Annotated in this window: 55 protein-coding genes (1 of these 55 only partly in view); 33 read left to right on the plus strand and 22 right to left on the minus strand. The window is 68.2% G+C overall.

Annotated elements, in window-relative coordinates:
- Positions 1–138 precede the first annotated feature (138 nt).
- The 13 genes from KW83_RS11080 (at position 139) to glmM (ending at position 15701) form a co-directional block, all read left to right on the plus strand.
- Positions 139–924, plus strand: a complete 786-nt coding sequence (locus KW83_RS11080; protein ID WP_051928455.1) for an ABC transporter permease — start codon at positions 139–141, stop codon at positions 922–924.
- An 85-nt stretch (positions 925–1009) separates the two neighbouring features.
- Positions 1010–1867 (plus strand): DUF2189 domain-containing protein, encoded by an 858-nt coding sequence (locus tag KW83_RS11085; protein ID WP_036178463.1) that lies wholly within the window; start codon positions 1010–1012, stop codon positions 1865–1867.
- A gap of 78 nt (positions 1868–1945) precedes the next feature.
- A complete protein-coding gene (locus KW83_RS11090; protein WP_036178465.1) occupies positions 1946–3115 on the plus strand; it encodes an aspartate aminotransferase family protein in 1170 nt (389 codons plus the stop codon).
- Between the two features lie 72 nt (positions 3116–3187).
- Complete coding sequence (gene argF / locus KW83_RS11095) at positions 3188–4093, plus strand: ornithine carbamoyltransferase (RefSeq protein WP_036178468.1); 906 nt, start codon at positions 3188–3190, stop codon at positions 4091–4093.
- A 53-nt stretch (positions 4094–4146) separates the two neighbouring features.
- Positions 4147–4923 (plus strand): ion transporter, encoded by a 777-nt coding sequence (locus KW83_RS11100; RefSeq protein WP_051928449.1) that lies wholly within the window; start codon positions 4147–4149, stop codon positions 4921–4923.
- 471 nt (positions 4924–5394) lie between these two features.
- A complete protein-coding gene (locus KW83_RS11105) occupies positions 5395–6318 on the plus strand; it encodes a glycine--tRNA ligase subunit alpha (RefSeq protein ID WP_036178471.1) in 924 nt (307 codons plus the stop codon).
- The gene (locus KW83_RS11110; RefSeq protein WP_036178475.1) at positions 6315–6812 is read left to right on the plus strand and encodes a DUF6446 family protein; all 498 of its coding nucleotides are present in this window, start codon (positions 6315–6317) and stop codon (positions 6810–6812) included. Before KW83_RS11105 ends, KW83_RS11110 begins: the two co-directional genes overlap by 4 nt.
- Before the next feature lies 1 nt (position 6813).
- Entirely contained in the window at positions 6814–8859 is a 2046-nt protein-coding gene (gene glyS, locus KW83_RS11115) for a glycine--tRNA ligase subunit beta (protein ID WP_036178477.1), read from the plus strand.
- A gap of 72 nt (positions 8860–8931) precedes the next feature.
- Positions 8932–11484, plus strand: coding sequence for a putative PEP-binding protein (locus tag KW83_RS11120; RefSeq protein WP_036178479.1), 2553 nt, complete (start codon positions 8932–8934; stop codon positions 11482–11484).
- Positions 11485–11634: 150 nt separating this feature from the next.
- Positions 11635–12336 carry a cell wall hydrolase gene (locus tag KW83_RS11125; RefSeq protein WP_081904573.1) on the plus strand — a complete coding sequence of 234 codons (702 nt, stop codon included), beginning with the start codon at positions 11635–11637 and terminating at the stop codon, positions 12334–12336.
- Positions 12337–12412: 76 nt separating this feature from the next.
- A complete protein-coding gene (locus KW83_RS11130; RefSeq protein ID WP_036178481.1) occupies positions 12413–13315 on the plus strand; it encodes a dihydroneopterin aldolase in 903 nt (300 codons plus the stop codon).
- Entirely contained in the window at positions 13315–14355 is a 1041-nt protein-coding gene (gene folP / locus KW83_RS11135) for a dihydropteroate synthase (RefSeq protein ID WP_036178483.1), read from the plus strand. The genes KW83_RS11130 and folP overlap by 1 nt, the downstream gene beginning before the upstream one ends.
- Positions 14352–15701, plus strand: coding sequence for a phosphoglucosamine mutase (gene glmM / locus KW83_RS11140; protein WP_036178493.1), 1350 nt, complete (start codon positions 14352–14354; stop codon positions 15699–15701). Before folP ends, glmM begins: the two co-directional genes overlap by 4 nt.
- Positions 15702–15708: 7 nt before the next feature.
- On the opposite strand, the gene KW83_RS11145 is transcribed toward glmM, so the two are convergent.
- Positions 15709–16611 (minus strand): DMT family transporter, encoded by a 903-nt coding sequence (locus KW83_RS11145; RefSeq protein ID WP_036178495.1) that lies wholly within the window; start codon positions 16609–16611, stop codon positions 15709–15711.
- Between the two features lie 149 nt (positions 16612–16760).
- Between KW83_RS11145 and KW83_RS20960 the strand changes: the two genes are divergently transcribed.
- Positions 16761–17012 carry a hypothetical protein gene (locus KW83_RS20960; protein WP_036178498.1) on the plus strand — a complete coding sequence of 84 codons (252 nt, stop codon included), beginning with the start codon at positions 16761–16763 and terminating at the stop codon, positions 17010–17012.
- Between the two features lie 257 nt (positions 17013–17269).
- On the opposite strand, the gene ilvC is transcribed toward KW83_RS20960, so the two are convergent.
- Positions 17270–18292: a ketol-acid reductoisomerase gene (gene ilvC / locus KW83_RS11155; RefSeq protein ID WP_036178500.1), complete on the minus strand. Its 1023-nt coding sequence runs from the start codon at positions 18290–18292 to the stop codon at positions 17270–17272.
- A gap of 131 nt (positions 18293–18423) precedes the next feature.
- Between ilvC and KW83_RS11160 the strand changes: the two genes are divergently transcribed.
- The 3 genes from KW83_RS11160 to KW83_RS11170 all read left to right on the plus strand — a co-directional run bounded on the left by KW83_RS11160 (position 18424) and on the right by KW83_RS11170 (position 20532).
- Positions 18424–18879, plus strand: a complete 456-nt coding sequence (locus KW83_RS11160) for an Lrp/AsnC family transcriptional regulator (RefSeq protein ID WP_036178503.1) — start codon at positions 18424–18426, stop codon at positions 18877–18879.
- Positions 18876–19334: an Lrp/AsnC family transcriptional regulator gene (locus tag KW83_RS11165; RefSeq protein ID WP_235191409.1), complete on the plus strand. Its 459-nt coding sequence runs from the start codon at positions 18876–18878 to the stop codon at positions 19332–19334. Before KW83_RS11160 ends, KW83_RS11165 begins: the two co-directional genes overlap by 4 nt.
- Positions 19335–19398: 64 nt before the next feature.
- On the plus strand, positions 19399–20532 hold the full coding sequence (locus KW83_RS11170; RefSeq protein WP_036178506.1) for an aminotransferase class V-fold PLP-dependent enzyme: 1134 nt from the start codon (positions 19399–19401) through the stop codon (positions 20530–20532).
- Here the strand turns inward: KW83_RS11170 and KW83_RS11175 are convergent.
- Positions 20529–21716 (minus strand): FAD-dependent monooxygenase, encoded by a 1188-nt coding sequence (locus tag KW83_RS11175; RefSeq protein WP_051928457.1) that lies wholly within the window; start codon positions 21714–21716, stop codon positions 20529–20531. The two genes, KW83_RS11170 and KW83_RS11175, sit on opposite strands and share 4 nt — an antisense overlap.
- 313 nt (positions 21717–22029) lie before the next feature.
- On the opposite strand from KW83_RS11175, the gene KW83_RS11180 reads away from it, so the two are divergent.
- On the plus strand, positions 22030–22671 hold the full coding sequence (locus KW83_RS11180) for a GntR family transcriptional regulator (protein ID WP_036178510.1): 642 nt from the start codon (positions 22030–22032) through the stop codon (positions 22669–22671).
- Here the strand turns inward: KW83_RS11180 and KW83_RS11185 are convergent.
- Together KW83_RS11185 and carA are read right to left on the minus strand one after the other, a co-directional pair.
- Positions 22646–24361, minus strand: a complete 1716-nt coding sequence (locus tag KW83_RS11185; RefSeq protein WP_051928450.1) for a glycosyltransferase family 2 protein — start codon at positions 24359–24361, stop codon at positions 22646–22648. The genes KW83_RS11180 and KW83_RS11185 overlap by 26 nt on opposite strands.
- 91 nt (positions 24362–24452) lie before the next feature.
- On the minus strand, positions 24453–25601 hold the full coding sequence (gene carA / locus KW83_RS11190) for a glutamine-hydrolyzing carbamoyl-phosphate synthase small subunit (protein WP_036178512.1): 1149 nt from the start codon (positions 25599–25601) through the stop codon (positions 24453–24455).
- Between the two features lie 130 nt (positions 25602–25731).
- Between carA and KW83_RS11195 the strand changes: the two genes are divergently transcribed.
- Positions 25732–26193, plus strand: coding sequence for a GatB/YqeY domain-containing protein (locus KW83_RS11195; protein WP_036178513.1), 462 nt, complete (start codon positions 25732–25734; stop codon positions 26191–26193).
- Positions 26194–26860: 667 nt separating this feature from the next.
- Here KW83_RS11195 and KW83_RS11200 read toward each other — a convergent pair.
- Positions 26861–27373, minus strand: coding sequence for a DUF2244 domain-containing protein (locus KW83_RS11200; protein WP_036178514.1), 513 nt, complete (start codon positions 27371–27373; stop codon positions 26861–26863).
- 125 nt (positions 27374–27498) lie between these two features.
- Positions 27499–29175, minus strand: a complete 1677-nt coding sequence (gene ctaD, locus KW83_RS11205) for a cytochrome c oxidase subunit I (RefSeq protein WP_036178517.1) — start codon at positions 29173–29175, stop codon at positions 27499–27501.
- Positions 29176–29380: 205 nt separating this feature from the next.
- Here ctaD and KW83_RS11210 point away from each other — a divergent pair, with 205 nt between their 5' ends.
- Both KW83_RS11210 and dacB read left to right on the plus strand, forming a co-directional pair.
- Positions 29381–29977, plus strand: coding sequence for a nicotinate-nucleotide adenylyltransferase (locus tag KW83_RS11210; RefSeq protein WP_036178519.1), 597 nt, complete (start codon positions 29381–29383; stop codon positions 29975–29977).
- A gap of 78 nt (positions 29978–30055) precedes the next feature.
- On the plus strand, positions 30056–31525 hold the full coding sequence (gene dacB / locus KW83_RS11215; RefSeq protein WP_036178530.1) for a D-alanyl-D-alanine carboxypeptidase/D-alanyl-D-alanine endopeptidase: 1470 nt from the start codon (positions 30056–30058) through the stop codon (positions 31523–31525).
- A 9-nt stretch (positions 31526–31534) separates the two neighbouring features.
- Here dacB and KW83_RS11220 read toward each other — a convergent pair whose 3' ends face one another.
- Both KW83_RS11220 and KW83_RS11225 read right to left on the minus strand, forming a co-directional pair.
- Entirely contained in the window at positions 31535–31720 is a 186-nt protein-coding gene (locus KW83_RS11220; RefSeq protein ID WP_036178533.1) for a PLD nuclease N-terminal domain-containing protein, read from the minus strand.
- A 58-nt stretch (positions 31721–31778) separates the two neighbouring features.
- Positions 31779–32219, minus strand: coding sequence for a tellurite resistance TerB family protein (locus KW83_RS11225; RefSeq protein WP_036178535.1), 441 nt, complete (start codon positions 32217–32219; stop codon positions 31779–31781).
- A 113-nt stretch (positions 32220–32332) separates the two neighbouring features.
- On the opposite strand from KW83_RS11225, the gene KW83_RS11230 reads away from it, so the two are divergent.
- The 4 genes from KW83_RS11230 (at position 32333) to KW83_RS11245 (ending at position 37975) form a co-directional block, all read left to right on the plus strand.
- Positions 32333–33913 carry a lysine--tRNA ligase gene (locus KW83_RS11230; RefSeq protein ID WP_036178537.1) on the plus strand — a complete coding sequence of 527 codons (1581 nt, stop codon included), beginning with the start codon at positions 32333–32335 and terminating at the stop codon, positions 33911–33913.
- A gap of 84 nt (positions 33914–33997) precedes the next feature.
- The gene (locus KW83_RS11235; RefSeq protein WP_036178539.1) at positions 33998–34399 is read left to right on the plus strand and encodes a DUF4864 domain-containing protein; all 402 of its coding nucleotides are present in this window, start codon (positions 33998–34000) and stop codon (positions 34397–34399) included.
- A gap of 162 nt (positions 34400–34561) precedes the next feature.
- A complete protein-coding gene (locus tag KW83_RS11240; protein WP_036178541.1) occupies positions 34562–36850 on the plus strand; it encodes a glycosyl hydrolase family 28-related protein in 2289 nt (762 codons plus the stop codon).
- Between the two features lie 153 nt (positions 36851–37003).
- Positions 37004–37975, plus strand: a complete 972-nt coding sequence (locus KW83_RS11245; protein WP_036178543.1) for an IS481 family transposase — start codon at positions 37004–37006, stop codon at positions 37973–37975.
- 117 nt (positions 37976–38092) lie between these two features.
- On the opposite strand, the gene KW83_RS11250 is transcribed toward KW83_RS11245, so the two are convergent.
- The 8 genes from KW83_RS11250 to dapD all read right to left on the minus strand — a co-directional run bounded on the left by KW83_RS11250 (position 38093) and on the right by dapD (position 45190).
- Positions 38093–38962, minus strand: a complete 870-nt coding sequence (locus tag KW83_RS11250) for a DMT family transporter (RefSeq protein WP_036178546.1) — start codon at positions 38960–38962, stop codon at positions 38093–38095.
- Positions 38962–39576 carry a bifunctional nicotinamidase/pyrazinamidase gene (gene pncA, locus KW83_RS11255; protein ID WP_036178548.1) on the minus strand — a complete coding sequence of 205 codons (615 nt, stop codon included), beginning with the start codon at positions 39574–39576 and terminating at the stop codon, positions 38962–38964. The genes KW83_RS11250 and pncA overlap by 1 nt, the downstream gene beginning before the upstream one ends.
- A gap of 67 nt (positions 39577–39643) precedes the next feature.
- Entirely contained in the window at positions 39644–41902 is a 2259-nt protein-coding gene (rnr, locus tag KW83_RS11260) for a ribonuclease R (protein WP_036178550.1), read from the minus strand.
- Positions 41903–41980: 78 nt separating this feature from the next.
- Positions 41981–42403 carry a GNAT family N-acetyltransferase gene (locus KW83_RS11265; RefSeq protein WP_152563569.1) on the minus strand — a complete coding sequence of 141 codons (423 nt, stop codon included), beginning with the start codon at positions 42401–42403 and terminating at the stop codon, positions 41981–41983.
- Entirely contained in the window at positions 42400–43539 is a 1140-nt protein-coding gene (gene dapE, locus KW83_RS11270) for a succinyl-diaminopimelate desuccinylase (RefSeq protein ID WP_036178553.1), read from the minus strand. Before dapE ends, KW83_RS11265 begins: the two co-directional genes overlap by 4 nt.
- A 61-nt stretch (positions 43540–43600) precedes the next feature.
- Positions 43601–43921 carry a hypothetical protein gene (locus KW83_RS11275; RefSeq protein WP_036178556.1) on the minus strand — a complete coding sequence of 107 codons (321 nt, stop codon included), beginning with the start codon at positions 43919–43921 and terminating at the stop codon, positions 43601–43603.
- A 109-nt stretch (positions 43922–44030) separates the two neighbouring features.
- Positions 44031–44276 carry a GlsB/YeaQ/YmgE family stress response membrane protein gene (locus KW83_RS11280; protein WP_036178558.1) on the minus strand — a complete coding sequence of 82 codons (246 nt, stop codon included), beginning with the start codon at positions 44274–44276 and terminating at the stop codon, positions 44031–44033.
- Between the two features lie 89 nt (positions 44277–44365).
- Positions 44366–45190 carry a 2,3,4,5-tetrahydropyridine-2,6-dicarboxylate N-succinyltransferase gene (dapD, locus tag KW83_RS11285; protein ID WP_036178561.1) on the minus strand — a complete coding sequence of 275 codons (825 nt, stop codon included), beginning with the start codon at positions 45188–45190 and terminating at the stop codon, positions 44366–44368.
- An 88-nt stretch (positions 45191–45278) separates the two neighbouring features.
- Between dapD and KW83_RS11290 the strand changes: the two genes are divergently transcribed.
- On the plus strand, positions 45279–46118 hold the full coding sequence (locus tag KW83_RS11290; RefSeq protein WP_036178564.1) for an LOG family protein: 840 nt from the start codon (positions 45279–45281) through the stop codon (positions 46116–46118).
- A gap of 174 nt (positions 46119–46292) precedes the next feature.
- On the opposite strand, the gene KW83_RS11295 is transcribed toward KW83_RS11290, so the two are convergent.
- The 3 genes from KW83_RS11295 to KW83_RS11305 all read right to left on the minus strand — a co-directional run bounded on the left by KW83_RS11295 (position 46293) and on the right by KW83_RS11305 (position 48416).
- On the minus strand, positions 46293–46511 hold the full coding sequence (locus KW83_RS11295) for a hypervirulence associated TUDOR domain-containing protein (RefSeq protein ID WP_036178567.1): 219 nt from the start codon (positions 46509–46511) through the stop codon (positions 46293–46295).
- 90 nt (positions 46512–46601) lie between these two features.
- Positions 46602–47801: a 23S rRNA (adenine(2503)-C(2))-methyltransferase RlmN gene (gene rlmN / locus KW83_RS11300; protein ID WP_036178569.1), complete on the minus strand. Its 1200-nt coding sequence runs from the start codon at positions 47799–47801 to the stop codon at positions 46602–46604.
- A 90-nt stretch (positions 47802–47891) separates the two neighbouring features.
- Positions 47892–48416 carry an invasion associated locus B family protein gene (locus KW83_RS11305; protein ID WP_036178572.1) on the minus strand — a complete coding sequence of 175 codons (525 nt, stop codon included), beginning with the start codon at positions 48414–48416 and terminating at the stop codon, positions 47892–47894.
- Between the two features lie 173 nt (positions 48417–48589).
- On the opposite strand from KW83_RS11305, the gene KW83_RS11310 reads away from it, so the two are divergent.
- Complete coding sequence (locus KW83_RS11310; protein ID WP_036178574.1) at positions 48590–49573, plus strand: asparaginase; 984 nt, start codon at positions 48590–48592, stop codon at positions 49571–49573.
- On the opposite strand, the gene serB is transcribed toward KW83_RS11310, so the two are convergent.
- Positions 49570–50439, minus strand: a complete 870-nt coding sequence (gene serB / locus KW83_RS11315) for a phosphoserine phosphatase SerB (protein WP_036178577.1) — start codon at positions 50437–50439, stop codon at positions 49570–49572. The two genes, KW83_RS11310 and serB, sit on opposite strands and share 4 nt — an antisense overlap.
- 155 nt (positions 50440–50594) lie before the next feature.
- Between serB and KW83_RS11320 the strand changes: the two genes are divergently transcribed.
- From KW83_RS11320 to KW83_RS11345, 6 genes are all read left to right on the plus strand, one after another.
- The gene (locus KW83_RS11320; protein ID WP_036178579.1) at positions 50595–51755 is read left to right on the plus strand and encodes a phosphoserine transaminase; all 1161 of its coding nucleotides are present in this window, start codon (positions 50595–50597) and stop codon (positions 51753–51755) included.
- Positions 51756–51884: 129 nt separating this feature from the next.
- Complete coding sequence (gene serA / locus KW83_RS11325) at positions 51885–53477, plus strand: phosphoglycerate dehydrogenase (protein ID WP_036178582.1); 1593 nt, start codon at positions 51885–51887, stop codon at positions 53475–53477.
- A gap of 169 nt (positions 53478–53646) precedes the next feature.
- Complete coding sequence (locus KW83_RS11330) at positions 53647–54564, plus strand: DMT family transporter (protein ID WP_036178584.1); 918 nt, start codon at positions 53647–53649, stop codon at positions 54562–54564.
- Between the two features lie 50 nt (positions 54565–54614).
- Positions 54615–54809 carry a hypothetical protein gene (locus KW83_RS11335; protein ID WP_036178586.1) on the plus strand — a complete coding sequence of 65 codons (195 nt, stop codon included), beginning with the start codon at positions 54615–54617 and terminating at the stop codon, positions 54807–54809.
- Between the two features lie 191 nt (positions 54810–55000).
- Positions 55001–55279, plus strand: coding sequence for a hypothetical protein (locus tag KW83_RS11340; RefSeq protein WP_036178589.1), 279 nt, complete (start codon positions 55001–55003; stop codon positions 55277–55279).
- Positions 55266–55733, plus strand: coding sequence for a hypothetical protein (locus tag KW83_RS11345; protein ID WP_051928452.1), 468 nt, complete (start codon positions 55266–55268; stop codon positions 55731–55733). Before KW83_RS11340 ends, KW83_RS11345 begins: the two co-directional genes overlap by 14 nt.
- A 3-nt stretch (positions 55734–55736) precedes the next feature.
- On the opposite strand, the gene KW83_RS11350 is transcribed toward KW83_RS11345, so the two are convergent.
- Positions 55737–55834, minus strand: the final stretch of a protein-coding gene (locus tag KW83_RS11350) for a branched-chain amino acid aminotransferase (RefSeq protein WP_036178592.1). 772 nt of this gene lie beyond the right edge of the window; 98 of the gene's 870 nt are visible here — the last part of the coding sequence; its start codon lies beyond the right edge, outside the window; the stop codon is at positions 55737–55739.

Here is a 55834-nt window from a genome sequence, read left to right on the forward strand (position 1 = left end):
GGACCGCTCGAGAAATCTTCCGGACCCCTATTCTAATCACCCGCTGCCGCGATACAAGCCGCAGGCACCGGCTAGGAGCCCACCGTGACAGAGACGACCGCCCCCGACACCGCGTCCCGCACCGATCCGCAGACCCAGATGGGGGTGCGCCGCTTCGGTCGCTGGAACTGGACCGGACTCGTGACTTTGGCGGAGCGCGAGTGCCGCCGCTTCATGGCGATCTGGGCGCAGACGGTCATGGGTCCGCTCATCAACGCCGGCCTCTTCCTGGCAGTCTTCGCCATCGCCATCGGCCCCACGCGCGGCGACGTGATGGGTGTCGCCTACGTGCAGTTCATGGCGCCGGGGCTGATGATGATGACGGTGATCCAGAACAGCTTCGCCAACACGTCGTCCTCCCTGCTGGCGGCCAAGGTCCAGGGCAACATCGTGGACACGCTGATGCCGCCGCTGTCCCCGTCGGAGATGCTCATGGGCTATCTTGCCGGAGGGATCGCGCGCGGCGCGATCGTCGCCGCGGTCATCGGGGCGGTCATGGTCCTGGTTCTGGGGACCGGGCTGGCGCACCCGCTGGTCTTCGTGGCCTTCGTCGTGCTGGGCGCCGCGCTGATGGGCGCGCTGGGGATCCTGGCAGGGATCTATGCGTCGAAGTTCGATCAGATGTCGGCGATCACCAACTTCATCATAACGCCGCTGTCGTTCCTGTCGGGCACCTTCTATTCGATCGAAGCGCTGCCAGCGCCCCTGACCGCGGCCAGCCACCTGAACCCGTTCTTCTACCTCATCGACGGGGCGCGCTACGCCACTCTGGGCGTCTCCGACGCCTCGCCGCTGCTGGGGTTCGTGTTCTGCCTGGCATTCACGATCGCGCTCTGCGTCCTGGCCTGGTGGTGGTTCCATCGCGGTTACCGCCTGAAGTCCTGAGGCGCCGGCAGATCCTTCACATCGGCGTTCCTTACCTTGCGTCATGACGCAATCTCTGCGACTTTGGTCGGCAGGAGGGTCCGTCATGGTCAACACGATCCGCGATCCCGGAACCGTCGCTCTGTCGACGCTCGGCGCTGCCTTCGCCATCGTTCCGAAGCTGCTGGGAAAAATGACCGGCAGCAGCGCCGCGCCGCAGGTGCGGTCGTTGACCCGGTCCGACCTCAGGGCCGCCCTCGCCGCCGGTATCGACGATCTTGCGGCGTTTCGCAGCGACGTGCTCTTCGTCTGCCTGCTTTACCCGACGATCGGCCTGGTCATCGCCTGGGCGGCATTCGACCGTGACGTGCTGCCGCTGCTCTTTCCGCTGCTAGCCGGGTTCACCATCGTCGGTCCGGTCGCCGCGGTCGGTCTCTATGAGATGAGCCGCCGCCGCGCCTCCGGCGAGCCGACCAGCTGGGCCGACGGGTTCCGGCTGCTGTCGTCGCCGTCGCTGATGCCGATCCTGGCGGTCGGCGCGATCCTGTTCGTGCTGTTCCTCCTCTGGATCGGTGCCGCGGCGCTGATCTACGGGGCCACCCTGGGGCCGGAGCCGCCGCGCGGCCTGGTGGATCTGCTCCGCGGGACGCTGACCACGCCCGCGGGCTGGGCGATGATCGTGGTCGGCTTTGCCGTGGGCGCGGTCTTCGCGGCGGTCGCGCTGACCATCAGCTTCGTGTCTCTGCCGCTTCTGGTGGACCGCGACGTGGGCCTCGTCGCCGCGCTGACCACCTCTGTCAAGGCGGCCTCCGCCAGCCCGGGACCGGTCGCCGCCTGGGGCGTCATCGTGGCGGTCTGCCTGGCCCTGGCCGCGATCCCGGCGCTGCTGGGCCTGATCTTCGTGTTCCCGATCCTCGGCCACGCGACGTGGCACCTCTACCGCCGCATCGTCGCCGCGCCCTAGCCGCGCCCTGCGCCGCGATTGACAGCCCCCGGCGGCTTTGGCAGGCATGGGCTTTCGCGTCTGCCAAGGACTTCCGCCATGATCCCCGCGATCCTGCCCACCTATTCCCGCGCGCCGCTCAGCTTCGTGCGCGGCGAGGGGACCTGGCTCTGGACCCAGGACGGCACGCGGTATCTCGACCTGGGCGCGGGGATCGCGGTCAACGCGCTGGGTCATGCCCATCCGGCCCTGGTCGAGGCGCTGGGCGACCAGGCGTCCAGGCTCTGGCACGTGTCCAACCTCTACGACATTCCGAACCAGCAGCGCCTGGCGGATCTTCTGGTCGACCGTACCTTCGCCGACACCGCCTTTTTCACCAATTCCGGCACAGAGGCGTGCGAACTGGCCGTCAAGATGGCCCGCAAGTACTGGTTCGACAGCGGAGAGGAGCGCAGCACCATCCTCACCTTCGAGGGGGCGTTCCACGGCCGGTCCTCCGCGGCCATCGCGGCCGTCGGCACCGACAAGATGACCCGGGGGTTCGGCCCGCTCCTGCCCGGCTTCACGCAGCTCAGATGGGGCGATCACGACGCGCTGACCGCCGCGCTGACCGACCGTGTCGCGGCGGTGATGATCGAGCCGGTCCAGGGAGAGGGGGGCATCCGCCCCGTCCCCGACCACTGCCTGAGGGGCCTGCGCGACCTGTGCGACCGGACCGGCGCGCTGCTGATCCTGGATGAGGTGCAATGCGGCATGGGCCGTACCGGCCGGCTTTTCGCCCATGAATGGGCTGGCATCCGGCCCGACATCATGATGGTCGCCAAGGGCATCGGCGGCGGCTTTCCCCTGGGCGCGGTGCTGGCCACCGAAGCCGCAGCGCGCGGCATGACCGCCGGCACGCACGGATCGACCTACGGCGGCAACCCGCTGGCCTGCGCTGTGGGCGCGCGGGTGATGGAGCTTGTCACCGCCGACGGGTTCCTCGATCGCGTGTCCGAGGCCTCCGCGCGGCTGCGCCAGGGGCTCGACGGGCTGGTGGCGTCGCACCCGGCCGTGTTCGAGAGCCTGCGCGGTCAGGGCCTGATGCTGGGGCTGAAATGCCTGGTGCCCGCGGCGGAACTGGTCGCCGCAGGCTACGCGGAGAAGGTCCTGACCGTGCCCGCCGCCGACAATGTGGTGCGGTTGCTGCCGCCGCTGACGATTACCGACGATGAGATCGCGCAGGCGCTGTCGCGGCTCGACGCGGCCGCCAGGGCCGTGACGCCCTGATCCGACTGTCCCATGCTCCACGCGGCGGGCAGGGGGTGCGTCCCCGCCCACCGGTCCAATCCAGGCGATCCGATGACCCATTTCCTCGACATCCATACGACGGATCCCGCCGCCCTGCGGTCCATCATCGACACGGCGCGCCGCATGAAGGACGCCCGCACCGGCCGCCCCCGGGGCGCCTGCGACGACGCGACGCCGCTGGCGGGCCACATGGTCGCGCTGATCTTCGAGAAACCGTCGACCCGCACCCGCGTGTCGTTCGACGTCGGCGTGCGCCAGATGGGGGGCGAGACCATGGTACTGTCGGGCGCCGACATGCAGCTGGGCCACGGCGAAACCATCGCCGACACGGCGCGCGTGCTCAGCCGCTACGTGGACCTCATCATGATCCGCACCTTCGAGGAGGCGACGCTGCTGGAAATGGCCGAACATGCCACCGTCCCGGTCATCAACGGGCTGACCAACCGCAGCCACCCCTGCCAGATCATGGCCGACGTGATGACCTATGAGGAACATCGCGGTCCCATCGCCGGCAAGAAGGTCGTCTGGTCCGGCGACGGCAACAATGTCTTCGCCTCATTCGCCCATGCCGCCGGGCAGTTCGGCTTCGACCTGACATTTACCGGGCCGGAGCCGCTGGATCCCGAACCGGCCCTGCGCGACCTCATCACCATCGAGCGCGACCCCCGCATCGCCGTCGCGGGCGCCGACCTCATCGTCACGGACACCTGGGTGTCGATGCACGATCCGCAATCGGCCAGGGAGCGGCGCCACAACCAACTGCGCGGCTATCAGGTCAACGCCGCCCTCATGGCCCGCGCCAATCCCGACGCGCTGTTCATGCATTGCCTGCCCGCCCACCGGGAGGACGAGGTCACGTCAGAGGTCATGGACGGCCCGAATTCCGTGATCTGGGACGAGGCGGAGAACCGCCTTCACGCCCAGAAGGCGATCATGCGCCACTGCCTGGGCTGCTAGGCGGCCGGCAAGGCCGTTGACGCTGGCCGCGACCGGCGCGATACGCCGGAGGCATGTCCATCCGCGCCCGCCTTGCCGACCTGCTCGACCGCCCGGCGACCCGCAACGCCATCACCGGGGTGATCGTGCTGAACGCGATCACCCTGGGGCTTGAGACGTCGCCGGCGGTCATGGACCGGATGGGCGCGACGATCGTCGCCATCGACCGGATCTGCCTGACGATCTTCGTCGTGGAAATCGCGGCCAAGCTCGTGGCCCACGGCGGGCGGTTCTTCCGCAACGGCTGGAACCTCTTCGACTTCGCGGTGGTGGCTGTCGCGCTGGTGCCGTCGTCCGAAGGGCTGTCGGTCCTGCGCGCGCTCCGGATCCTGCGCGCCCTGCGCCTGATGTCGGCGGCCCCGCGCCTGCGCCGGGTGGTCGAGGGCTTCCTGTCGGCGCTGCCCGGCATGGCCAGCGTGTTCCTGCTGATGGCGCTGATCTTCTATATCGGCGCGGTGATCGCCACCAAGCTGTTCGGCGGGGCGTTTCCCGACTGGTTCGGAACCCTGCCGCGGTCCGGCTATACTCTGTTCCAGATCATGACGCTGGAAAGCTGGTCCATGGGGATCGTCCGCCCGGTCATGGAGGTCTATTCCTACGCCTGGGTGTTCTTCGTGCCGTTCATCATGGTGACGACCTTCGCGGTCGTGAACCTGATCGTCGGCCTGATCGTCAACTCCATGCAGGTCGCCCACGAAGAAGAGTCGGTGCAGGCGACCGAGACCTACCGCGACGAGGTGCTGGCCCGTCTTGAGGCGATAGAGGCCCAGCTCGCCCGCCGCCGGGACTGAGCCGCGCGCCCGGCCTCGTCCATGCGGCGGCCGGAAAAGCTCTGGACCAGGCGGCACGAAAGACACGCGGATCCCTTTCGCGAACGGACCGGCTTTCGATCCCGGCGCGCCGGCCCGGGTGCGCCGAAACCGGACTGCGGCGGGGGTGTCACGGTCGCCGCATTTCGGACCCGCCGGCCCCGGACGGCGCGGCCCGCAGCGCGCTGTCCGCATCGGGCCGTGCGCCGATCTGTAGCCGGACTTCTTGCGCCACCGCGGGCCGGGGCAGCCAACGGGCATGGCGTGGCCATCGCCCGTTCCGGAACCGCAAATGTCTGCAACCCATGGGCAAGTTGGACTGACGGCGGTTTGCCTTCCGGACGGGGAGTTTTTCCCCGGGGTCAGGAAATGCGGCGCGCGCGGCCGGTCCCGATTGACCCCGGGTGGCCGTCTGCCTATGGAGGCCACGCCGTTCGCCCCCAGGAGCCGTGGATGCCGAAGCCGACCTGTTTCCAGGATGTCCTGATGGCGTTGCAGTCCTACTGGAGCGCGGCGGGCTGTGCCGTGCTGCAGCCCTACGACATGGAGGTGGGCGCGGGCACCTTCCATCCGGCCACGACGCTGCGGGCGCTGGGGCCGCGCCCCTGGGCCGCGGCCTATGTCCAGCCGTCCCGCCGCCCCACCGACGGGCGCTATGGCGACAGTCCCAACCGGCTGCAGCACTACTACCAGTATCAGGTGCTCATCAAACCCTCTCCGCCGGACCTCCAGGCGCTCTATCTGGGCTCGCTCCGGGCCATCGGCATCGACGATGATCTGCACGACATCCGCTTCGTGGAGGACGACTGGGAAAGCCCCACGCTGGGTGCCTGGGGTCTGGGATGGGAGGTCTGGTGCGATGGCATGGAGGTGTCGCAGTTCACCTATTTCCAGCAGGTCGGCGGGCATGACTGCCACCCCGTCTCGGGTGAGCTGACCTACGGGCTGGAACGTCTGGCGATGTATGTCCTGGGATGCGATCACGTCATGGACATGCCCTTCAACGCGCCCGGAACGCCCCGCTCCCTGACCTATGGCGACATCTTCCGCGAGGCGGAGGCGCAATACGCGCGCTACAATTTCGACAGCGCCAACACCGCCGTCCTGCTGCGCCAGTTCGAAGAGGCAGAGACGGAATGCGCCGCTCTTCTGGACCGGCCCGCGACCGACCCGCGCGCCGGGCGGCGCATCGTCATGGCCCAGCCCGCCTATGACCAGTGCATCAAGGCCAGCCATATCTTCAACCTGCTGGATGCCCGCGGCGTGATCTCCGTGACGGAGCGGCAGGCCTATATCGGCCGCGTCCGCGCCCTGGCCCGCGCCTGCGCGGATGCGTTCCTGCTGACCCGGGCGGGCGGTTTCGCGGAGGCGTCATGACCGGCAAGATCCTCGTCGGCGTGATGGCGGCCGTGGCCCTGGCCGTGGCGCTCAGCGTCTATTACCTGCAGGTGTTCTACTACTACGACCGGGTGACGCTGGACGCGGTGACCCTGACCACGCCCGACGGCGAAACCGGGATCGACGCGACCGACATCCGCGCCATCGACGCGACCTCCTCTCCGATCCGGTTCCGCGCCTGTTTCGACACCGCCCCCGGGGCCGGCACATCCGCCGTTCCCTATGACGGCGCCGTTCCCCTGACCGCGCCGTTCTGGTTCGACTGCTTCGATGCGGACGCCATCGGCGCGGCGCTGGAGGACGGCACGGCGCGCGCTTATCTGGGCACGAAGAACATCGACTACGGTGTGGACCGCATCGTGGCGATCACCGACGACGGGCGCGGGTTCGTCTGGCACCAGCTCAACAACTGCGGCGAGCTGGCCTATGACGGCACCCAGATCGGTGAGGATTGCCCGCCGAGAGAGGACTGACATGCCCGATCTGCTGATCGAACTCTTCTCAGAGGAAATCCCCGCCCGGATGCAGGCGAGGGCGGCCGCGGACCTGCGCAGGCTGGTCACCGACGGGCTGGTGGAGGCGGGCCTGACCTACGCCCATGCCGGCGGCTTCGCCACGCCCCGCCGCCTGACCCTGGCGCTGGACGGACTGGCCGAGCGGTCGCCCGACACGCGCGAGGAGCGCAAGGGCCCCAAGATCGGAGCGCCGGACAAGGCGGTAGAAGGCTTCGTTCGCGGTGCCGGCGTCGCCCGCGACGACCTGGAGGTGCGCGACACCGGCAAGGCCCAGGTCTATGTGGCGATCCTGGAGCGTCCCGGCCGCCCCGCCGCCGAGATCGTGGCCGAGGTGCTAAACCGCACGATCCGCACGTTTCCCTGGCCCAGGTCCATGCGCTGGGGCGGCGGTACGCTGCGCTGGGTTCGCCCGCTCCACCGCATCCTGTGCATCCTGACGGAAGCGGACGGGACCCATTCGGTCGTTCCGCTGGATGTCGACGGCATCCGGTCCGGCGATGTGACCGAAGGCCACCGCTTCATGGCGCCGGACCGGCTTCGCGTCACGTCGTTCGAAGACTACGCGGCGAAGCTGAAGCGCGCCTTCGTCATGCTGGATGCAGAGGAGCGGGCAGAGACGATCCGCGCCGACGCCGCGAGCCTGGGCTTCGCCGCCGGGCTGGAGGTGGTCGAGGACCCGGGCCTGCTGGACGAGGTTGCCGGCCTGGTGGAATGGCCGGTGACGCTCATGGGACGGATCGACGACGGATTCCTGGACCTGCCGGCAGAGGTTCTCCAGACGTCCATGCGCGCTCATCAGAAGTTCTTTTCGGTGCGCGAGCCGGGAACCGGGCGAATCGTCCGCTTCGTCACCGTGGCGAACCGCGAGACCGCCGACGACGGCGCCACCATTCTGGCCGGGAACCAGCGCGTGCTGTCCGCCCGGCTGGCGGATGCCGCGTTCTTCTGGAACAACGACCTGGCCGTGGCCGAGGCGGGAATGGCCAAATGGATCGAGGCCCTGGAAGCCGTGACCTTCCACGCCAAGCTCGGGTCCGAGGCCGACCGGGTGGATCGCATCGCCGCTTTGGCCCGCGATCTGGCGCCGTCGGTCGGCGCGGACCCGGATGCGGCAGAACGGGCCGCGCGGCTGGCCAAGGCCGACCTGACGTCGGAAATGGTCTACGAGTTTCCGGAGTTGCAGGGCGTCATGGGCCGATACTACGCGATGCGCGCCGGCTTTTCCAATGAGATCGCCAATGCCGTGGCAGAGCACTACGCCCCCCTCGGCCCGTCCGACACCGTCCCGACCGCGCCGGTCTCGGTCGCGGTGAGCCTGGCGGAAAAGATCGACAAGCTGACCGGCTTCTGGGCGATCGGCGAGACGCCCACGGGATCGAAGGATCCCTATGCGCTCAGACGCGCCGGGCTCGGGGTGATCCGTCTCATCCTGACCAACGAACTCCGCCTGCCGCTGGGCCGAATTTTCGCCGAAGATTCGCCTGACCTCCTGTCTTTCCTCCAGGAACGCCTCAAGGTCCATCTGCGCGACGAAGGCGTCCGCCATGACGTCATAGACGCCTGCCTGGCCATGCCCGGCAATGACGACCTGACCCTGCTGGTGACGCGTGCCCGTGCCCTGTCGGACTTTCTCAAGACCGACGACGGCGGGAACCTGCTGTCGGGGTTCCGCCGCGCCAACAGTATCCTGACCCAGGCGGAGGCGAAGGATGGCGTCGAATACTCTTTCGGCGCGGATGCGAAGCACGCCCGCGATCCGGCGGAAAAGGCGCTCTTCGCCGCGCTGGATCAGCAGCAACCGACGATCGAAGCCGCCGTGGAGGCCGAAGATTTCGCCGCAGCCATGGCCGGACTCGCGCGTCTGCGCATGCCGATCGACGCATTCTTCGAGGCGGTGCAGATCAACGACGACAACCAGATCCTGCGACGCAACCGCCTGAACCTGCTCAGCCGGATCCGCCGCCTTTGCCTGGATGTCGCGGACCTGACGCGGATCGAGGGCTAGGCGCCTTCCACCCTTCGGAGCGCTTGCGGTCCCCGCGCGCCGGCCTATCCTGCCGCCGGAAGGAGCGCCGCAGTGCAGCAACACCCAGAGATCCCCGGCGTCACCGTGATCACGCCGACGGCGAACATCCGTCCGGCCAGCCATGGCGGCCGCGCGAAATGCCTGCAGCGGCTGATCCGGCTGGGCCTGCCGGTGCCGCGCACCCTGGCGCTGGACTTCGACACGGTCGCGGCCATTGCCGCGGGGCAGATCGTGGATGTCCGGGCGCTTCTGGGCGCGTTCGACGCATCGCTGGTATCGGTCCGGCCGTCCTCCGGGGCGGCGGATTGGGGCGGGCCGCCCTCGATCCTCAACATCGGGATGAGCGACGCGCGGCATGCGGCCCTCACGCGGGAGCTTGGCGCCGCCGCCGCAGACGCGCTCTACGCCCGGCTGATCCAGTCTTTCGCGATCCACGTCGCCCGGCTCAACCCGGATCCGTTCGTGGGCACCTGCGACGTGCCCGCCATGCTCGCCGCCTACCGTGAGCGATTGGACGAGCCGTTTCCCCAGGATCCGGCCGAACAGCTTTCGGCGGTGCTGGCCTCCATGGCGCGGGCCTGGCAGGGGGCCACGGCGCGGATCCTGCGCCAGGCGCGCGGGGCGCCGGCCGATGCGGGGCTGGGGCTGGTGGTGCAGCGCATGGTGCTGGGGGTGGGCGACGCGGACCGGGGCGAATCCGGGTCCGGCGTGATCCAGTTCGTGTCACCCGAAACGGGCGAGCCGCGGACCACGGGCCGCTATCTGCGCCAGAGCCAGGGCCGGGAGGCGCTGATGCCCGGTGCCGACGCGCTCTATCTGACCCGCGACGCGCGCGGCCCGTCGCTGGAGGACAACGACCCGGCGATCATGGAGAACCTCCAGACCTACGGCGGCATCTGCCGGACCCGCCTGCGCGAGGAGATGCAGATCGAATTCACCGTCAGCCATGGCGAACTCTGGGTGCTCGATGCCGTACGGGTGAAGCGTTCGGCCCGCGCGGCGCTGGCCGTGGCCGTGGCGCTTGCCACGGACGGGATCATCCCCGAGAGCGAGGCCGTGCTGCGCGTGCCCCCCCGCTCGCTTCTGGACGTGCTGCACCGGCAGGTCGACCCGGAGGCGCGGCTGCCGCTGATCGCCGCGGGCATCGGCGCAAGCCCCGGTGCCGCGACGGGGCGGCTGGTGTTCACCTCCGCCGACGCCCAGGCCGCCGCCGCGCGGGAGACGGACGTGATCCTCTGCCGGCGGGAGACGACGTCGGGCGACGTGCTGGGTATGCATGCCGCGCGCGCCATCCTGACCGAAAGGGGCGGGGCGACCTCCCATGCCGCCGTCATCGCGCGGGGCCTGGGGCTGCCTTGCGTGGTCGGCGTGTCGGATATCACCATCGACCCCAGGGCCCGGACCCTGCGCGCACCCGACGGCAGCGTTTACGGGGAGAATGATGTCGTGACCATCGACGGGTCCTCCGGGCGGATCGTGGCGGGCGCGGCCCCGCTGGTCGAGCCGGTGCTGGACGCGGCGTTCCAGACCCTCCTGACCTGGGCCGACGAACGCCGCGACATCGGCATCCGGGCCAATTGCGATACCCCGTCGGAGGCGCGCGTCGCCGCGCGGTTCGACGCCGAGGGCATCGGCCTCTGCCGCACCGAGCACATGTTCTTCGACGAAGGCCGCCTCACGGCCATGCGAGAGATGATCTTTGCCGAAGCGCCCGGCGACCGGGCGGCGGCGCTGGAACAACTCCTGCCGGTCCAGCGCGCGGATTTCACCGAGCTGTTCGAGATCATGGCCGGCCGCCCTGTCACCATCCGTCTGCTCGACCCGCCGCTTCACGAGTTCCTGCCCACCGACCGTCAGGGCATCCGCGACCTTGCGGCCAGCCTGGATCTGCCGCTGGAAACGGTTCAGTCCCGGATCGACGCGCTGAGCGAGCACAATCCGATGCTGGGGATGCGCGGCGTGCGTCTGGGCATCGCGATCCCGGAGATCTACGAAATGCAGGCCCGCGCGATCTTCGAGGCCGCGGTGCGCACCTCTCCGCGTGCCGCGCCGGAGGTGATGATCCCGCTGGTCTCTGCCCGCCGGGAGGTCGAGCTGGTGAAGTCCCGCATCGACGCCGTGGCCGCCCGGGTCCGCAACCAGTCCGGGGTGGAGTTCGACTATTCCCTGGGCGTCATGGTCGAAACGCCCCGCGCGGCCCTTCGCGCCGACGAGATCGCGGAATATGCCAGTTTCCTCAGCTTCGGCACCAACGACCTGACCCAGATGACGTATGGTCTCAGCCGCGACGATGCCGGACGCTTCATGTCCGCCTATGTGCGCGAAGGGGTCTTCGCGGAGGATCCGTTCCTGCAACTCGACACCGAGGGCGTCGGAGAGCTTCTGACCATCGGCGCGGAGAGGGGGCGGCGCACCCGTCCAGACATCACGCTGGCCCTGTGCGGAGAGCACGGCGGCGACCCCGATTCGATTGCCTTCTGCCGGGCGGCGGGCTTCGACTACGTGTCCTGCTCGCCCTACAGGGTACCGGTGGCGCGGATGGCCGCGGCGCATATCGCGATCCGGTCGCGCGGCACGACGACGACCGCCCCGCCGGAACGCTGAGCCGGCAACGATACATTGCATTGGCGGGATCCTGCCGGGTGCGGCGGCAGCGGGTATGCACGCGACCCCCGTTTGGGTAAGCCACGGGCGCTTGCCTGCGAGAGGGGTCGATTACGGTCCCGACCGACATTCTGATCCTGGGGACTGCTCATGCGACTTGCACTCGCACGTGCCGCGCTTCTGCGCGCCGTCATCACATATACGATCTGCGTGGCCGCGGTGGCCGGACCGGCCGCGGCGGACGTCAGCTTCAGCACAAAGTCCGACCCTCGGGCGGTCATCGACCCGGAGCCGGGCGATCTTTCCGACAGGCTTGCGGGCTTGCTGGGCGACTCCCCACCGGAGGTCACGACCGCACGCCGCGCCAATCTGTTCAGGGCGCTGGGCGTGCGCCGCCCGGCCGTGGTGCCACCGCTGAAAGTCGAGTACACGGAGGCGTTCATTGCCGGGCTTCCGGACATCCAGGGCGATGCCGAATGGCGCTGCCTGACCGAGGCGCTCTATTTCGAGGCGCGGGGCGAGGATGTCTCCGGCATCTTCGCCGTGGCCGAGGTGATCCTGAACCGCGTGGACGATGCGCGCTTTCCGGCGTCGGTCTGCGGCGTGGTCAATCAGGCCAACCCGCGCGGCTGCCAGTTCAGCTACAAGTGCGACGGCATCGCGGAAAAGGTCCGTGAGCCGGCCGCCTGGTCGCGGGTGGCGAAAATCGCCGCCGTAATGGTCGACGGCGGCGAACGGGCGCTGACCAACGGCGCCACCTACTACCACACGAAGGCCGTCAGCCCGTCCTGGAGCCGTGTCTTCGAGCGGACCACGACCATCGGCGCGCATTACTTCTACGCCCGGGGCTGAACGCCCCGCGAAGGGTTTCGCGCTGGTCCCCGCCGGGCTAGACACGGGTGGCAAAGAGCAGCGCGGGGCGGCGGGCATGGGTGAAGAGACGAAACTGGCCTTCGACCATCCCGAAGCCCGCGCCGCTGCCTTTCCGCCGGCGGGCTTTCCCGACCGCATCTCGCTCCGGGATCATGTGGTCGAGGTCGAGATCGGCGCCTTCCAGCCAGAGCGCGGCCGGACCCAGCGGGTGCTTTTCAACGTCGTGGTCGAGGTGCGGCCGTCCGGGGCCGGCGTGTCGGACGACGTGGACCGGGTGCTGTCCTACGACACGATCACCGATGCCATCGCCGCGGCCCTGGCCGAAGAGCGCCTGAACCTGCTCGAAACCCTGGCAGAGCGCGTCGCGGCGCGGCTGCTGGCCGAGCCCCTGGCCCTGCGATGCTTCGTGCGGATCGAGAAGCTGGACCTTGGCCCCGGCGCGCTGGGCGTCGAGATCGTGCGCACGGCCCAGGGACCGGCGCGGGACGCGGCCGCCGGCCGCGACGTGCCGCATCCGGTAGTCGCCTACCTGTCGGATGCGGCGATCGCGTCGCCGTCGCTGTCCGGGCTCATCACCCGGATCGAGTCGCGCGGCCCGGCGATCCTCTGCGTCGGAGCCCCCGGCGCGGGACACGAACGGCTGGACCACGCCATGGTGCAGCGCCGGATCGACCTGCTGGCCATCGAGCAGAGTTGCTGGCGTCTGGCCGCCCGCGATCCGCGCTGCGTGGTGGTCGAGACCCGGACCGAGCTCGACTGGGCCGTGCGCAAGGGCCGCACGACCGTCTGGGCGCCGTCGAAGCTGGTGCTCGATTCGGTCGATCCGCCCTCGGTCGAGCCCAGCGACACCGTGGCCCTGGCCGCGTGGTTCGCCGGGCAGGTCCATGCGCGCGAACTGATCGTGATCGGCGCGGCGGCGCCCGGGACCGATCTTCCGACCCAGACCTGGGCGATCTGATGCCGGGAGGCCGCTGCGCGACCTACTGGCGGCCGCTTCTCCAGACCGGTCCCGCACGCCCGGACGGGGCGCTGGTCCTGGGTCACGGCTGGTGCTGGTTCACGGATGTGGAGCGCATCGAGAGGGACGGCCCGAGCGCGGTCCATAGCGAGGTCCATCCCGCGGCGGCCCTTCCGCCCGACATCCAGACCCGCCTGACGGCCCCGCGCGCGCCCGTCGCGGGGTTGGCCCTGGACTCGCCGCGGATCATGGCGATCCTGAACACGACGCCCGACAGCTTTTCGGACGGCGGGCAGCACGAGGGAACGGAGGCCGCCCTGGCCCATGCCCTTCAGCTGGCCGATTTGGGCGCCGACATGATCGACGTGGGCGGGGAAAGCACCCGCCCCGGTGCCGAAACCGTTCCCGAGGATGCGGAGATCGCCCGCACCGTGCCCGTCGTCGCTGCCCTGACCCAGCGATGGGCCGGTCCGGTGTCCATCGACACGCGCAAGGCCGGCGTGGCCCGCGCGGCGGTGGCGGCGGGGGCGGCGCTGATTAACGACGTCTCCGCCATGACGCACGATTCCGCCATGGCGCCGGCGATGGCCCGGAGCGGCGGTCCCGTCTGCCTGATGCACATGGGCGGAGAGCCGGCCACGATGCAGGAGGCGCCGCGCTACGATGACGTCCTGCTCGACGTCTACGACCATCTGGCCGCCCGGATCGACGCCGCGACCGACGCGGGGATCGCCCGCGCGGGGATCGTGATCGACCCCGGCATCGGCTTCGGCAAGACGCTCGAACACAATCTGGCCCTGCTGGCGCGGGTGTCGCTTTTCCACACGCTCGGCTGTCCGATTCTGCTGGGCGTATCGCGCAAGCGGTTCATCGGCACCGTCGGCGGCGGGAGGACCCCCTCCGAAAGAGTGCCGGGATCACTCGCCGTGGCCCTTGCAGGCTGGGCGCAAGGGGTGCAGATCACCCGTGTCCACGACATGGCCGCGACGGCGCAGGCGCTTCGCCTGTGGCGCGCCGCCACCATGGGAGAGGTCACATGACCCGCAAGCTCTTCGGCACCGACGGCGTGCGCGGCACCGCCAACCGCCATCCGATGACGGCGGAGATGGCCATGCGCCTGGGCGCGGCGGCGGGGCGCTATTTCCGCCGGGAGGGTCAGGGCGCCCACCGCATCGTCATCGGCAAGGACACGCGCCTGTCCGGCTACATGTTCGAAACCGCGCTCACCGCCGGGTTCACCTCTTCGGGAATGAACGTGCTGCTGCTGGGACCGGTGCCGACTCCGGCGGTGGGGATGCTGACGCCCTCCATGCGCGCCGACGCGGGGGTGATGATCTCTGCCAGCCACAACCCGCATGAGGACAACGGCATCAAGTTCTTCGGCCCCGACGGCTACAAGCTGTCGGACGCCGCAGAGGCCGAGATCGAACGCATGGTCGAGGAGGGCGTGCAACTTGCCCAGCCCACCAATATCGGCCGGGCCAAGCGCGTCGATGACGGTCGTTTCCGCTATGCCGAACGGATCAAGGCCACGCTTCCCGCCGGCCAGAAGCTGGAAGGAATGCGCGTGGTGATCGATTGTGCCAACGGTGCCGCGCACCGGGTGGCGCCAGAGATCCTGTGGGAACTGGGGGCCGACGTCATTGCCGTGGGCACCAGCCCGGACGGCACCAACATCAACCTCGACTGCGGTTCGACCAGGCCCGAAGCCGCGGCGAAGCTGGTTCGCGAACGCAGGGCCGATATCGGCATATGCCTGGACGGAGACGCCGACCGGCTGGCGATCATCGACGAGACCGGAGCGATCGCGGATGGCGACCAGATCATGGCGCTCTTCGCCGCGCGATGGGCGGACGAAGGCCGCCTGAACCACGACACGCTGGTGGCCACGGTGATGAGCAACCTGGGGCTGGAACGCTTTCTTGACGGTCGCGGCCTGTCGCTGCACCGCACCAAGGTGGGCGACCGCTACGTGGTCGAGGCGATGCGCGACGGCGGCTTCAACCTGGGCGGCGAGCAGTCCGGCCATATCGTGATGACCGACCACGCCACCACGGGCGACGGGCTTCTGGCCGGATTGCAGTTCCTGGCGGCCATGGTCCAGACCGGCCGGCGCGCATCCGAGCTGGGCCGTCAGTTCGACCCCGTGCCCCAGCGCCTGAAGAACGTCCGCTATGCCGAAGGCCACGCGCCGCTGGAGGCAGAGGGCGTCCAGACAGAGATCGCCGCGGCCAAGGAGCGGCTGGGCGGCGGCGGGCGCATCCTGATCCGCAAGTCGGGGACGGAGCCGCTGATCCGCGTCATGGCCGAATGTGAGGACGAGGCCCTGCTGGCGGAAGTCGTCGACGGCATCGCCGACCGCATCGCCCGCGCCGGCGCCGGATGACGCCCTTTTAGCGGCGGATCCCCAGCGCGCGGAACGCGCTCCATTGGCTGGTCGCAAGCCCGATGAGGATCAGCGCCAGCGCCAGGAAGAACCGCACCGGCAGCGTTTCCGACAGAAAGACGGCACCGAACACCATGGCCCAGACCGGCACCTGGTAGTTGACCAGCGTCATGAAGACCGATCCCGCGGTCTGGATCACCCGCACCCGGATCAACGCCGCCAGCGCCGTGGGCACCAGGCCCAGAAACAGGATCGCCCCGTCCGACAGGGATCCCGTCGGCCTGGGTATGCCTTCGAGCGCCAGCATCAGCGGCACCAGAACGATGGCACCAACGACCAGCGTGACAGCCGAGAACGCGATGGCGTCCACGGCCGGGCAGCGCCGCGTCAGCACGGAAGCCACGGCGTAGGAGACCGCCGCCGAGACGCAGGAGATCTGCCCAAGCCCCGACAGCGGGTTCGCCGACAACCCCGCGACGCCGGGTCCCAGCAACAGCGCCGCCCCGGAAAAGCCCAGCGCCACGCCGATACTGCGACGCAGGGTCATGGGCTCATCGGCAAAGAGATGCGCCAGCGGCAGCACGAAGAGCGGCAGGGACGCCATCGACAGCCCGGCGAACGCGGAGGGGACGTATTGCTGGCCCCAACTCAGCAGGAAGAAGGGCAGAGCGGTGGACAGCACCCCGATCGGGCCAGCGTAGAGATACACCGTTCGGTCGCGTGGAAACCGCCGGCCCAGAAGCGCCATCAATCCCAGAAGCGCAACGGCCCCCAGCGCGGTGCGGGCGGTGGCCACGGTGACGGGGCCGAAGTCGCGCAGCGCCACGGACACGACCATGAACGTCCCGCCCCAGATCACACCCAGGGACAGGATCGACAGCCAGTTTTCCAGAGTGGGGCGCGCGGTCATTGCGCCACCTATCCGCAGCCGTGTGACCACCGCAACCCGCTGCGTTCGTTGCGAATGACTGCACCTGTGGCCCCGATCACAGGATCCTTTCCGCCCGCGGGATACCCGGTCCACACATCCCGCGCAGCGTTCAGGAAAGGAGCGGTTCCATGTCCCTCAAGCGTCCCACCTGTGTGTTGACCATCTTCGCCGTTTCGCTTCAGGCCGCCACCGCCCCGGCCGCCGTGGACCGGAACCGCGCCCGGATCGACCGGGTCCATGCCCGGCTCGACCCATCCGCGTGGAACCGCCCTCAGGGGTCGCTTGCGCGGGTGCCCCGGCCCGTCGTCAGCGGCGGCCGCGCGTGCGGCGCCAAGGTCACCCCAAGGTCGTCGCAGGCGGCGTCGGACCAGAGAGCGTGAGCCAGCGACGATGGAAAGATGGGCCGGGGCATGTGCTCCGTCCGGCTTGGCAGGGGTGCACCGGCGCCGCGGCCGGTACTGCCGGCCCGGCCGGAACAAGACCTGCGCGCCCCTGAAGACACCTCGCGCGCGGTGCAGGGGGCCGGCTGGCGTCAAGGCCTGCGGCGCGACACGGAACCGGTCCATGTCGCGCCTCGACCGATCGTCACGACCCGCGGCGTTTGCGCGCGGCGCTGCCGGTTCCGGGGCGCGGCGGGTCAGTTCTTGTCCTTGTCGACCATCCGCCCGGCGCTGATCCAGGGCATCATGCCGCGCAGCTTTTCGCCGACCTTCTCGATCTGATGTTCGTCGTTCAGGCGCCGCGTGGCCTTGAACATCGGCTGGCCGACGGCGTTCTCCTGCATGAAATCGCGCACGAACCGGCCGGTCTGGATATCGGTCAGCACGTCCTTCATACGCTTCTTGGTTTCTTCATAGGGCAGGATCCGCGGACCCGAGACATATTCGCCGTACTCGGCCGTATTCGAGATCGAATAGTTCATGTTGGCGATGCCGCCCTCGTAGATCAGGTCCACGATCAGCTTCACCTCATGGAGGCATTCGAAATAGGCCATCTCCGGCTCATATCCGGCCTCGACCAGCGTCTCGAAGCCCATGCGAATCAGCTCGACCAGACCGCCGCAGAGCACCGCCTGCTCACCGAAAAGGTCGGTCTCGCATTCCTGGCGGAAGTTCGTCTCGATGATGCCCGAGCGCCCGCCGCCGATGGCAGAGCAATAGGACAGGCCCAGCTCCATCGCCTTGCCGCTGGCGTCCTGGTCCACGGCCACGAGGCAGGGGACGCCGCCGCCCTTGACGTATTCGCCGCGCACCGTGTGTCCCGGGCCCTTGGGTGCCATCATGATGACATCGACGCCGGGCTTCGGCTCGATCAGGCCGAAGTGAACGTTGAGACCATGGGCAAAGGCGATGGCCGCGCCGTCCTTGAGGTGATCGTGGACGTGGGTGCGATAGACCTGGGCCTGAAGTTCGTCGGGCATGGTGAACATGATCAGATCGCACCAGGCGGCGGCTTCCTCGATGCCCATGACCTTCAGCCCCTCGGCTTCGGCCTTCTTGGCGGAGGGCGAGCCGTCGCGCAGGGCGACGACAAGGTTCCCGGCACCGGAGTCGCGCAGGTTCAGCGCGTGGGCGTGGCCCTGAGAGCCATAGCCCAGGATTGCCACCTTCTTGTCCTTGATGAGGTTCACGTCGCAGTCGCGGTCGTAGTAAACGCGCATGGGGTCGTTCCTTTTGCTGGGATCGGGCGCAGCATATACTGTGATCCTTGGGGTCGAAGCCATGGTGCTGTCGATTTTTTGAACTTCCATGGTAGGGTTCATTCTTCCTATGGATAGTTTCGGGAATATTCATGCTGGACGACACCGACAGGCGCTTGCTCAGGCAGTTGCAGAACGACCCCGCGGCTGCGCAATCGGCCCTGGCGGCGCGGGCCGGCGTGTCGCCTCAGCTGGCCGCGCGCCGGTTCGACAAGCTGCGTACGGCGGGGATCCTCAACGGGCAAAGCGCGCGGATCGACTGGAGGGCGCTGGGCTACGAGGTCGAGGTCTCTTTACGGTTCACGCTGGACAAGGCCGACCCGCGCGCCTTCGACGCCTTTCTGGCCGCGGCGCGGGAGGTGCCGCAGGTGATCGAGATCCAGACCTTTCTGGGCCGCGTGGACGTGCGCCTCAGCGTGATCGCGCGCGACCTTGCCGATTACCACCGCATCTACCGCGAGCGCATCCTGACCTTGCCCCATATCGCCGATATCGAGGCGCTGATGCAGGTGGCGGTGCTCAAGACCGATGAGCGGTTGCCACTGTGACGGCCCTGCTGGACGACACCGACCGCGCGATCCTGCGTGCTCTCGTGCGCGACGCGACGCTGAGTTCGGCGGCGTTGGGGGCGGCGGTGGGCCTGTCGCAGCCCGTCGCGTGGCGGCGGGTCCGGCGGCTGGAAGAGGCGGGCGTTCTGGCCGGGCGGCGTCTGGATCTGGACCTGGCGGCGCTGGGCTTCGGGGTGACGGTGTTTCTGGGCGTCAAGCTGGCGGCGCGCGGGCGGCTGTCGCTGGGCGATTTCGAACGCGCGATCACCGCCATCCCGGAAGTGCAGACCGTGGAGCATGTGCTGGGACTTTACGACTACCGTCTGCGCGTCGTCGCCCGCGATCTGGCGGATTTCGAGCGGGTGCTGCGCCGTCGGATCCTGACCTTGCCGGGGGTCGGCAACGTGGAGGCCAACGTGCTGCTGAGCGAGGAACGCCGCCCCGGGCCCATCTGATGCGAAAGGCGCCGTTCCATGGGCGCCGATGCCGCCCTATCTATGGAGGAAAGAGGAGCTGCCCATGACCGCCCTGCGTACCGACGTGGATCCCGACGGCCTGCTGGAATATTCGGTGGTCTTCACCGACCGGTCCCTGAACCACATGAGCAAGACCTTCCAGACGGTCATGCGCGACCTCTCCGGCCTGCTGAAACAGGTCTATGCCGCTGAAGCCGTGGCCCTGGTCCCCGGAGGCGGGACCTACGCCATGGAGGCCACCGCCCGGCAGATCGCCCGCGACGAAACGGTGCTGGTGATCCGCAACGGCTGGTTCTCCTACCGCTGGTCGCAGATCTTCGCGGCGGGCGACCTGCCGGCGGAGGAGATCGTGCTGTCGGCCCGCCGCGCCGGCAACGGCGCCAGCGCGCCCTTCGCCCCGCCCCCGATCGAGGAGGCCGTCGAGACGATCCGCAGACACCGCCCCGCCGCCGTTTTCGCGCCCCATGTGGAAACCAGCGCGGGGCTGATCCTGCCCGACGACTACATCGCGGCGTTGGCGGACGCGGTGCATGACGTGGGCGGCGTGCTGGTGCTGGACTGCATCGCCTCGGGCTGCGTGTGGGTGGACATGGCGGCGACGGGCGTTGACGTGCTGATCTCTGCGCCGCAGAAGGGCTGGTCCGCCTCGCCTGCGGCGGGCTGCGTGATGATGTCCGCGCGCGGCGCCGAGAGGGTGCGGGCGCGGTCTTCCGACAGTTTCGCGATGGACCTGGGCAAGTGGCTGTCGATCATGGAGGCCTATGAAGGCGGCGGCCACGCGTATCACGCCACCATGCCGACCGATGCTCTGGTCACCTTCCGCGACGCGATGGAGGAAACCCGCGCCAGGGGCTTTGCCGAGACGAAGGCCGCCCAGCACGAACTCGGCCGCCGCGTGCGGGAGGCCCTGGCGGCGCGGGGCCAGGCATCCGTCGCCGCCCAAGGGTTCGGCGCGCCCGGAGTGGTGGTCTGCTATACCGACCGCGACGACGTGAAATCCGGCGCCGCCTTCGCTGCCGAAGGCATGCAGATCGCCGCGGGCGTGCCGCTGCAGGTGGGCGAGGGCGAGGGGTTCAAGACCTTTCGCGTCGGACTCTTCGGGCTGGACAAGCTTGGCGACGTGGACGGTGCGGTGGAGCGGTTCGAGACCGTGCTCGACCGGGTCTTCGCCGCCTAACGCCCGCCCATGCCGGCCGCCATGACGCGGCGGCGCAGGGGCGCGATGTCGTGGACCGCCTTCAGCCCCGTGCGGCGCAACGCCTGGAGCGGCGCGAAGCCCGAGGTGCAGAGCCGGTTGTAGAGGTCGATCGCCGCCGCGCGCGCGGCGATGTCACGGCGCCGGGTACGGTCGTAACGCGCCAGCGCTTCGGGCCGGCCCGGATCGCCCCCCGCGATGGCGTCGGCCAGGGCGGCGATGTCGGCGATCGAGGTGTTGAGCCCCTGCGCCCCGATGGGCGGCAGGACATGCGCGGCCTCGGCCACCAGCGCCACGCGCCGGGCCGTCAGCCGGCGGGCGGTCTGGGTGACGATGGGCCAGAGCCGGAGCGGCGTCGCGCGATGCATCGCCCCCAGGATATGGAGCGCGCGTTGGCTGAGCTCCGCGTCGAAATCCGCGGCATCCATCGCCATCAGGGCGTTCGCGCGCGGCCCGTCCGACATCCAGACGATGGATGACGCGGGGCGCCCGTCGTGGTCGGCCAGGGGCACGGTCACGAAGGCACCGCCGGCATTGTAGATCTCTGTCGAGATGCTGTCGTGCGGCAGGGCATGGGTGCAGGCGAAGACCAGCGCCTTCTGCCCGTAGCGCGACGTGGCAACGCCGATGTTCGCGGCGTCTCGGACGGGAGAGGCGCGACCGTCGGCGCCGACGACGAGGCGCGCTTCAAGCTGTGTGCCATCGCTCAACGTGATCCGCGCACCGGTGTCGCGCGCCAGCAGGTCGCGGAACCCGACACCCAGGCGCAGATCGACATTGGGATCGGAGTCCAGCGCATCGGCCAGGTGTCGATGGGCGCGCCAGTTGACCACGTTCTGTCCGAATGCCTCAAGCCCCAGGTCGCCGGGCAGGAAGGTCCGCGTGGCGGTCTGGCGCGGCGGCCAGCCGGAGCTGTCCATGACCCTGAGCGCGGCCAGGGAGGTGGCGTCGCGGGACAGGCGCTCCCACAGACCGGCCTGGTCCAGAACCGCGATGGACGGCGCAAGGTAGGCGGTGGAGCGCAGGTCGGAGTTTTCCGCGTCCCCGGTGTCCGGCGGCGGCGCGGGGTCGCAGATCGTCACGCCGTAACCGCGCCCGGACAGGAGCGACGCAAGGATCATGCCGGCAATCCCGGCCCCCGAAATGAAGATGTCCGTCCGTTCCATGATGCCCATGGTAGCGGAGCGGCCGCGGCGGGAAAGTATCAACCGGCGATCTGCGACACAAAGGCCGGGAGATCCGGGGCCGTGTAGTACCGCCCGGGGCTTGCGGTTGTCCGTGTTTCGACGCCCGGAAAGGACCGGGACGGGTGTCCGGCGCAAGCGTGCGGGCGCTTGGGCGGCGGGGCCGGTGCGGGGCAGGCGTATGGTCCGGATCCGCGTTGCCCCTGCGGATCCTGCGGCCGCGTCCATGCGCGTTGCACTGGCGGGCAGGCCGGCCACTGGCTATTCTGTCGGGGCGACAGGCGGAGGACCGGCAATGGCTGACCTGAGAGTGCCGCAGAAGGACGCCTACGTCCTGCTGCTGGAGGCGATCGACTCAGGGCTCTACAAGCCCGGCGACCGGCTGGTCGAGAACGAGCTGGCCGAGCGGTTCGGAGTCAGCCGCACCCCGATCCGCGAGGCGCTGCAGCGGCTGGAAACCCAGTCGATGCTGACCCGGGATGGGCGGTCGTTGATCGTCGCCTCTCTCGACCACAACCAGATGGCAGAGCTATACGTGGTCCGCGCCGAGCTGGAGGGGCTGGCGGCGGCCCTGGCGGCGCGCCATGCAACGGTGGAAGAAATTCGCGTCCTGCGCCGGATGATCGACCAGGATCGGGAGCGTCTGGACGATCCGGCGGCGCTGAGCCGGGCGAACCGCCGGTTCCACAAGCAGATCCATCTGGCGTCGCACAACATGTTCCTGGTGCAGCAACTGGACCTGGTCCACCGCTCCATGGCGTTGCTGGCCACGACGTCGCTGGCGGTCGAGGGGCGGGGACGCGATGCGCTGGCCGAACATGCGCGCATCGTGGATGCGCTGGAGGCCCGAGACGAAACCGCGGCGCGCGCGGCCCTGCAGGCGCATATCTCGACGGCCTATGAGACCCGCCTCAGCCACGATTCGACGCGTCGCTGAACGTCCGATCCGGTGGCGACAGCCCGTGCGGAGTCTTGTCCCAGAAGAAAGGCTTTGACATGACTTCCGAAAGGGCCTTGACCAGCGAGACGGTCGCCAGAGTGTGGTAGATCTGCAGCAGCGGCGTCCACAGAATGAGACCGCTGCGGCCCTGACGGGAAAGGGCCAGCGCGGCGGCCGCCAGATGGATCGCCAGCGAGACTGTCAGGGCCGCGCCCAGCGACAGGAAGCCGACCGGCCCCAGCACCGACGCAAGCGGATGCGGCAGGCCCAGCAGCAGCAGCCACATGGACCACAGCACCGGCGCCGTCAGCGCGCCAAGGAGAGAGCCCAGGAACAGGACCTGTACGCCGACGAAGCCCGTTGGTCCAAGATCGCGCAGCAAGGCGCCGGGGTCGCGCATATGGGTGGCCCAGGTGATCGCGTAGCCCTTCTGCCACCGGGATCGTTGACGGAGCCAGGTGGGGATGGTCGTGGTCGCCTCTTCCATCGTCACGCTGTCGATCAGGTCGGTGACATAGCCGCGCCGGGCGAGCCGCAGTCCCAGGTCCGCGTCCTCCGTGACGTTGTGGGCGTCCCAGCCGCCGACCGCTTCCAGAGCGCGACGGCGGAAGAACACGGTCGTGCCCCCCAGGGGAACGGGCCAGCCGAGCCTGCGAAGCGCCGGCAGGACCAGCCAGAACCATGTTGCGTAATCCATCGTGAAGCAGCGCGTCAGCCAGGTCGCGCGCGCATTGTAGAAGCTGAGCCGTCCCTGCAGGCAGGCGACGTCCGGCGGGCTGACGGCGAAGCGTTCCGCCACGCGGCGAAGCTGGTCGGGGGCGGGGGCGTCCTCGGCGTCGTAGATGCCCACGACCTCACCCTGGCAGAAGTCGAGCGCGACGTTCATCGCCCGCGGCTTGGTCTGGATCTGTCCCGGCGCGACCTGGATGACGCGCACCCAGTCCGGGCGGGCGGCGCGCGTCAGGGCGTCGAGCGTCACGCGATCGCCGGATTCCACGATCAGGCAGATGTCGAGCCGGTCGCGCGGATAGTCGAGGCGTGCGATCCGCGTCACGAGGAGCGAGGCGATGTCCCCCTCTCGGTAGAGCGGTATCAGCAGGGAGACGGTGGGCAGCGCTGCGTCGGCCAGGCGTTTGCCGCCGCGCGCGACCGGGCGGCGGCGCGCGAAGACCATCGCCACGACCAGCAGCCCCGCGTTGCAGGCCGCGATGCCCAGCGCCAGGGCGAAAAGGCCGATCACCGCCACGGTCGGCGCGGCCGCCGACAGGGCAAGGACGGCCGCGGCGACGCCCCACAGGCGCAGGATACGGCGGGACGGGCGGCGGCAACTGTCCGCCTCCGGGCAGCGGGTTTCGCCGGCGCGGGCCAGCGGCAGGCCGGCATAGAGGGTAAGGCCGCTGTCGATCCGTCCATCCGCGACGTGGACCGGCGCGACGGGACGGCCCAGCTTTCGCTCCAGCAGCGGGCGCAATTGCGCGAATCCGGCCGCGCAAGACGTCGCCACCGGCGTGAGAGCGCCCGCGGCTCGTAGCGGCAGCACCCGGTGCCGGGCGCAGAACGGCGCGCCGAGTTGCCGTATGGCCGCCGGATCCGGGAGAGAAGGAGGGTCATGGCCCATGCGTGCGCAGGGTCCGTCGATCCGGCCGATATGCGCCGGCCAGTCTGCGATCTTGGAGTCCAGAAGCATTGGTGCCGGCCCTGCCAAAGCGGTGCGGGCACTTTCGTCCCGCGCCCGTTAAGGTCAGGTTAAGGCGTGTCCGTGCGCCCCTTGGGCCCCGTCAGGCAGGCGCTTTCATCGCTTCTGCGAAGCGCTCGAACAGGTAGAAGCTGTCCTGCGGGCCGGGACTCGCCTCCGGATGGTGCTGGACCGACCAGATCGGCCGGTCCGAAAGACGGATCCCGCAGTTCGAGCCGTCGAAGAGCGACACGTGGGTCTCTTCCACCCCGGCGGGCAGGGTCTGCGCATCGACCGTGAACCCGTGGTTCATGGATGTGATCTCGACCTTGCCGGTCGCCAGTTCCTTCACCGGGTGGTTGGCGCCGTGATGGCCGTGGTTCATCTTTTGCGTCTTGGCGCCCAGGGCCAGCGCCAGAAGCTGGTGCCCCAGGCAGATCCCGAAGATCGGCATGTCGGACCGGTCCATGATCTGGCGCAGGACCGGCACTGCATAGCGCCCGGTCGCCGCCGGATCCCCGGGTCCGTTGGACAGGAAAAGCCCGTCGGGCGCCTGGTCCAGCACGTCGTCGGCAGTGGCCGTGGCCGGCAGAACGGTCACGTCGCATCCAGCCGAGGCCAGGCAACGCAGGATGTTGCGCTTGGCGCCGTAGTCGATGGCGACGACCTTCCGGCCCGGAGCCTCCCGGCGCAGGTAGCCTTCGGGCCAGGCCCAGCGCATCTCATCCCAGCGGTAGGACTGGACGCAGGACACGTCGGCGGCCAGATCGCGCCCCACGAGCCCCGGGAACGCGCGCGCGGCGGCCACGATCGCCTCGAGGTCGAAATTCCCGTCCGGGTCGTGGACCAGGGCCACATGGGGCGCGCCCTGCTGGCGGATCGCGCGTGTCAGGCGGCGCGTGTCGACGCCGCCGATGGCGATCTTGCCGTGGCGGGAAAGCCACGCGTCAAGTTCTTCGGCCGCGCGCCAGCTCGATGAGGCCGTGGGATCCCACTTGACCACCATGCCTTCGGCGAAGGGGACCGCGCTCTCGTCATCCTCCGGCGTGACGCCGGTGTTGCCGACATGCGGAAAGGTGAAGGTCACGATCTGTCCCGCGTAGGACGGGTCGGTCATGATCTCCTGGTAGCCGGTCATGGCGGTGTTGAAGCACAGCTCTGCCGTGGTCCGCCCCGTGGCCCCGAAGCCGCGGCCGTAAAAGACGGTCCCGTCGGCAAGCGCAAGGCAGGCGGTTGGGGGTGTACGGGGCATGGGATCTCCGGGCGCAGGGATCAAATCCACCGCGATGTATGGAGATGCGGGGAGGCGGTCAAGGCCGGGTTGCCGCTGGGACGCTGCGGGCATAGGTAGCGGGACCGGAACGCGCGCCAGGGAGGCCGTCATGGATCTGCGGGACCGCATCAACACTGCCCTGAAGACCGCGATGAAGGAGCGCAAGGCCATGCGGCTTTCGACGCTGCGGCTCATCAATGCGGCAATCAAGGACCGCGATATCGCGGCGCGCACCTCCGACGACGGGCCGGACGGTGTGACGGACGCCGAGGTCCGCCAGATTCTCGGGCGGATGATCAAGCAGCGCCAGGAAAGCGCGCGCGCCTATGAGGAAGGCGGGCGGCTGGAGCTGGCAGAGGGCGAACGTGCCGAGATCGAGGTGATCGAGGAGTTCCTGCCCCGGCAGCTGACCGAGCCGGAGGTCGAGGCGGCGGTGGACAAGGCGATCCGCGAGACAGGCGCGTCCTCGATCCGCGACATGGGTCGTGTGATGGGGCACCTCAAGGAGCGCTATACCGGTCAGATCGACTTCGGCCTGGCCGGGCCAAAGGTAAAGGCCCGCCTGGCCTGAGCGAAGGACCCGTCACTTCGAGGGGGCCGGTTTCGCCATACCCGCGACCGAGGACATGTCCATATCAGCGGCGATCCGGGACGCATACTTATCCGGGGGGACCCGGGCAGACCGAGCGATGTGACGCTCGGCGTTTCAGCCGGGGAGTGCCGCATCTGCCGGACCATGTGGCTGCTGCCACAGACCGGCACGCCGCTTTACGCAATCCACGGTTGGGGTCTTGGTACGTGGTCTGGTAGGCTACATCCGCCGCGAAGGTGTGACCGGCGATGTGCCGGGACTTTCGACGCAGGTTGGGTGGGTCAGACCATGTCCATCGAGCAGGGCCATTCAGTCGGCCGTTTCCCGGAAACCTCCCGTCGAACGTTGCCGCCCACTATGTAGGCTCCGCGCGCATCAACCCCGTTCTTTATCGGAACGGTCCGTCGACATCCCAGCGAAGGAGAAGGCCGACGGGAGATCGCCAAAAGTATCTGGCATCGTTCCGCCCCTCGCTTCGATCTATGTCCCGACGGCAGGATAGACCCGCTTTGGCCGATCGTCGGACGATGCGCCAAGGGCGGCGAAGGGATGTCGAAACATGGGCAGTCCCATCTTTATGGAGATGGGGCGGCCTGCGCAGGCCGGGTTTCCGGCCCGTGTCGGACAGCAAACCGTTCCGCGACGGTCAGGCCTGGGGAAGCCGCTTGAGGAGACGGTCGAGCTCGTCAAAAAGGGCCGCGCGCTCTTCGGGGCTGAGAAAGGCGCCCAACTCGACCTCCCGGCTGCCGCCTCTGAGGGTGAGGTAGTTCCGCACCGGCCCCTTGTCGGCATGAAGGGCGAGACGCACCCAATACGGATTGGACTCCCACGTCTGGTCCGGCCTGCGCGGGTTGTGCCGGATCAGCGACATGCGATCGGTCCACAGGGTAAGCTCCTCCACCAGTTCGCCGTCGCGGTAGTTTCGCATGACGAAATAGTAGAGCGCGAAGACCGCGCCCATCAGGAACGGCAGGAGGCCCCAGAACACCGGCGTCCCGATCAGCGGGATGGTGGGAATCAGGATCATGACGAAGGTGAATCCCATCACCGCCGCGAAGCCCGGCAGGGGAAGAGAGCGGTGTGGCCAGAGCCGCGCCATGGCCAGCGGCTGGTCGGTGGCGGGACTGTCGTCGGGGCGATGCGTCCAGACATAGGGCATGGTGGCGTCATCCTGAGGCGGGAGGATGATGACAGATGGATCGTATCACGACCTGCGGCGAAGCGTTGCAGCCTGACGATCCAGCGAAAAAGACCCCGGCAACTGTACCGGGGTCCTTGGAAGGTTCAGTGGGACGGCTGGCGGTCCCATTCTTCCTGTTTCGGCAGGGTCTCGAACGTATGCTCCGGAGGGGGCGAGGGAAGCGTCCATTCCAGGGTGTCCGCCCATTCGTTCCAGGGATTCGCCGGTGCGGTCCGGGGCACGCGAAGCAGCACCCAGAAGATCGAGACGATGAAGAACAAGAATGACGAGAAGCTGAGGAAGGCCCCGAGGGAGGACACGTAGTTCCAGAGGGCGAAGGCCTCAGGATAGTCGATGTACCGGCGCGGCATGCCCTGACGCCCCAGGAAGTGCTGGGGGAAGAACGTCAGGTTCGAGCCGATGAACATCGCCCAGAAATGCGTCTTGCCGATCCATTCCGGAATCATCTTTCCGGTCATCTTCGGGAAGTAGAAGTAGATGCCCGCGAAGATGGCGAAGACGGCGCCCAGGCTCATCACGTAGTGGAAGTGTGCCACGACGTAGTAGGTGTCGTGATAGGCGCGGTCGATGGCGGCCTGGCTCAGCACGATGCCGGTGACCCCGCCGGTCGTGAACAGGATCAGGAAGCCGAACGCCCAGAGCATCGGTGTCTTCAACTCAACGGAGCCGCCCCACATGGTGGCGATCCAGGAGAAGATCTTGATCCCCGTGGGCACGGCGATGACCATGGTCGCCAGCATGAAGTAGCTCTGCTGGGTGAGGGACATTCCGACAGTGTACATGTGGTGCGCCCAGACCACGAAGCCCAGCACGCCGATGGCGATCAGCGCCCAGACCATCGGCAGGTAGCCGAAGATCGGTTTGCGCGAGAAGGTCGCAATCACGTGGCTGATGATGCCGAAGCCCGGCAGGATCACGATGTACACCTCTGGGTGCCCGAAGAACCACAGGATATGCTGGTAGAGGACCGGATCGCCGCCACCGGACGGGTCGAAGAACGTGGTGCCGAAGTTGCGGTCCGTCAGCAGCATCGTGATGGCGCCGGCCAGGACCGGCAGGGCCAGCAGGATCAGCCAGGCGGTGACGAAGATCGACCAGGAAAAGAGCGGCACCTTGAAGAGGGTCATGCCCGGCGCGCGCATGTTGAGGAAGGTCGTGATCATGTTGATCGCACCCAGGATCGACGACGCACCAGAGACGTGGACCGCGAAGATGGCGAGATCGGTGGAGAACCCGCCTTCGGTCGTGGAGAGCGGCGGGTAGAGCACCCAGCCGATGCCGGAGCCGAGCTGCCCGTTGCCGCCGGGCGAGAAGACCGAGCTGATCGCCAGGGCGGAACCGGCCACGAACAGCCAGTAGCTGAGGTTGTTGAGCCGGGGAAACGCCATGTCCGGCGCGCCGATCTGCAGCGGCATCAGGTAGTTGCCGAAGCCGCCGAACAGCGCCGGGATGACCACGAAGAACATCATCAGGATGCCGTGGGCGGTGATCAGCACGTTCCACAGGTGGCCGTTGGGCGTACAGTTCGCCGTGTCGGTGGGGAACAGGCGCGCGCCCTCCAGGCACATGAACTGGACGCCCGGCTGCATCAACTCCATCCGCATGTAGACGGTGAAGGCGACCGATATGAAGCCCAGAAGGCCGGCGGTAAAGAGGTAGAGGATCCCGATGTCTTTGTGGTTCGTCGACATGAACCAGCGGGTGAAGAAGCCCCGCTCGTCCTGATGTCCTTCATGGCCGTGGACGGCTGCGTCAGCCATGTCGTGCCTCCTGGTTCCGGTTGGTACGGTTACGCCGGACAGGCTTCGCCCGCCGATCCTGCAAGGCTTTTAGGACGGTGCGGCGCGGGCCGCAATGATACTCTTTGGCGCGGGCGCGGGCCAGAGTGCCGCACGTGTCCCGCGTGCACGGGTTGCGGGCGCTGGCGCCGCGGGGCATCACGTGGCGATGGACGGCGGTGGGGGCATGACGCGTGTGGGCTGGCCGATTGCGGGCAGGGGCCAGGCCGTGGGCCTGCTGGGCGGGTCGTTCGACCCCGCCCACGGGGGCCACGCGGCGATCACGCTGGAGGCGCTGAAACGGTTCCGGCTGGACCGCGTCTGGTGGCTGGTCAGTCCCGGCAATCCGCTGAAGCCGGACGCCCCGGCCGCGCTGGAAAGACGCCTGTCCCGTGCGCGCCGTCTCATGCGGCATCCGCGGGTCGAGGTCACGGCGCTGGAGACGGCGTTCCGGACCCGCTACACCGCCGACACGGTGGACCGGCTGACGGAGTTCTATCCGGGCGTGCGCCTGGTCTGGCTGATGGGGTCCGACAACCTGGCCGGCTTCCACCTCTGGGACCGCTGGAAGGACATCGCGGCGCGCGTGCCGATCGGTGTTCTGGCACGACCCGGAGAGCGCCTGTCCGGCCTTGGCGCTCCGGCGGCGCGGGTGCTGGACGGCGCGCGTTGCGCCCCGGGCGCGTTGGCGCGGGCGGCACCGCCGGCCTGGGCGTTCGTCAACATCCCGCTGAGGCGCGAAAGTTCGACGGGACTTCGCGCGTCGGGGGACTGGCAACAGTGACGTGATCCGCGCCCGCCCTCCGCGCGGTTGATCCCGACTGGAAAATCCGACTAAACCCGAATTCGTTTCCCGGGGAGGATGGCGCGCGTGCGGCTGACACGACGACAGATGCTGGCCGGTCTCGCCGCCACGACGGCGAGCATGGCCGAAGCCGGCGCTCCCGCCAGGTCGCTGCGGCCTGCGCCGCGCGGTGAGGGAACGGTCAGGGTCGCCCCGGCCCCCGCGGATGCGCTGATCCGGCGGTCCGGACTGAATGGCGATGTCGCATATGTGGTGCTGAACGCCGAGACCGGCGAGACGCTTGAGGAATACAATCCGGCCCTGCCGCTGCCGCCCGCATCGACCGCCAAGGCCCTGACCAGCCTCTATGCGATGGACGCGCTGGGGCTTGAATACCGGTTCGAGACCAAGCTGCTGGCGACCGGAGAGATCCGGGACGGCCGGATCGAGGGCGATCTCATCCTGGCCGGCGGTGGCGATCCGGTTCTGGACACCGACGGGCTGATGGAAATGGCGTCGGCGTTGAAGGCGGCCGGGATCCGCGAGGTGGGCGGCTATCTGCGGGTCTGGACCGATGCGCTGCCCAATCTCTACCAGATCGACGACAAGCAACCCGCCTACGTGGGGTACAATCCCGCGATCTGCGGGCTGAACCTGAACTTCAATCGCGTGCGTTTCGGCTGGGAACGGCAAGGCACGGATTACCTGGTCAACATGGATGCGCGCTCGGGCAGGTATCAGCCGGGGGTCGAGATGGCCCGGATGGAGATCGTCGACCGTTCGACGCCGGTCTACACCTATGACGGCGTCGCCGGCATCGACGCGTGGACCGTGGCCAGGCGCGCCCTGGGGACCAGCGGCGCGCGGTGGCTGCCGGTCCGCCGGCCCGGGCTCTACGCGGGAGAGGTGTTCCAGGTGCTGGCCCGGTCCCAGGGGATCGTCTGTAACGGGCCGGTCAAGACGGCGGACACGCTTGACGGAAAGGTGCTGCACACGCGTCAGAGCGAGTCCCTGGCGCCGATCCTCAAGGACATGCTCAAGTACTCCAACAACATGACCGCGGAAGTCGTGGGTCTGAGCGCCTCGCAGAAGGTCGGAGAGCCCGTCGCTTCGCTGCCGGAATCGGCGTCGCGGATGAACGATTGGCTGGCGCGGGAAATGTCGCTGACAGGCATCGCCCTGGAGGATCACTCCGGCCTTGGCGACGATAGCCGCGTCACGGCGATGGGGATGGCGCGGGCAATGCAGGCCAGCGGGCTCGACGGGCCTCTGCGGCCGCTGCTCAAGGATTTCCGCTTGGAGGAGACGACGTTCGGCGTGGTCGCAAAGACAGGGACCTTGAACTTCGTGTCCGCCCTGACCGGGTTCGTCACCGGACCGAAAGGCACGCCGCTGGCTTTTGCGATCCTGTGCGCCGACCTTCCCCGCCGCGATTCACTGACGGTCGCGGAGAGAGAGAAGCCCGAAGGCGGGTCGCGCTGGAACGGTGCGGCGAAATGGCTCCAGCGGGCGCTGATAGACCGCTGGGGCAAATCGCATCTGTTGTAGGGCCGCCGGTCAGGCGCTGGCGTTGCCGCCGCGCGGGCCGAAGATCAGCCAGGCGATGAATCCCAGGATCGGAAGAATCAGCACGACAAGGCACCAGACGATCTTTTTGCCCGTGGACGCCGCCGATGTGATGATGTGATAGAGTGCGTAGACGTCGGCGATGAGGACGATGAGTCCACCCAAGCTGTAGTCCATGATCCCAAGGCTCCTGCATGACGGTCAGTTGCGGGAACGCAGCACCCTTCGATTCGGTTCACGGAACCTCCGGCGTTCCCACTGTCAGGTGCCGCGCGCGGGCGCCCCTTTCGATGGCGGCGGCGTGGAGGCGGCTGATGTCGAGTTCCCAGCGGATCTCCTCCAGCAGGCGAAGCTCGACCTCGCCCAGGGTGCCGTCGGCGGCGGCGATGTCGCAGGCCAGGGCATAGGCGGTTTCGGACAGGCGCGCGGGCAGGTGGCCGCGGATCAGCGCGAACAGGTCGTCGAGTCCGTCTTCGTCGGAGAAAAGGTCGAACACAAGCTCTGCGACCCGCGCGATCCGGTCCTGCTCGTAGCCGGTGAAGACCGGCAGGTGATTTACGATGCGTTCTATGGTGACGAGTTCTGACGTGCGCAGGTTCTCGTCGGATGCCGAGACGGCGATCATGACGGCCACGAGGCAATCCTGCGGGGTAAGGCTTTCGGCGAAATCGGACATCGTCTTGTGGTTCCGGGTATGGGAGGCCGGCGCGGCGGCCCGGCTCAGGTTAATTGACCTCATGGCGGCGCGGCAATAGGCAGGCGCGGGTCCGACCGCTTGGGAGACAGACGATGAGCGATATGCGAGAGGCCGCACTGGCATCCAGGGCATGGCCGTTCGAAGAGGCCCGCAAGCTGCTCAAGCGGTTCGAAAAGACCCCGCCCGAGAAAGGCTTTGCGCTGTTCGAAACCGGCTACGGCCCATCGGGACTGCCCCATATCGGCACTTTCGGTGAGGTCATGCGGACGACCATGGTGCGCCGGGCGTTCGAGGCGATGTCCGATATTCCGACCCGGCTGATCTGCTTTTCAGACGATATGGACGGGTTGCGCAAGGTGCCGGGGAACGTGCCGGACCGGAAGGCGATGGCCGAGGACCTGAACCTGCCGCTGTCCCGGGTGCGCGACCCGTTCGGTACCCATGAGAGCTTTGGCGCGCATAACAACGCGCGGCTGAGGGCGTTTCTCGATTCATTCGGCTTCGACTACGAATTCGCGTCGTCAACGGATTACTACAAGAGCGGCCGGTTCGACCCGGCGCTTCTGCGGGCACTGGACTGCTACGACGAGATCATGGCGATCATGCTGCCGACGCTGCGCGAGGACCGGCGCGCGACCTACTCCCCGTTCCTGCCGGTCAGTCCCAAGACCGGCCATGTGCTGCAGGTCCCGACTTTGGAGCGCGATAGCTCGCGCGGGACGATCGTCTATGCCGAGCCCGACGGGGAGCGTGTCGAGGTTCCGGTCACCGGCGGCCATGTGAAGATGCAATGGAAGCCCGACTGGGCGATGCGGTGGTACGCGCTGGGGGTGGATTACGAGATGTCCGGCAAGGATCTGATCGACTCCGTGACCCAGGCCGGACGGATCTGCCGAGCGATGGGCGCGCCGTCGCCGGAGACGCTAACCTATGAGCTGTTTCTGGATGCCGAGGGTCAGAAAATATCGAAATCCAAGGGGAACGGCCTGTCGATGGAGGACTGGCTGACCTATGCCGCGCCGGAAAGCCTGGGTTATTTCATGTTCCAGAAGCCGCGCACGGCCAAGAGGCTGCATTTCGACGTGATCCCGAAGGCGGTGGACGAATACCACCAGCAGCTCCGGGCCTACCCCGATCAGGATACGGCACAGCGCCTGGCGAACCCTGTCCACCATGTTCACGGTGGTGCGGTGCCGGGCTCCGACATGGTGGTGCCTTTCGCCATGCTTCTGAACCTGGCGAGCGTGTCCGGCGCAGAGGAAAAGGAGCATCTATGGGGCTTTATCCGGCGGTATGCACCTGACGCGGATCCCGCCAGCCATCCCCAGCTGGATGCGGCGGCGGAACATGCGATCCGCTACTACGCCGATTTCGTGAAGCCCGCCAAGACCTATCGGCTGCCGACAGACCCCGAGCGGACCGCCATTGCCGATCTGGGTCGCAGGTTGGCCGGCTGGGACGGCGGACGGGACGCGGATGCTCTGCAGTCGCTGGTCTTCGCCGTCGGCAAGGACCACGGAATCGAGCCCCTGCGCGACTGGTTCAGGACGCTCTATGAGGTTTTGCTGGGCCAAAGCCAGGGGCCCCGTTTCGGCGGGTTCATCGCGCTCTACGGCGTTCCGGAAACCCGCGATCTGATCGAGAGGGCGCTGGATGGGGCGCTGGCCGAATGACGCCAGGTCACTTGGCCGCATGGCGCGGCTGAAACTTCGCGGCGTCCGCGCGCGTACCTCTTCCGTGTCTCAGGAGGATCACGCATGCGCTCCATTCTCGCCAGTGCCGCCCTGTCGGTCTGCATCGCCGCTCCGGCCGGCGCGCAGGAGGCCGAAATCGAAGGCGTGATCGGCGCCCAGATCGATGCCTTTCAAATCGACGATTACGCAACCGCGTTCGGGTTTGCGTCACCGATGATCCAAGGCATGTTCCAGACGCCGGAAAACTTTGGGCTCATGGTCCGTCAGGGCTATCCGATGGTGCATCGCCCGGATGCCGTGCAATACCTGACCCTGGAAGACACCGGTGGGATCCTGCGCCAGACGGTGATGATACGCGACACGTCCGGCACGCTTCACTTCCTGCAATACGACATGGTGGACGGGCCCGATGGCTGGAAAGTCAACGGTGTGCGCATCATTCGCAACCCCGATGTGGGGGCGTGACGACAGGGCACCGTGACGGTGCCCTAGGCCGGATTTAAGGTCCGCCGACATATCCCCTCGCTGGTCCTGCGCCCCGAGCGCCGGCCCATTTACGAGATCCCGCGCGCCTTTGGTCCTGAAAAGGCGCGATGAAAATGCGGGGTCCCTGCGAGAGGGAATGCGATGAACAAGGTGATCACCGAGGGTCTGGTCCTGATGCCGACCCCCTTTGCGTCCGGCCTCAATCTCTGGTCGAAGGGGGACGGAACGGCGGGATCGCCCACCTACGCTAGTGATCCCGACGCCTATTTCGTGCCGGCCGACCAGGATTTCGGCGGCGCGCTGGAACTTTTCAAGACCGATGCGACCCAGAAGCTGCGCTACATGAAGCGCACGCCGATCATTCCGGGATGCTATCTCAGGGTGACCGCCCGGGTGAAGGTCATCGCAGGCTCGATCCCTGCCTTCCGCATTGCCGGATGGGCCGGGCGGGGGGGTGATGTGCATGTTCCGAACCTCGATGAGGCCGGGCCGTCCGTGGTGCCCACCCGGTTGGGACAGGTCGTCGAGGTGTCGGCCATCGTGGGCTCCGGTGTCCGCGGCGGGGTGGACATGAGCTGGGGGTCGGAGCCGGAATACGGCTATCTGGGGCTGGACATGACCGGGCCGTCGGGCGGCGTGGTGCGGATCGACGATCTGACCATCGAGGACGTCACGACGATCTTTATCGCCGACATGCTTCCGATCGTGGACGTCCGCGATTTCGGTGCGCGGGGCGATGGTGTGACCGACGACTCGGCCGCGTTCAACGCCGCCGACGTCGCATCGAACGGTCGCGAGATCATCGTGCCCAAGGGTACATACCGGCTGAACAAGGACGTGTTCATCGACACCCGGATCCGGTTCGAAGGGACGGTGGTCCAGCCGCGCGCGAACCGTTTCGTGCTGCGCAAGAATTTCGATCTGCCGTCTTACATCGATGCGTTCGGGGATGAGGTCGAGGCGTTCAAGAAGGCGTTCCAGGCGCTTTTGAACAATGCCGACCACGAGAGCCTGGACATGGGCGGGCGGCGGATCGAGCTTGACGGTCCGATCGACATGGCTGCGGCCTCTGCCAAGACCGTCTTCGAGATCCGCCGGGTGATCCGGAACGGTCAGTTCAACATCAAGCCGGGTGCGGGCTGGACGCCTGCGGTCGCTACCTCTGCGGCCACCTACGATCCGGCCGCGGCGAGGCGCCTGACGGATGTGGCCAATGCCGGATCGATTCAGGTCGGTGCGCAGGTGACGGGTCAGGGGGTGGGCCGCGAAGTCTACGTCAGGGCCGTCGATCGTAGCGCCGGGGTCGTCGATTTGTCGGCGCCGCTCTGGGGCGGTGCGGGGCGGCGCACCTATACCTTCACGAGATACCGCTACGTGCTCGATTTTTCCGGCTTCTCGAAGCTGTCCAAGTTCACCATCGACAACGTCGAGTTCCAGATGAACGGCGAGGCGAGCGGCATCCTTCTGGCGCAGGAGGGCGAGACCTTCCACCTCAAGCAGTCGTTCATGACCAAGATGTCGCACAAAGGGCTGACCTCGATCGGTCGCGGCTGCCAGGACCTTCAGGTCGACAACTGCCACTTCGTGTCCGACGAGCAGGCGCTTCCGGCGACGCGCCGGGTGACCGTCGGGTTCAACGTCAACGCCAACGACGCGAAGATCCGCAGCAACCGTTTTCAGCGGCTGGGGACGAGCATGGTGCTGGACGGGCAGGGTCACCTCATCGTCGGCAACCACTGGTTCCAGGGCGACGAGGTGACCGACGGGCCCCGCGTGGCCGGCCTGGTGTTCACGCTTCCGAACAACCGCGCGAACGTCTGCGGCAACTACATCGACAACTGCTTCATCGAATGGACCAACGAGCACGATCCCTATCCCGACTTCTTCGAGGAATTCTCTTTCGGCGGGCTGGTGGTGACCGGAAACACCTTCGTTGGCATCGATACGGCACGGTATTTCTCGTGGATCGTGGTCAAGCCGCACGGGAAGGGGCATTTCATCCACGGGTTCAGCGTGACCAACAACGTGTTCCGCAACATCAACGGGACCAACGCGCGGGCCGAGCGGATCGACACCTCGATCGCGGATCTCGACCGCTCACGCTACCGGATGATCGAGTGGACAGGCAACACCTACAACAACGTCGATCAGGAGACGATCAACCCGGTAACGTTGGAGTTCACCCAGAACACGGCGGAACAGACCTGGACGCTCGACCCGTCGCGATGGCTGCCGTTCGACGGTTGGACGCGAACGGTCACGAGCGTCGCTCCGGTCGGCCGGCTTCGCGACGCCGGCGGCGCGACTGTGTTCGAGGCGCCCGCGGTCGACCGGCTGCAGGGGACGGCGTTCGACCGGCTGCGGCTGCATTTCTCCAAACCGGTGCGGGGGACCGTTCAGGTCACGATCCGCTGCGACCGGCCCTATTGAGCCGGAAATGAAGGTGCGGCCAGAGACGGCCGCGCCGACGGGATGCGATCCGCGCCCTAGCTGTTCAGTCCCGGACGATCACATAGACTCTCGCCGGTCTGCGCTCTTCATGGCAAGGTCGTTTCTGCGTGAGGTTCGGGATGGGGGACGATCATGCTGATCTCTCTTCACAAGCAGGCGACGACGACACCCAGGATCAGAGCTGCGATGCAGGCGAGCGATGAGCCGGCGTGGATGGTTGCGGAGCGCTACAGCATCTCCGAACAGACGGTCTGGAAGTGGCGCAAGCGGGATGGCGTTCACGACCACAGCCACACCGCGCACAGGCTGCAGACGACGCTGACCCCTGCCCAGGAGGCGGTTGCCGTAGCGTTGCGGAAGGCTCTGCTGTTGCCGCTCGACGACCTGCTGTCCGTCGTTCGCGAGTTCCTGAACCCGAACGTCTCGCGCTCCGGGCTGGATCGCTGTTTGCGGCGACATGGGGTGAGCAAGCTCCGCGACCTCACACCAAAGGCGCCGAAGCCTGCGCACAAGCCTTTCAGGGCCTATGAGCCCGGCTATCTGCATGTCGACGTGAAATACCTGCCGCAGATGCCGGACGAGCAGCGGCGACGCTACCTCTTCGTGGCGATTGACCGTGCGACCCGATGGGTCTTCGTCCGCATCTACCCAGCGAAGACGGCCGCCAACGCGCGCCGCTTCCTGCGTGACCTGGAGCGCGCCGCGCCGATGAAGATCACACGTGTTCTCACCGACAACGGCAAGGAGTTCACCGACCGGCTGTTCGGCCTGCGCAAGCGCGCGGCCACGGGCAACCACGAGTTCGACCGCCTCTGTGCCGACCTCGGGATCGAGCATCGCCTCGCACCACCGATGCGGCCGCAAACCAACGGCATGGTGGAGCGCTTCAACGGGCGGATCGAGGACGTCCTGCAGAGTCATCGCTTCCGATCAGGCGAGGACCTTGAGCAGACGATCCTGCGCTATGTCCGCCTCTACAACGGCCAGCTCCCGCAATCCGTCCTGAAGGGCAGAACGCCTATCGACGCCCTCAAGGACTGGCATCGCCAAAAGCCAAGGCTCTTCAAAAAGCGGCCATACAATCAAGCGGGATCTGACAAGTAGGTCCAGGGTTCGAGCCCCTGCGGGCTCACCAACGACTTTCCCGCGAAAAGTCGCGCGCGCTTCACCCCCTTCGCCGGTTGCGCGCGTTCGTCCCGCCGCCGACATCGGCGGTCTGTCCTAGGCCGGATCGGCCTTGGCCAGCTGCACCGCCAGGATGCCGGCCATGATCACCGCGACACCCAGAAGATCCAGCGGCCCGACCCGTTCGCCCAGGATCAGGGACGCTATCGCGACGCCCAGGAACGGATTGAGAAAGTGGAAGGTCGCGGCCCGGACCGGTCCGATCCGGCGCACCAGGACGAACCAGGTGAAGGTCGCCAGCAGCCCCGGCACCAGCGTGGTGTAGAAGAACGCCGCGACCAGGGTTGCGGACCAGGTGACCCTCCACGGCTCCAGCAGCGCGCCCGCCACGGCCAGGATCGCCGCGCCCACCAGCATCTGCAGGCCGACGACCATGAGGACGTTGCCCCCCGAAGACGCGCCGCGCACGCTCAGCGTCGCCGCCGTCAGCGCCAGAACCCCCGCCACGCAGAGGCCCAGGCCCGTCAGGTCGACCCCGCCCGAGATCCGGCTGCCCATGATGATCGCGACGCCCAAGAGGCCCGCCATCAGCCCCGCCACGCCCGCGGCCTTCAGCCGCTCACCCATCGCCAGCCAGCCCGCCAGCGCCACCAGCAGCGGCATGGTTGAGGCGACGATGGACGCCAGCCCCGCGTCGATCGTCTGCATGGCGACGAAGTTGAGGCCCAGGTAGAGCGCGTTCTGGCACAGGCCGAAGACCACCGTCGCCCGCCATTGGCCCCGCGTCAGCCGCCAGGACTGGCCCAGCCACAGCGCGATCGCCACGCCCAGCGTGCCGGACACCGCGAACCGCAGCGCCAGCGCGGTCAGCGGCGGGGCGTCCGCCACGATGAACTTGGCCGAGGTGAAGGCCGAGGACCACATCACCGCGAACCCCACCCCCAGCAGGATCCCGCGCAGGTCCATCAGGTCAGCGTGACGCCGGCCCCGGCCATGGACTTCAGTGCCGCCGCCCGCGACCCCTGCAGGTCGATGGCCGCGGAAAGGTCGGTCCGCACGGTCACGCCGAAGCCCAGCCGCGCGGCGTCCAGGGCCGAGAAATTGACGCAGAAATCCAGCGCCAGACCGACCAGTGTCAGATCGCTGATGCCGCGGGTCCGCAGGTAGCCCTCCAGACCCGTGGGGGTGGTGTGGTCGTTCTCGAAGAACGCGGAATAGCTGTCGATGGCCGGGTTGTAGCCCTTGCGGATGATGAGGTCGCCGTCGGTCCTGAGACCGGGCGCGAAACCGGCGCCGTCGGAGCCCTGGATGCAGTGGTCGGGCCAGAGCACCTGCGGGCCGTAGGGCATTTGGGTCGTCTCCATGGGCGCCTTGCCGGGATGGGACGAGGCGAAGGAGGAGTGCCCCGCCGGGTGCCAGTCCTGGGTCAGGATCACTGCCGCGAAACCGTCCATGGCGGCGTTGATCCCCCGCACCAGCGCGTCCCCGCCCGGCACCGCCAGCGCGCCGCCGGGGCAGAAATCCACCTGCATGTCGATGACGAGAAGCGCGTGGCCGGGTGCGGATTCATCTGCGGGCATGGGGCGTCTCCTTTGGCCGATGGGTCGCACCGGGCGCGGCGACAGGCAAGCCCCGATCGCGCGCCGCTCAGCCCCGCCGCGTGCGCTTCACCTTCCGGGCCTTGGCCTTCGCCTTCGCACGGGACGCGCCCGGCTTTCGGCGGACCGGCGTCCCCTCGCGCCGGGCACGGCCCTGCGGGACGGCCTGGCCCTCGACCTCCAGCAGGTCGAGCACCAGACCGCCGGTTGCCGCCACGGCCTCTGCGATGCGCACCGTCACGCGCTGGCCGATGCCGAAGACGCGGCCGCTGTCGGCGCCCATGATGGTCTGCGCGTCGCGGTCGTGGTGGAAATACTCGCCGCCCAGCGCGCGCATGGGGATCAGCCCGTCGGCACCCGTTCCGTCGAGTTTCACGAACAGGCCGAACCGCTGCACGCCGGAGATCCGCCCGGCGACCTCGGTCCCGATCCGTTCCGACAGGTAGGCGGCCAGGTAGCGGTCGGTGGTGTCGCGCTCGGCCACCATCGAGCGGCGTTCGGTGGTGCTGATGCGCTCGGCGGTCTCGGGCAGCGTCTCGATCTCGGCCGCGGTCAGACCGTCCTCGGCCCAGCCGTGGGCCGAGATCAGCGCGCGGTGGACCACCAGATCGGCGTAGCGGCGGATCGGGGAGGTGAAATGCGCGTAGTTGCGCAGGGAAAGGCCGAAATGGCCGAAATTCTCCGGCGAATAATAGGCCTGCGTCATCGCCCGGAGGGTCGAGATGTTGATGAGTTCGTCGAAATCGGTTCCCTCGGCCGCAGTCAGCAGGCGGTTCAGATGCGCGGTCCTCAGGACTTGCCCCTTGGCCAGGGCGAAGCCGGAGGCCGTGGCGACTTCCCTCAGGGCCTCAAGCTTCTCGGGCGACGGTTCCTCGTGGACGCGGTAGAGCAGCGGCGTACGGCGCCGGCCCAGCTCCTCTGCCGCGGCGACGTTGGCGGCGACCATGAATTCCTCGATCAGACGGTGCGCGTCCAGCCGGTCGCGGAACGCGACCGATGTCACGCGGCCATCGGGGCTGAGCTCGATGCGCCGCTCCGACAGGTCGAGGTCCAGCGGTTGTCGCCGCTCCCGCGCGGCGCGCAGGGCCGCGTAGGCTGCGTAGAGCGGTGCGACCACCGGCTCCGCCAGCGGCGCGATCCGCGCGGACGGCGCGCCGTCGCGGGCGGCCTGCACCTCTTCGTAGGAAAGCGCCGCGGGGCTGATCATCAGTGCCCGGTGAAAGGCGTGGCCGCGCTTGGCGCCGTCGGCGGCGAACACCATGCGCACCGCGATGCAGGCGCGTTCCGCCCCTTCGTGGAGCGAGCAGAGATCGCCCGACAGGGCCTCGGGCAGCATCGGTACGACGCGATCGGGGAAGTACGTGGAATTGCCGCGCAGGCGCGCCTCGCGGTCGAGCGCAGAGCCGGGGCGGACGTAATGGGCGACATCCGCGATGGCGACCCAGACCACATGCCCGCCGGGATTGTCGGGGTCGGTATCCGCGGCGGCGTAAACGGCGTCGTCGTGGTCGCGGGCATCGGACGGGTCGATGGTGACCAGCGGCAGGCCGCGCAGATCGGTGCGGGTGCCCAGCCGCACCGGCGTCGCCGCCGCGGCTTCGGCCAGCACCTCGTCGGGGAAAGCATCGGGGATGCCGTGTTGCCGGATCGCGATGAGCGACACGGATTTCGGCGCCGACGGATCGCCCAGGCGCTCTACCACGCGGGCGCGGGGCAGGCCGAGGCGGTCCTTCGGCCCGGCGCGCTCTGCCTCGACCAACTCGCCGTCGCGGGCACCGTGTGTGTCGCCCGCGCGCACCCGCCACTCCTTGTCGGAGCCCTTGTCGACGGGCAGGATGCGCCCGCCTTCGGTCTCGGCGCGGAACACGCCCAGCATCCGCTGCGCGGTGCGCCCGATGCGGCGGATCAGCCGCCCCTCGTAGTGATGCGCTTCGCCCTCGACGCGGGAGAGGCGCAACAGCACCCGGTCGCCGGCGCCCAGGGCCGGATCGCTCGACCGTTCGATCACGAGGATGCGCGGCTCCGGCCCATCCCCCTGCCATTCCAGCGGCCGGGCGTGAAGATCGCCGGAGGCGTCCGGTCCCGCGACCTCGCACACCGAGACGGGGGGCAGGGCGCCCGGATCGCGGTAGGTCTTCTTGCGTTTCTCCAGGTGCCCCTCGTCCTGGAGTTCGCGCAGGATCCGCTTGAGGTCGATCCGCTGGGCGCCCTTCAGCCCGAAGGCCCGGGCGATGTCGCGTTTGGAGGTCTCTGCGGGATGGTCCGAAATCCAGCGCAGGATTTCGGCCTTGGAGGGAAGGTCGGCCATGCCTTGCCCTAGCACGCGCCGTGGCCGGGCGACAGGGCCGGAGAGTGGACGATCATTCGGCGCACAATCGTGCCCGGATCACAGGGAGAGGACCATGTCGCGATGCGGGATCCCCGCATCGTCGTAGATCGGACCGTGCGCGACGAAGCCCAGGCGGCGGTAGAATTCGAGCGCGGAAAGCTGCGCGCCGAGGCGGACCTCCGCGATACCGGCGGTGTCGCGCAGGATCGCGATGGCCGCCACCATGAGCGCGCGCCCGACCCCGGTGCCGCGATGGGGCGTCAGGGTGCAGACCCGCCCGACCTTGCCCACGGGCGGGCGCAGCAACAGCCGCGCGGTGCCCACGGCCAGACCGTCGGCGCGGGCCAGAAGATGCACCGCCTCGCCGTCGAGATCGTCATACTCATCCGCCTCCGCGATGCCCTGCTCGTCGATGAACACGGCCCGGCGCAGGGCGCGGCAGGCGCCGATGTCCTCGGTTCGCGCGACGATCAGGCTCATCCGAAGAAATCCCGGATCACGCGGGAATAAATGGCCGTCAGCTGGCGGATGTGTTCGACCTCCACCCGCTCGTCCACCTGGTGCATGGTCCGGCCCACCAGCCCCAGCTCGATCACCGGGCAGTGGTCCTTGACGAACCGCGCGTCGGACGTGCCGCCGCTGGTGGACAGGACGGGGATCAGGCCGGTCTCGGCCTCCACCGCGCGCTGCACGATGTCGGTGAGCCGCTCGGGCGCCGTCACGAAGCTTTCGCCGGAGATTGCGATATCGAGGTCGAACGCCACACCGGTGGCGCCGCTGACTTCCCGCGCCCGCTCATGCAGCCAGTCCGAAAGCGACAGGCCGCTATGGGCGTCGTTGAAGCGGATGTTGAGCATCGCCCGGCAGGTGGCGGGGATCACGTTGTTGGCTGTGTTGCCGCAGTCGAATCCGGTGATCTGCACGGTGGTGCGGTCGAAACGGTCGGTGCCATCGTCAAGGTGCGCCGCGGTCAGCCGGTGCAGCAGATCCACCATCGCATGCAAGGGGTTGCGCGCGTTCTGGGGATAGGCCGCGTGGCCCTGCCGACCCCGCGCCACGACCCTGAGGGTGAGCGATCCGCGCCGGCCGATCTTGACCATTTCGCCCATCCGCGCGGGGCAGGTGGGTTCCCCGACGATGCAGGCGTCCATTCGCTCTCCGGTTCCCGCCATCCAGTCGAGGATCGCCGCCGTCCCGTCGACGCCGGCGCCTTCCTCGTCGCCAGTGATCGCCAGGACCAGCGAACCGGGGCAGTCCCCGGCGGCCTGAACGGCGGCCGCGACCCAGGCCGCGACGCCCGATTTCATGTCGCACGCGCCGCGCCCGTAAAGCACGCCGTCGCGGATCGTGCCGCCAAAGGGGTCCTCGGTCCAGCTATCGAGGTCGCCGACCGGGACCACATCCACATGCCCGTTGAACCCCAGCACCGGGCCATGGCCGCCGGACCGGGCGTAGAGATTGGCGACGCCGCCCCGGTCAACGCGCGTGCAGGTGAACCCCGCGTCCTCAAGAAGGGCGGCCAGATGCACGATGGGAGCTTCCGCATCCGGCGTCACTGACGGTAGGCGAATCAAGGCTTGCGTCAATTCCACCGGGTCAATGGCAGCGCCGCTCATGGGGGTTCTCCGACGTATCGCATGTCCGATCTAATGCGCCGCGGCGGTCCGCACAACGCTGTCAGCCGTCCCCGAAGAACGGCGTCGCCTCGGCCACGATCACGGCGTTCTCGGCGCGGGCACGGTCCATCAGCGCGCGCTCCTCGTCGGCGATCTCGTGTCCTTCGGCCAGGCGGTCCTCCAGCGTGCCGTAGCCGGTCACGTCCAGGGGGGACATGTCGGCCTGTTTCAGCACCGCCACGGTTTCCCGCACCGCCTCGGCCTCGTCCACGCCGGAGGCAAAGCACAGGAGTGCGGCACCGGTGGCATTCTTCGGCAAGCCGTCACCGGCGGCGCGGCCGACCTCGATCAACAGGGTGTACACGTGTTGATCTCGGGCCATGCCGCGTCTCCTGGAGTCATTCTCACGCGCCATCATGGGCCGGCGCGGCCGACGAAAAAAGCCGGACCCTCAGGCCCGGCTTCGCCCCCTGCCGTCCGGCAGGACAGTGTCAGGTGCGTCCGCGAACGGCGCGCCATGCGAAGATCAGGCCGCAGGCGCCGATGACCGCCACGACCAGGTAGGCCAGCCAGTTCGACGCGGCGTAGCCGAACAGCAGGCTCAGGATGAAGTTCAGCACCAGCGCGCCGACGATACCCAGGATGATGTTCGTCAGTAGGCCATGATCGGCCTTCATGATCTTTTCGGCGATCCAGCCGGCAAGTCCGCCGATGATGATGGTAAGCAGCCAACCCATGTATGAGTCTCCCTATTGGCAATAAATTCCTCGCTCAACCGAGCGTGATCGCAGTTGTTCCGTCGCGCCCGGGAAAAACCCCGCGCCGGTCAGTCCCTCAGCAACTCGTTGATCGCGGTCTTCGCGCGTGTGCGCGCGTCCACCCTCTTGACGATGACCGCGCAGTAGAGGTTGAGGTTGCTTGTCGTAGGCATGGAGCCCGAGACGACCACCGAATAGGGCGGCACCTCGCCCATGAAGACCTCTCCGGTCTCTCGGTCCACGATCTTGGTGGACTTGCCGATATAGACGCCCATCCCCAGGACAGAGCCTTCGCGGACGATGCAGCCCTCGACCACCTCGGACCGCGCGCCGATGAAGCAGTTGTCCTCGATGATCGTGGGATCGGCCTGGAGCGGTTCCAGCACGCCGCCGATGCCGACGCCGCCCGACAGGTGCACGTTCTTGCCGATCTGCGCGCAGGAGCCGACGGTCGCCCAGGTGTCCACCATGGTGCCTTCGTCCACATGGGCGCCGAGGTTCACGAAGCACGGCATCAGCACCACACCGGGCGCGATATAGGCCGACTTGCGTACCACGCAGGTGGGCACCGCGCGGAATCCCGCCTCGCGCCAGCGCTCAGCTCCCCAGCCGGCGAACTTGCTGTCCACCTTGTCCCACCAGCCGCCGCCCTGCGGCCCGCCCGGCTGCATCTCCATGTCGCGGATGCGAAAGCCCAGAAGCACGGCCTTCTTCGCCCATTGGTTCACCTGCCAACCGCCGTCGCGCTTTTCGGCGACGCGCAGGGTGCCGCGGTCGAGCGCATCCAGCGTTGCCTCGATGGCTTCGCGGATCTCCCCGCCGGTGGTCGGGGTGATCGTGTCGCGCGCCTCCCAGGCGGCCTCGATCGCGTGTTCCAGCTGCGTGTCGGACATGGGGCGTGGGGTCTCCTGGCGGTTGGCTCTGGCCCCGTGGTCATAGGGCGGCTACACCCCGCCTGCAATGCAGGAGACCCCACCCCCCATGACCGACCGCGCCAATTCGCCGTTCCGGGACGCCCCCACCGACCGCAAGGCCGCGGCCAGGACGCCGGACACCGTGCAGACCCGTGCGCCCGCCTACCGCCTGGCCTTCGCGGACGATGAGTTCCTGTGCCGGCCGGAGCTGCGCCCGGTACGGTTGCAGCTGGAACTGCTCAAGCCCGAAATGGCGATGGCCGAGCAGAACATCGGCTCCACGGTCGTCATGTTCGGCGGCGCCCGGATCCGCGAAAGCGCCGCCGACGCGCCCAATGCCGCCATGGCCGAGCTTGCGGGTTTCTATGCGGAAGCGCGCGAATTCGCCCGGCTGATGACCGAGCGGTCGATGCGGAATGGCGGACAGGAGGATGTCATCGTGACCGGTGGCGGCCCGGGCGTGATGGAGGCGGGCAATCGCGGTGCCGCCGACGCGGGCGGCCAGTCGATCGGGCTCAGCATCGTGCTGCCGCACGAGCAGGCACCGAACACCTACGTGACGCCGGAACTGTGCTTCAACTTCCACTACTTCGCGATTCGCAAGATGCATTTCCTGATGCGCGCCCGCGCCATCTGCGTCTTTCCCGGTGGGTTCGGAACCCTCGACGAGCTGTTCGAGTCCCTGACCCTGATCCAGACCGGCCGGATGGAGCGGGTCCCGGTGCTGCTTTTCGGACGCGCGTTCTGGGACCGGGTGGTGAACTTCGGCGCCCTCGCAGAGGCCGGCACCATCGCGCGACAGGATCTCGATCTCTTCGCCTTCGTGGAGACCTCGCAGGAGGCGCTCGACGCCATAGACGGCTGGCCCGGTGCCGGCGAGGCGCGCGACACCATCCCCGGTCGCTGACGCGATCCCCGCACCCGCCGGTCGCGTGCCGCGGCGCCCCGGCCTCTCGAACCCCATCGCGCCGCGCATCAGGCTCCGGCGCGCCGTGAACCCGGATGCCGTCCCTTCTTCATCTTTCCCCAAGTATCCCGGGGGAGTCGCCGCAAGGCGACGGGGGCGGCGCCCCCGCCCCCCTCAGGCCTTGCGCAACTCGCTATGGCTCTTCAGGACCGTGCTGCCGTCGTCCTGTTCCAGCCGATACGCCGGATCGTCGTCGCTGGCGTCGCGCGTGACCTCGCTGCCGTCGATCTTGAGGGTCCGCTTCTGGGTGTATTTCTGCTTCACGGTCGCCGAGGCGGTGCCGTTGCCCCAGTCCCACTCGACCTTGTCGCCTTCGCTGTAATGCTTTGCCATGTCGCCATCTCCTTTATGTGTCGGCGACAGGGAAATGCGACGGGGAAAGCCGGCGTTCCCGCGACCGATCGCGCCAGCCCGGCGCGGACCTCAGGCCCGCGCTTCGGCCTCGATCTCGCGCCGGGACTTGCGCGCCCGCTCGGTGTCGGATTTCAGCTGGCCGCAGGCGGCCATGATATCCTCTCCGCGCGGCGTGCGGACCGGTGAGGCATAGCCGGCCTTGTAGACGATGTCGGCGAAGGCGCGGATGCGGTTGTTGGACGACCGTTCGTAGGGCGCACCGGGCCATTCGTTGAACGGGATCAGATTGATCTTGGCCGGAATCCCCTCGATCAGCTTCACCAGCCGCCGTGCGTCGTCGTCGCTGTCGTTGACGTCCCGGAGCATGACGTATTCGAACGTGATCCTCTCCGAATTGGACAGCTTCGGATAGGCTCGAAGGGCGCCGAGCAGGGCGTCGATGTTCCAGCGCCTGTTGATCGGAACCAGCCGGTCGCGCACGTCGTCGGTGGTCGCATGGAACGACACGGCCAGCAGGCAGCCGATCTCCTCGGCGCAGCGCGCGATCTCGGGCACGACGCCGCTGGTGGACAGGGTGATCCGCCGGCGCGAGAGCGATATACCCTCGGGATCCATGACGATTTTCATGGCGTCCCGCACATTGTCGAAATTGTAGAGCGGCTCTCCCATGCCCATAAGCACGATATTCGACAGCAGCCGCGTCTCGTCCTTGGGGTTGCGGCCGGGTGCGGGCCATTCGTCCAGGTCGTCGCGGGCCAGCATGACCTGTCCGACGATCTCATCGGCGGTCAGGTTGCGCACCAGCCTCTGGGTGCCGGTGTGGCAGAACGAGCACGTCAGCGTGCAGCCCACCTGGCTTGAGATGCAGAGGGTCCCGCGTCCCTCCTCGGGGATGTAGACGGTCTCGACCTCATGGCCGCCGCCGATGCGCACCAGATACTTCCGGGTGCCGTCGCCGGAGACGTCCTTGCGCATGATCTCTGGCAGGCGGATCTCGAACCGCCCGTCCAGGTCGGCGCGGAGGGACTTGGACAGGTTCGTCATCTGCGCGAAGTCGCGGACCCCGCGCTCGTAGATCCAGGCCCAGACCTGACCCACGCGCATGTTGACCTGCTTTTCCGGCACGCCCGCGTGGAGCAGCGCCGCCCGCATCCCGTCACGGGTCAGACCGACAAGATTGGGGCGCGCGGCCTCTGCCGCCCTGCGCGGGAGGGTCAGGACGTCCTGCGTGATCGGCGTCTGGAGCGCGGGCGTTTCGAACGCTGGCATGGGGCGTGACCCTCGGGTTGCGGAATGCCCGCTACATAGGCGACCGGCGCCTGCAAATAAACCCCGGCTCCCCGCAGCCCCGAACGGAGATCAGTTGCAGCGGGATTGCGCCTCGTCCATCGCGGCGGTGAAGCCGAACAGCGAGAAGGTGTCCTTGGTCTGCGTGCCCCGGGATGAGCGCGCGGTCAGCGACGCATCGGTGCCGCGCTTCATCGCGGCGACGATCTGCGCATCGTCGGAGGCGGAGGCCGGCCAGGCCCATTCGCCCTCCGAGAAGAGGTCGAAACTGGTGCCGCCGATGTCCAGGGTCACGGTCGATCCGTCCGCGAACGGATAGCCGCCGGTGAACGACACCTCTCCGTCGACATTGGCGCCGGGGCGGAAGGTCACGAACAGCAGGATGTCGCCGCGCTGGACGGACACCACCTGCCCGTCGCGGGTGTTCACGGTGTTTGTCGGGCTGGATACGCTCCAGCATTCCTTCGGCTCGTCTTCCACGAAGACGCTCCAGGCCGTCTCGACGGCCACACGGTTCGTGCTTTCGTTTTGCGCCATCGCGGCGCTGGCGGATACGGCAAGCGCAACGCCCGCCATCCATCCCGTCAGTGCTTTCATCTGTCCCGCAGCCTCCAGCTGTCGTCTGCCTCATCCGGGTCAGCGGCTCTCTGCCGGAGCCATGCCGATTGCCGGTTTTCAATATACTCGAGCGGTGCGACCTTAATAACAAATGACGGTTTAGCGAAAGCCCCGGCAGCAAGAAATCGCTGGCTCGTGAAGGAGGAACATCCATGCCCCCCGCCCATCCGATGATCGAACTCTGGCGCGGACCGCTCTGCGAATCCACCCATGCGGGACATGCGGTCGTCTGCGACGCATCCGGCGCCGTGAGGGACGCCTGGGGCGATCCGCGGGCGGTGATCTACCCGCGGTCTTCGGTCAAGATGATCCAGGCCCTGCCGATGGTCGAATCCGGGGTGTCGCTGCCGGCCGAGCGCCTGGCGCTGGCCTGCGCCAGCCACCAGGGGGCGGCCGTGCATACCGCGGCGGTGCGGGCGTGGCTGGCCGATGCCGGGTTCGGGGACGACGATCTTCTTTGCGGGCGCGAGGCGCCGCGCGACCGGGATCTTCGTCACGCACTGATCCGGGAGGGGGAGCCGCCCTGCCAGGCCCACAACCAATGCTCCGGCAAACACGCGGGCTTTTTGCAGTTCCAGAAGCACCTGGGGGCGGAGGGGGCGTATGTCGATCCGGAGGGGCCGGTGCAGCGCGTCGTTCGCCGGACATTCGAGGAAGTGACCGGTGAGGACAGTCCCGGCTACGGCATCGACGGTTGCGCCGCACCGAATTTCGCCACGACCGTCGCCGGCCTCGCCCGGGCGATGGCGGCGTTCGCCGCGGCCGTGCCGGGCGCCGATGCGCGCCAGTCGGCAATGGTGACCCTGCGGGAGGCGATGATGGCGCATCCGGTGCTGGTTGCCGGGACAGGCCGTCCGACGACGCGGCTCATGGCGGCGGCGACGGGGCGCGCGGCAGTGAAATCGGGGGCCGAGGGCGTTTTCGTCGCGATCCTGCCGGAACTTGGCCTGGGCGTGGCGCTCAAGATCGCGGACGGCGCGGCGCGGGCCGCGGATGCGGCGATGGCGGCGTTGCTGGTGCGGCTCGGCGTGCTGGAGTCGGGGGAGGATGCCGTGCGCCGGACCCTCCATGCGCCGGTCCTGAACCGCGCCGGCGCCAAGGTGGGAGAGATCCGGCCGGCCCGGGGCTTTCCCTAGGGCCTTGCGAACGCGTCGGTGCTGTAGCCCTGCAGGTAGAGCAGGGCGGTCAGGTCGCCGTGGTTGATGCGCAGGTCGGTCTCTGCCGCCACCACGGGTTTGGCGTGGAGCGCAACCCCCGCACCGGCAAGCCCCAGCATCCCCAGGTCGTTCGCGCCGTCTCCCACGGCCATCGCCCGATCCGGGCCGACACCCCGCGCGGCGCAGATCTGGCGCAGGGCGGCGACCTTGGCCTCCCGCCCCAGGACCGGTTCCGCGACCTCTCCGGTCAGGGAGTTTCCGTGCGAGACCAGGGTGTTGGCGCGGTGTTCGTCGAAGCCAAGCGCCTTCGCGACCCGGCCGGTGAAGTCGGTGAACCCGCCGGAGACCAGCGCGCAATAGCCGCCGTTGGCCCGCATGGTGGCGACAAGTTCCGCGCCGCCCGGAGACAGGGTGATGCGTTCGGTCCAGACGCGCTCGATCACTTCGGTAGAGAGGCCCCTGAGCAGTGCGACGCGCTCGCGCAGCGCCGCCTCGAAGTCCAGTTCGCCGTTCATGGCCCGGGCGGTGATGTCGCCGACCCGCCCGCCGACGCCGGCCATGTCCGCCAGTTCGTCGATGCATTCCTGACCGATCATGGTCGAGTCCATGTCCGCAAGAAGCACGTCCTTGCGCCGCCCCTGTGCCGGCTGAAGCGCCAGATCCACCCCCATGTTCTGCGCTTCTTCCCATATGTTCCAGAGGTTTGCAGGGGGGTGGGCGATCTCGAACTCCGCCGCGCGCGCCGGATCCAGCCAGATCGCGTCGCCCCCGCCCCAGGCGTTTCGCAGTGCGCCCACGAAAGCCGGGTCGAGCCTGTCGGCGGCGATCAGGGTGGCGATGTGCATGGTCTGTCCCTCCACGGTTCGGCGGCGCAATAGCGCAAGCCTGCGCGGGGGGCGAGGGGGCTTTGGCGAAGCCGCTTGCCAGACCCCCGGCGCGGTTCTATGTGCGACGGCGGGACACCCCTCCCCAACGAGGGGCGCTTATCTGCAAGGATACCATGACCAACGTAGAGACCCCGGCCGCGCGGCCGGCAAATCCGCGCTTTTCCTCCGGCCCCTGCGCCAAGATCCCCGGCTATGCCCCGGCCACGCTCTCGGACGCGCCGCTGGGCCGGTCGCATCGGGCGGCAGCCGGCAAATCCAAGCTGAAACAAGCGATTGACGAGACGCGGGAAATCCTGGGCGTTCCCGGGGACTACCGGATCGGGATCGTTCCGGCCTCTGACACCGGCGCCTACGAGATGGCGATGTGGTCGCTTCTGGGCGCGCGGCCGAGCGAGACGCTGGCCTGGGAGAGCTTCGGCAAGGGCTGGGTGACGGATGCGGTCAAGCAGTTGAAGCTGCGGGACAATACGGTGCGCGAGGCCGGGTACGGCGAGATCGTTGACCTATCGGCCGTCGATTGGGACAAGGACGTATGTTTTACCTGGAACGGCACCACGAGCGGTGTGCGGGTGCCGTCGGGCGACCAGATTCCGGATGATCGTCAGGGGCTTACGCTTTGCGACGCGACCAGTGCGGCCTTTGCGCAGGACCTGCCGTGGGACAAGCTCGACGCGACGACGTTCTCCTGGCAGAAGGTCATGGGCGGAGAGGCCGCGCACGGGGTGCTGGTCCTCAGCCCGCGGGCCGTGCAACGTCTTGAAACATATACACCTTCCTGGCCGCTGCCGAAGATCTTCCGGCTGACCAAGGGCGGTGCGTTGATCGAGGGGATCTTTCGCGGCGAGACCATCAACACGCCGTCGATGCTCTGCGTCGAGGATTACCTTGTGTCGCTGGCCTGGGGGCGGTCCGTGGGCGGTCTGGAAGGGCTGATGGCGCGGGCCGACCGGAACGCTAAAACGGTCTGGGACTTCTGCGACAGCCGCGACTGGATCGACAATCTGGCGGTGGAAAAGGCAACGCGGTCAAACACTTCCGTCTGCCTGACCTTTATCGATCCGGACCTGGCCGGGGACGCGGATTTCGCCAAGGCGGTGGCCGGGAGGCTGGAGGCCGAAGGCGTCGCCTTCGACGTGGCCAACTACCGCGACGCGCCCGCCGGCCTCAGGATCTGGTGCGGCGCGACGGTGGAGACGTCCGATCTGGAGGCGCTGATGCCCTGGATCGACTGGGCCTACCGCGCCACCCTGTTGGAGCGCAGCGCCGCCGCCTGACCTGACGGGCGCGCGTCGAACCGCGCCCGTCTTCTGTACATCACCCGCCATAATTTTCGCCGTTTCGTACCGCGTCGGACCGAATTCGGCCCGTTTCGTACGCCACGGCCCAGACCACAGGAGCGCCCCATGGCCCCCAGAGTTCTCGTCTCCGACAAGCTGTCGGAAACCGCCGTCCAGATCTTCCGCGACCGCGGTGTGGAGGTCGATTTCGAGCCCGGACTGGGCAAGGACAAGGATCGCCTGCTGGAGGTGATCGGCCGGTACGACGGCCTTGCCATCCGGTCCGCCACCAAGGTCACCGCCAAGCTGCTGGAGGCCGCCGCCAACCTCAAGGTGATCGGCCGCGCCGGGATCGGGGTGGACAACGTGGACATCCCCGCCGCCAGCGCCAGGGGCGTGATCGTGATGAACACGCCCTTCGGCAATTCCATCACCACCGCCGAACACGCCATCGCGATGATGTTCGCCGTGGCGCGTCAGATCCCCGAGGCCAGCGCCTCAACCCATGCCGGCAAATGGGAAAAGTCGCGCTTCATGGGGGTGGAGCTGACCGGCAAGACGCTGGGGGTGATCGGCGCGGGCAACATCGGGTCGATCGTCATCGCCCGCGCGCTGGGCCTGCGCATGAAGGTCATCGCCTACGACCCGTTCCTGTCGGATGAGCGCGCGGCGGAGCTGGGCTGCCGCAAGGTGGAGCTGGACGAGCTGCTGGCGCAGGCCGATTTCATCACCCTCCACGTGCCGCTGACCGACAAGACCCGCAACATCCTGAGCCATGAGAACATCGGCAAGCTGAAGCCCGGCGTGCGGATCGTGAACTGCGCGCGCGGCGGGCTGGTGGACGAGGCCGCCCTGGCCGAGGCGCTGCGCGGCGGCCGCGTCGCCGGCGCCGCCTTCGACGTGTTCGCGGAGGAGCCGGCGACGGCCAGCCCCCTGTTCGGGCTAAAGAACGTGGTGGTCACGCCGCATCTGGGCGCGGCCACCACCGAGGCGCAGGAGAACGTGGCGCTGCAGGTGGCCGAGCAGATGTCGGACTACCTGATGACCGGGGCGGTGACCAACGCGCTCAACATGCCGTCGGTCACCGCGGAGGAGGCCAAGGTCATGGGGCCGTGGCTGACCCTGTCGCAGAACCTGGGCAGCTTCATCGGCCAGATGACCGACGAACCGATCGAGGCGGTGAACATCCTCTACGACGGCGCGGTGTCGGAGATGAACCTGAACGCGCTGACCGCCAGCGTGATCGCGGGGCTGATGCAGGCGGGCAACCCGGACGTGAACATGGTGTCGGCCCCGGTGATGGCCAAGGAGCGCGGCATCGAGGTGTCGCGCACCACCCAGGACCAGACCGGCGTGTTCGAGGCCTATATCAAGGTGACGATGAAGACCGCCCGCCGCGAGAGATCCGTGGCGGGAACGGTGTTCTCGGACGGCAAGCCGCGCTTCATCCAGATCAAGGGCATCAACATCGACGCCGAGGTGGGCGCGCATATGCTCTATTCCACCAATGACGACCGGGCCGGGATCATCGGCACGCTGGGCCGCGTGCTGGGCGAGAACGGCGTGAACATCGCCAACTTCACGCTCGGGCGGACCGAGAAGGGCAAGAACGCCATCGCGCTTCTCTATGTGGACGAGCCGGTGTCGGAGGCGGTGCTGGCGCAGCTGCGCGACACCGGGGTGTTCAACGCGGTCCGCCCGCTGCACTTCCGGGTCTGACCGGCAGGGGGGGGGAGCAGATTTTCCGCGAAAATCTGGGGCCCGTGCGGCGGGGGGGAGCAGATTTTCCGCGAAAATCTGGGGCGCGTGCGGCTGGCGGGCGCGCGCGTCCGCGGGGCCGGGCCGCGGGGCTCTGGCCCTTGCCGCGGCGGGCGCGTAAGCCCGCGTCATGGCACCCCTACGCGGCATCCTCCTCATCCTCACGGCCTTCACGGTGCTCACCTTCATGTCCGGCCTGGTGAAGGCGGCGGGAGAGACCGTGCCCATCGCAGAGGTGGTGTTCTTCCGCGCGTTCCTGTCGCTGCCGATCATCGGCCTGTGGCTCTGGTGGCAGGGCGACCTGCGCCGCGGGCTGGTGGTCGAGAACTGGCGCGGCCATGCGCTGCGGGGGCTGGTGGGGACGACCTCCATGGGGCTGGGATTCGCGTCGATCACGCTGCTGCCGCTGGCCGAGGTGCAGGCGATCCGGTTCGCCACGCCGATCTTTCTGGTGGTCTTCGCGGCGCTGTTTCTGGGCGAGCGGTTCCGCCTGGTGCGGCTGGGGGCGGTGCTGCTGGGCCTGGCGGGGGTGGTGGTGATCGTGTCGCCGCGCTTCGGCACGCTGGAATTGGGCGGGGCGGCCGCGATCGGGGCCGGCATGGCGCTGACCTCCGCGGCGCTGGCGGCGCTGGCGCAGACGCTGATCAAGGCGATGTCGGGAACCGAGCGGTCGGAGGCGATCGCCTTTTACTTCCTGGCCACGGCGAGCGCCTTCGCGCTGGTCACGGCGCCGTTCGGCTGGGTGGTCCCGGACGCGCGCGAGGCGGCGCTTCTGGCGGGCTGCGGCGTGCTGGGGGCGATCGGGCAGCTGCTGCTGACCGCCAGCTACAAGCACGCCGACGCCTCCGCGCTGGCGCCGTTCTCCTATGTGTCGATGCTCTGGGCGGTGGCGATCGGATTCGTGGGATTCGGAGAGGTGCCGACCTGGGCGACGCTGGCCGGCGCGGCGCTGATCATCGCGTCGGGCGTGATGATCGTGTTGCGCGAGCGGCAGATCGCGCGGGGCGGCACGGCGCGGCGCAAGCTGCGGGCCAAGGGAATGCTGTGACGCGGACCTGTTCGTGCTATGATGGCGGTCCAGCAGAGAAGGAGGCGATCATGGCACGACATGTCCTGGATGCGGGCAGACGGCGCGCGGAGCCGGCGCCGCTGGGCCCCTATGTCAGAGTGGCGCTGGGCCCGACCGGCGGGTGGCAGCGCGGCGTCAGACGCTGGTGGCTGAAACCGAGAGGCCACGACGGCGGCCGGACGCTCTGCGCATTCGCCGCCATCGAACGGGGGCGGACGGCCTAGGGCCGGGGTCCGGCACGGCCCGGTGCGGGCAATCGCGTTCCGGCCGGGACGTGCCTGGACATCCGCACACGCGCGACCGGGACAGGCCGGACACCGGTTCGGGTCGCGCGTCCGTTGCCCGACGTGACTGGGGGGGGATTCACAAACCGTCCACACTACGTCACCTATGAAGGTGTCAGGGAGGGTTGGTCGTGACCGAAGATCTCAGGACCGTCATTCGCAGGACCGTCGAGGCCGAGCTTGCTCCGGCACGCATTCTGGACGTTCACGTGCAGGAGGATGTCGATCATGACGGCGATCCCATTCTGAGGATCAGCGTCGTGTTCGAAGCAAAGGACGACCGGCTCGACCCGCGCGGAATGGTCGGCCTGGCGCGTCATCTGAGAGACCCGCTGGAGCGGTTGCGGGTGGAGGCCTTTCCGGTCTTCCGCTTCCTGACCGCAAGGGATGCGGCGGGTGAAGCCGCTTGACCTGATCGCCACGGCCAAACGCCTTGTCGACGAAAGGTCGTCGCGGCGGCCGCGGCAGGCGGATCTCAAGCGCGCCGTGAGCACCGCCTATCATGCGATGTTCCACCATCGTTGCCGGACCTGCGCCGATTGTATCGTCGGCACCAGAGCGGCAGATCGCTGTGAACCCGCCTGGTCGCAGGTGTACCGATCGCTCGACCACGGCCATGCGAAACGGCAGTGCGCGCACCGGCGGATAGAGGCGTTTCCGAAACAGGTGGAGGACGTCGCCAACCAGTTCCGGATGTCCCGGACCGCCCGCCATGAGGCGGACTGCGATCCGCACCGGGTGTTCAGGCTGTCGGAGGCCATCGAACTTGTCGAATCCTCCGAGCAGGCGATCAGGGACCTCAGGGGCCTGCCGATCGAGGACCGGCGCGCAGTCGCGGTCTGGCTGATCCTCAAGCCCCGGTAACGATCAGCGCCGGACCAGCGACTCGTAGTTTTCGGCGATATCGAGGGCGAGGGCGCCGACCTCGAAGCTGTAGTCGCCGATCCGGCCCACGGGCGTGACCT

The sequence above is a fragment of the Palleronia rufa genome (assembly GCF_000743715.1).
Lineage (GTDB): Bacteria > Pseudomonadota > Alphaproteobacteria > Rhodobacterales > Rhodobacteraceae > Palleronia > Palleronia rufa.

Bases quoted from the DNA above. Each gene is read 5' to 3' on its own strand.
- KW83_RS11080 (WP_051928455.1), top strand. From the start codon at position 139: ATGGGGGTGCGCCGCTTCGGTCGCTGGAACTGGACCGGACTCGTGACT.
- KW83_RS11085 (WP_036178463.1), top strand. From the start codon at position 1,010: ATGGTCAACACGATCCGCGATCCCGGAACCGTCGCTCTGTCGACGCTC.
- KW83_RS11090 (WP_036178465.1), top strand. From the start codon at position 1,946: ATGATCCCCGCGATCCTGCCCACCTATTCCCGCGCGCCGCTCAGCTTC.
- argF (WP_036178468.1), top strand. From the start codon at position 3,188: ATGACCCATTTCCTCGACATCCATACGACGGATCCCGCCGCCCTGCGG.
- KW83_RS11100 (WP_051928449.1), top strand. From the start codon at position 4,147: ATGTCCATCCGCGCCCGCCTTGCCGACCTGCTCGACCGCCCGGCGACC.
- KW83_RS11105 (WP_036178471.1), top strand. From the start codon at position 5,395: ATGCCGAAGCCGACCTGTTTCCAGGATGTCCTGATGGCGTTGCAGTCC.
- KW83_RS11110 (WP_036178475.1), top strand. From the start codon at position 6,315: ATGACCGGCAAGATCCTCGTCGGCGTGATGGCGGCCGTGGCCCTGGCC.
- glyS (WP_036178477.1), top strand. From the start codon at position 6,814: ATGCCCGATCTGCTGATCGAACTCTTCTCAGAGGAAATCCCCGCCCGG.
- KW83_RS11125 (WP_081904573.1), top strand. From the start codon at position 11,635: ATGCGACTTGCACTCGCACGTGCCGCGCTTCTGCGCGCCGTCATCACA.
- KW83_RS11130 (WP_036178481.1), top strand. From the start codon at position 12,413: ATGGGTGAAGAGACGAAACTGGCCTTCGACCATCCCGAAGCCCGCGCC.
- folP (WP_036178483.1), top strand. From the start codon at position 13,315: ATGCCGGGAGGCCGCTGCGCGACCTACTGGCGGCCGCTTCTCCAGACC.
- glmM (WP_036178493.1), top strand. From the start codon at position 14,352: ATGACCCGCAAGCTCTTCGGCACCGACGGCGTGCGCGGCACCGCCAAC.
- KW83_RS11145 (WP_036178495.1), bottom strand. From the start codon at position 16,611: ATGACCGCGCGCCCCACTCTGGAAAACTGGCTGTCGATCCTGTCCCTG.
- KW83_RS20960 (WP_036178498.1), top strand. From the start codon at position 16,761: ATGTCCCTCAAGCGTCCCACCTGTGTGTTGACCATCTTCGCCGTTTCG.
- ilvC (WP_036178500.1), bottom strand. From the start codon at position 18,292: ATGCGCGTTTACTACGACCGCGACTGCGACGTGAACCTCATCAAGGAC.
- KW83_RS11160 (WP_036178503.1), top strand. From the start codon at position 18,424: ATGCTGGACGACACCGACAGGCGCTTGCTCAGGCAGTTGCAGAACGAC.
- KW83_RS11170 (WP_036178506.1), top strand. From the start codon at position 19,399: ATGACCGCCCTGCGTACCGACGTGGATCCCGACGGCCTGCTGGAATAT.
- KW83_RS11175 (WP_051928457.1), bottom strand. From the start codon at position 21,716: ATGGAACGGACGGACATCTTCATTTCGGGGGCCGGGATTGCCGGCATG.
- KW83_RS11180 (WP_036178510.1), top strand. From the start codon at position 22,030: ATGGCTGACCTGAGAGTGCCGCAGAAGGACGCCTACGTCCTGCTGCTG.
- KW83_RS11185 (WP_051928450.1), bottom strand. From the start codon at position 24,361: ATGCTTCTGGACTCCAAGATCGCAGACTGGCCGGCGCATATCGGCCGG.
- carA (WP_036178512.1), bottom strand. From the start codon at position 25,601: ATGCCCCGTACACCCCCAACCGCCTGCCTTGCGCTTGCCGACGGGACC.
- KW83_RS11195 (WP_036178513.1), top strand. From the start codon at position 25,732: ATGGATCTGCGGGACCGCATCAACACTGCCCTGAAGACCGCGATGAAG.
- KW83_RS11200 (WP_036178514.1), bottom strand. From the start codon at position 27,373: ATGCCCTATGTCTGGACGCATCGCCCCGACGACAGTCCCGCCACCGAC.
- ctaD (WP_036178517.1), bottom strand. From the start codon at position 29,175: ATGGCTGACGCAGCCGTCCACGGCCATGAAGGACATCAGGACGAGCGG.
- KW83_RS11210 (WP_036178519.1), top strand. From the start codon at position 29,381: ATGACGCGTGTGGGCTGGCCGATTGCGGGCAGGGGCCAGGCCGTGGGC.
- dacB (WP_036178530.1), top strand. From the start codon at position 30,056: ATGGCGCGCGTGCGGCTGACACGACGACAGATGCTGGCCGGTCTCGCC.
- KW83_RS11220 (WP_036178533.1), bottom strand. From the start codon at position 31,720: ATGGACTACAGCTTGGGTGGACTCATCGTCCTCATCGCCGACGTCTAC.
- KW83_RS11225 (WP_036178535.1), bottom strand. From the start codon at position 32,219: ATGTCCGATTTCGCCGAAAGCCTTACCCCGCAGGATTGCCTCGTGGCC.
- KW83_RS11230 (WP_036178537.1), top strand. From the start codon at position 32,333: ATGAGCGATATGCGAGAGGCCGCACTGGCATCCAGGGCATGGCCGTTC.
- KW83_RS11235 (WP_036178539.1), top strand. From the start codon at position 33,998: ATGCGCTCCATTCTCGCCAGTGCCGCCCTGTCGGTCTGCATCGCCGCT.
- KW83_RS11240 (WP_036178541.1), top strand. From the start codon at position 34,562: ATGAACAAGGTGATCACCGAGGGTCTGGTCCTGATGCCGACCCCCTTT.
- KW83_RS11245 (WP_036178543.1), top strand. From the start codon at position 37,004: ATGCTGATCTCTCTTCACAAGCAGGCGACGACGACACCCAGGATCAGA.
- KW83_RS11250 (WP_036178546.1), bottom strand. From the start codon at position 38,962: ATGGACCTGCGCGGGATCCTGCTGGGGGTGGGGTTCGCGGTGATGTGG.
- pncA (WP_036178548.1), bottom strand. From the start codon at position 39,576: ATGCCCGCAGATGAATCCGCACCCGGCCACGCGCTTCTCGTCATCGAC.
- rnr (WP_036178550.1), bottom strand. From the start codon at position 41,902: ATGGCCGACCTTCCCTCCAAGGCCGAAATCCTGCGCTGGATTTCGGAC.
- KW83_RS11265 (WP_152563569.1), bottom strand. From the start codon at position 42,403: ATGAGCCTGATCGTCGCGCGAACCGAGGACATCGGCGCCTGCCGCGCC.
- dapE (WP_036178553.1), bottom strand. From the start codon at position 43,539: ATGAGCGGCGCTGCCATTGACCCGGTGGAATTGACGCAAGCCTTGATT.
- KW83_RS11275 (WP_036178556.1), bottom strand. From the start codon at position 43,921: ATGGCCCGAGATCAACACGTGTACACCCTGTTGATCGAGGTCGGCCGC.
- KW83_RS11280 (WP_036178558.1), bottom strand. From the start codon at position 44,276: ATGGGTTGGCTGCTTACCATCATCATCGGCGGACTTGCCGGCTGGATC.
- dapD (WP_036178561.1), bottom strand. From the start codon at position 45,190: ATGTCCGACACGCAGCTGGAACACGCGATCGAGGCCGCCTGGGAGGCG.
- KW83_RS11290 (WP_036178564.1), top strand. From the start codon at position 45,279: ATGACCGACCGCGCCAATTCGCCGTTCCGGGACGCCCCCACCGACCGC.
- KW83_RS11295 (WP_036178567.1), bottom strand. From the start codon at position 46,511: ATGGCAAAGCATTACAGCGAAGGCGACAAGGTCGAGTGGGACTGGGGC.
- rlmN (WP_036178569.1), bottom strand. From the start codon at position 47,801: ATGCCAGCGTTCGAAACGCCCGCGCTCCAGACGCCGATCACGCAGGAC.
- KW83_RS11305 (WP_036178572.1), bottom strand. From the start codon at position 48,416: ATGAAAGCACTGACGGGATGGATGGCGGGCGTTGCGCTTGCCGTATCC.
- KW83_RS11310 (WP_036178574.1), top strand. From the start codon at position 48,590: ATGCCCCCCGCCCATCCGATGATCGAACTCTGGCGCGGACCGCTCTGC.
- serB (WP_036178577.1), bottom strand. From the start codon at position 50,439: ATGCACATCGCCACCCTGATCGCCGCCGACAGGCTCGACCCGGCTTTC.
- KW83_RS11320 (WP_036178579.1), top strand. From the start codon at position 50,595: ATGACCAACGTAGAGACCCCGGCCGCGCGGCCGGCAAATCCGCGCTTT.
- serA (WP_036178582.1), top strand. From the start codon at position 51,885: ATGGCCCCCAGAGTTCTCGTCTCCGACAAGCTGTCGGAAACCGCCGTC.
- KW83_RS11330 (WP_036178584.1), top strand. From the start codon at position 53,647: ATGGCACCCCTACGCGGCATCCTCCTCATCCTCACGGCCTTCACGGTG.
- KW83_RS11335 (WP_036178586.1), top strand. From the start codon at position 54,615: ATGGCACGACATGTCCTGGATGCGGGCAGACGGCGCGCGGAGCCGGCG.